Origin of the sequence: Thermoanaerobacterium aotearoense (genome assembly GCF_009905255.1) — a bacterium.
GTDB lineage: Bacteria > Bacillota > Thermoanaerobacteria > Thermoanaerobacterales > Thermoanaerobacteraceae > Thermoanaerobacterium > Thermoanaerobacterium aotearoense.
The window spans coordinates 115,344-173,014 of sequence record NZ_CP047602.1 but is presented as its reverse complement, the minus strand read 5'-3'; the positions used below and the strand labels follow the sequence as shown (position 1 = coordinate 173,014).

Genomic DNA, 57,671 nt, shown 5'->3' with positions numbered 1-57,671 from the left:
CTATGACTTCTCTCGATGACAAGCTTCCTTTGTAGGAGTCAGGCGCGACTAATATCCTCACTGTCTCACCACCTGTTTTAAATAATGAAATATCTTTTAGAATACATATTCAACCTATAAAAGATGTGAAACTTTTTTAATACCAATCAAAAATGGAAACAATTTTGAATGAGTGAAGCGACTTGTTGGAAAGCGATAACAAAACTTGGCGAGATCGATGAACGAAAGCAGGGTCGAAGCCAAGGATGGCTGAGACGGGCACTTGAGGCATGGACGCCGAATGTGCCCGGAACCCTGCTGAAGTTCAAGATCGAGCCTTAGTTTAGTCGCTTTTCAACTCTGAGAGCGAACGAATCAAAATTGTTTTCTCTCATCTATTGCTGACTTAAAAGCTCAATAGCCTTATCAAGCTGTGCATCATTTTGAAGTGTCAAGCCGTAGAAGTATGAAAGTGCATCGACAGTGCCTCTATCCATGACACCTGTTACTGGAATCCCTGCGTACTTTTGGAAACTTATAAGTGCATCGTATGTGTCATTGCCAAAGTACCCATTTGGTTCACCTTTGTAGTAGCCTAAAAGGCTTAAGTACGACTGCAAAAGCTCTACGTTGTAGCCTGTATCGCCTTTTTTCACATCATTTGTGTATATAAGTTCAGGCAAAGACACTCTGCTGTCCTTTACTTCCACGTCAGGTTTAAGCCCTACGCCATTTATGGAGCGGCCAGATGGAAGCAAATACTTGGCGATTGTAAGCTTCATGCCACTGCCATCAGAAAATGGAAATACCTCCTGCACTGTCCCTTTGCCGTAGGAATTTTCCCCTACAAGGATTCCTGCCTTTGTGTCTTGTATTGCGCCAGCCAGTATTTCCGCAGCAGACGCAGTGTTTCCATTTATGAGAACTGCTATCTTGTACTTAGGATTTTTCAAGTATGAATAGTACGTTTCATTTCCGCCGTTCATAGCCACTGTCACAACAGGTCCTGCCGGCACGAAATAGCCAGCCACATTTACAGCCTCTTGAAGATATCCGCCAGGATTATCCCTTAAATCTATGACAAGCTTATTTATGCCGTTTTGATCCATGTAGTCAAGAGCCTTCGAAACATTGTCATAAGTGTTTCCATTAAACTCACTTATGCTTATGTATCCAACACCGTTTATTATCTTGTATGTGACAGGATTTATGCTTATTACATCCCTTACAAGCTTGTACTCTACTGTCTTGCCGTTTGCAAGAAAGTCTATAGTTACAGTTGTTCCTTTATCACCTTTTATGAGGTTAGTTACGTCTGTGATGTCCATGCCTTTTACGTCTTTACCGTCGACAGACTCTACTATGTACCCGCTTTGTATGCCTGCTTTATATGCTGGAGAACCTTTTACAGTAGATACGACTACTATGTCCTGCCCTCTTTCTTCTACTTCCAAGCCCACTCCTGTAAATGTGCCTGAAGTAGACTCCATGAAAGAATCCATCTCATCTTTTGTAAAATACGTGCTGTACTTATCAAGCGAAGATAGTATGCCTTGAATAGCACCTTGTTCCAACTGATCGTACGTGACATCGCCTGCATAATTTTCTTTTATAAACTGCATGAATGAGCCTAAATCATTTAGATAGCTGCTTATGTCGTCTTGTGTGGTTGTTGCAGCAAAAGCCCCTATAGGTGCAGATAAAACAAGTGTCAATACGATTACAAATGCCATAAAAATCGATAAATGCCTTTTCATAAGATAGCCTCCTTAAGAATAATTTACCTTAATTATATCACAAAATTTTTGCTAAAATTGCATAGATACAAAATAAAGGCCTAATATTAGACCTTTATATGATTTTAGCGCCATCATTGTCGCACTTTAACTGATAAATGCTGCACTCCATGCCTCTATCTTTATACACTTTCTTTATGGCTTCTTCCACGCGGCTTAAAGCGTTTTTATCGACCATAACCATCATGGTAGGCCCTGCACCGCTTAAAAATGCAGCATAAGCCCCTTTATCCAATGCCTCCTCTATTACGTAGTACATCTCATTAATGAATTCTTTTCTGTACACCTGATGCAGCATGTCCTGCGAGGCGTATTTAAGCAAATCGTATCTGCCTGAAAACATTGATGCCGTAAAAAGCGATGACCTTCCCACGTTAAACACCGCACTTCTAAACTCGATGATAGACGGCAGCACGCCTCTTGCCTTTGAGGTCAAAAGCTCTCTTTTAGGGTAAAAAGCCAAAAACTCAATGTTGCCGTCCAACTCTTTTTTTACAAAATAAGTCCTTTTCCCGTCGAAAGTAGCCACATTGAAGCCGCCGTTTAAAGCAGGCGATACATTGTCAGCATGGCCTTCCATCGATGAGGCTATATCTAATATCTCATCGCGGTTAAAAGGGTTGCCGATTAAGGCGTTTGCGGCCACAAGACCACCTACTATAGCCGCTGCGCTGCTTCCTAAGCCACTTCCCGTTGGTATGCCATTTTTAGACTTTATGTAAAGTCCATCTATCGAAATATTTGCCTTGTCAAAAATTTTTTTCGCCGCTTTGTAGACGAGATTTTCTTCATTTCGATCTATATTTAAAATGCCTTCCCCTTCAACATCAATTTCAAGTTTATGGCCTTTTATCTCCATGTAGATCTCATTGTAAAGATTCAGCGCAATGCCGAGGCAGTCAAAACCGGGCCCTAAATTGGCTGTCGATGCAGGCACCCTCACGCGGACAGACTTAACCATATATTGCACCTTCCAATGATTTCAAATCGGCATCCACCGTCTTTACGCTTTTCCCGCCTAAGTTTATAGCTGTGTCAGGATCTTTAAGCCCGTTTCCCGTCAAGACGCAAACGACAGTATCTCCATCTTTGAAAAGGCCTTCTTTGTACTTCTTTATGACACCAGCAATGGAAGCGCAGGAGGCAGGCTCTGCAAAAATCCCTTCTCTCTTGGCAAGATATGAGTACGCCTCTAATATCTCATCGTCCGTAACCTTGTCTATAAGGCCACCTGATTCGTCCCTTGCGGCGACGGCTTTCTGCCAACTGGCTGGATTGCCGATTCTTATGGCTGTGGCTATCGTCTCGGGGTGCTCAAATACCCTATTTTCCACGATAGGCGCTGCGCCTGCCGCCTGAAACCCTATCATCTTAGGCAGACTATCAATCATGCCATTGCGGTAATACTCTTTAAAGCCCATCCAGTAGGCCGTAATATTTCCTGCATTCCCAACAGGAAGTGCCAGATAATCAGGCACTTTTTTAAGCGTATCGCATATTTCAAACGATGATGACTTCTGCCCTTCCAACCTGTACGGATTTATGGAATTTACCACAGTTATAGGGTGCTTTTTCGATATCTCCCTCACCAGGTTTAATGCATCATCAAAATTGCCGTTTATGGCGACAACTTCTGCACCATAGGCTATCGCCTGAGCCAGTTTCCCCAATGCTATCTTTCCGCCGGGAATCAGGACTACGCATTTGAGTCCAGCCTTTGCCGCATAGGCAGCCGCCGACGCAGACGTATTGCCGGTTGATGCACAGACGACAGCTTGTGAGCCTTCCTGCTTCGCCATAGATACAGCCACTGTCATGCCTCTATCTTTAAAAGAGCCTGTAGGGTTTAAACCTTCATATTTTAAGTAAATCTTTAACCCCGGAAAATCTTTCTCGATGTTTTCAGCTTCTATAAGGGGTGTGTTTCCTTCTTTCAGCGTGATTATGTTCTCATCGTCTATTTTAGGCATATAGCTTCTGTACGATTTTATTATTCCATCCCATTCCATCATTCTTCCCCCTCTACTCTTATTACGCTGGCGACTTTGTCAACTTCTTTCAGCTTCTCTATTTCATCCAATGCATCAAACAGATTTTTTGTCAAGGCATTGTGGGTTATAAGGACTATCTCAGCATACTCTCCTAAAGTCTCCTTTTGAACGACTGACACCAAGCTTATGCCTTCCTGCCCTAAAACCCCTGTGACTTTGCTCATGACACCGGGTTTGTCAAGGGCTATTATCCTTATATAGTATTTGGATACTGTATCCACGATGTCTTTCATCACTGCATCATCGTAGCCGTTTTGAGTAGGTATGTGATTTGCCACATCTATGACATCGGCTACAACTGCACTGGCTGTAGGCATCATGCCTGCACCTTGGCCGTAGAACATAAGCCTTCCCACTGCATTGCCTTCCACCAAGATGGCGTTGTATACGCCGTTTACACCATTTAGGGGATTTTTCTTTGATATCATGACAGGATGTACCCATGCTTCCAACTTTTCATCTTCGTCAAGCTTGCCAAAAGCTATAAGTTTAATGGTAAAGCCCAATTCATCGGCATACTTTATATCCTCTTTTGATATTGTCCTGATGCCTTTTGTGTATATATTATCTGGCATCACGTACTTGTTAAATGAAAGTGCACACAGTATAGCCAACTTCCTTGCAGCATCAAATCCGTCCACATCGTCTGTAGGGTCCAGCTCCGCATATCCTTTCTGCTGCGCCTCTTTCAATACGCCTTCAAAGCTTAGCCCCCTCGACTTCATCTCTGTCAGTATATAGTTGGTGGTTCCATTCAAGATTCCTTTTATCTCATGTATCTTGTTTGCGGCAAGACAGCTTTTCAAAGGCCTTATGATAGGTATGCCTCCGCCTACTGACGCCTCGTAAAGGAGATTTACGTTGTTTTCACTTGCCAGCTTTATAAGCTCTTTGCCATGCTTTGCAATGACTTCTTTATTGGCTGTAACGACGTTCTTGCCCCTTAATATGGCCTCTTTCATGTACTCCAGTGCTGGGTGCTCCTTCCCCATCACCTCCACTACCACATCTATCTCTGGATCGTCTAAGATGTCGTAGGGATTTATGGTTATTTTGCCTTGTGCCTCTTTGATCCTTTTCTTCTCTGGATCTTTCACAAGTATCTTTTTAATCTCGATTTTCTGGCCAATCTTTTTCTCAATGGCATCCCCATTTTCTTCTATCAGGTGAACAACACCTGATCCAACAGTTCCAAGCCCCATTAAACCTATCTTCACAGCAAATTCCTTCCTCTCTAAAATAATATTTTATTCACCAAGAATCTCTACTTTTCTGACACCGTGCTCTTCTTCTATTTTCTCTATGAGCTCCTCGATGCCTTTTACCATGTACTGAGTATCTATGGATATAGAGACACTTGCAACGCCAAGGGACGGCATACTTTGGTTTATAGTTATGACATTGCCCTTCATCATGGCGATTACATCCAATATTGACGACAGTATCCCAGGCATGTGCTCCAACAAAAGGGACAGCGTCACTATCTTCCCTTTAGAAAATTTGGAATAAGGGAAAATATAGTTTTTGTACTTATAAAATGCACTTCTGGATAAGCCAGCTTTTTTCACTGCCTCGTTTATGGTCTTAGCCTGACCTGTCTCCAAAAGCTCTTTCGCCAAGATGGTCTTTTTCAGTGCTTCAGACAGCACTTCTTCCCTTATGATGTAAAATTTGCTTTCTTCCTGCAAGGTTCCGCCCCCTTTCAATTATGTATCTATATGGTGCACATATATCCGTATATTGTGAACATTTTATCACAGCTTTTTAAAAAAATCAAGTGCAAATTAACTTTTGGACATAAATGTGCCTTAAAAAATTTATAATTTTGTAACGAATTAGCATTTATTTTGTTATATAATATAAGTAAATGTTTTAAAGGGGAGATGAAGTTGAAAAAATTTTTGATTTTTGTGTGTATTGCCTTGACGATATTTTTGACTGCTTGTTCTGGCGGCCAATTTAATGTTTATAATGATGATATGAAGTTTTTGCTTAAATACGGCTTTAGCCCTGAGAAAGAGTCTCCTTACTTTGATGTGACGATACCATCGGATTGGAAGATCCAAAGCACATCTATGCCTATTGGACTTTATTGGACTGAAGTGAATTTCTTGTCGAGAGACATCGGGTATAATATAGAAAAGTACAAAGGCAAGACAGTAAAAGCTGTGATTTACAGGTTGAATGAAAAGCTTCCTGGGCAGGGTGAAAGCAGCAAGTACACATACCCTGTCAATGCTGTCATTTTAAGGGACGGTGAAAATATAATAGGTGCATGGCTTGAATTCAACGCGTCAACGCCTCTTTCGCTTAAGAAAAATTACATTGAGACGCTTACAGAAAGACCATGGATAGACTGGGTCGCATCCCATGGTTTCTTGAAAGAGTTATCATCACCAGCGGTAGACAAGCTTACACCTGAAGAGCTAATATACGCTTATTTCAATGGGATAAACAAAGGCGACAAAGGCTTAATATATTCAACTTTATCTATAGATGTGCTGCACGATATGCTTTACGTCAATAGGCCTGCAGGCATCCTTTACAATACAGATTTTGAGTCAAACAGCATGGAGCTAAATACAAAATCTGCAACTGTATTAAGTATAGATGAAAACACAAGCTACGTGCCTGTAAAGAATAGAAACATCTATGAAAGCAAAGAGTATAAAGTGACAGTAAACATTGCGTTAAAAAGTGAAGACAATGTTTCTATAAGAAGCGGAAGAAATACATTCTTCTTCATAGTATCAAAGTCCACAAAAGACTCACCTTGGAAGATAGAGTCAATAGGAACAGGGCCATAAGGCCCTGTTATATTTCCACAATGTCGCTTTCTTCATACCGCAAAGCCATATTTATCTCGTAGTCTATTCCTTCTTCTCTAAGCGCGTCTACAACCGTCTTGTACGCTATCTCTGGTTTGTTGTTGTTTTGGCTTAGGTGTCCTAAGTAGATTTTGCCTACCGCTTTAAGCTTTATAAACTTCTTTATGGCCTCTGCCGCATCTTTATTGGAAAGATGTCCATGGGGCGAAAGTATCCTTTTCTTTAAAGGCCATGGGTACGTGCCGTTTATCAGCATGTCCACGTCGTGGTTGGATTCTAACAGCACTACGTCGGAATCCATTATGTTCGCAGCAACACCTCTACTTATATAGCCTAAATCTGTAGCGATGGTGGCTTTATTCTGACCGCAAAAAAACGAGAAACCTACAGGCTCTGACGCATCGTGAGATTTCTTAAATGGCCGTATTTTTACATCGCCCAATGTGAAGTCTTCACCTGTCTTGAAAAATCGCTTGTTGTGTGGCTCAATTTCCCCTATGAGGCCTTCCATAGAAACCCATGTTGCCTCATTGGCATATATGGGAATGTCGTACCTTCTGGACAATATGCCTGCGCCTTTTATGTGGTCGTTGTGCTCATGCGTTATCAAAATCGCTGAGATATCATGCGGATCTACATCTATGTTTAGAAGGCTTTTTTCTATTGTGCTGCCGCTTAAACCTGCATCCACAAGTATATGTACATCTTTATATCCTATATATGCAGCATTTCCGCTGCTTCCAGATCTAAGTGAACAAAACCTCATAAAATACCCAAAAGCGGGGCTACCCCCTTCCAAATTTCATAAGTCCTCTAATATTATATAACAATCAAAATCCTTTTTCTATGGCAATTTGCAGAAAGTCTGTTTTCAAGACTTATCAACATATAAAATGTGAGCAACTTTTTTTAAATGACCTTTATAGTCGTTTTTTGTCTAAAAATAGTACATTTTAAATGATACTTTTTAACACAGGACTTATCCACATATGCACATTTACATGTGGATAACTCATAGAATAGTCACAGGCGAATTGTCTTAGCCATTTTCATCTGTAAAATGTATTTATTTAAAGATAATATTCCATTTTTATTGATAATGATTATCGGTAGTGGTATAATTGAATTACAAGATATTGTAAATAAGGGGGACTAATGTATGGACTACAACGTATTAATCGGAGGTGCCGCAGGTCAGGGTATAGACACCTTGTCGTACATAATCGAAAAAACCTTGAAAAGATGCGGCTTATACGTATTTTCCACGAAAGATTATATGTCGCGTGTAAGAGGCGGTCACAATTTCATTCAAGTCAGATTCGGCGACAAACCGATTTATTCACATGATGAGAAATTCAATGCCATAATCGCTCTCGATGAAGACACTGTAAATTTGCACGCTAAAAGTTTGAAAACTTCCGGAAAACTCATTTTAGACAAATCTATTTCAGATGACAGCGCATACCTTTCATTTGATTTTAAAGCAGTTGCAAAAGAGTGCGGAAATCCCCGCGTTGCAGGAACTGCTGCCGTAGGCGTGCTGCTTAAACTGTTTGGCATTCCATTGGATGTATCTCACACAGTATTAGATGATGAATTCAAAGGCGATGTGCTTAATGCGAATATAAAGGCTATCGACACTGGCTACAACATGGCAAAGCAGATTTTCAACGTGCCACTTGGAAAAAAGGATGACAACATCTACATAAGCGGCAATGAAGCTATCGCATTGGGAGCTATAGCTGCAGGAGTAAAATTTTACTCAGGCTATCCTATGACGCCATCCACGAGCGTCATGACCTACATCGCCAAAAAATCTCATGATGCGGGAATAGTGGTCGAGCAAGTAGAAGATGAGATATCCGCCATAAACATGGCGTTGGGAGCATCCTACGCAGGAGTAAGAGCCATGACAGGAAGCTCAGGTGGAGGATTTGCACTGATGGTGGAAGGCATAAGCTTAGCAGGAATAACAGAAATTCCTATCGTCATAACAGAGGTTCAAAGGCCGGGCCCTGCCACAGGTTTCCCGACAAGGACGGAGCAAGGGGATTTAAGGTTCATAATTCATTCAGGCCATGGGGAGTTTCCAAAGATGGTGATATCTTTAAGAAGCCCTGAAGATGCCTTTTATCAGACTGCAAGGGCATTTAACATAGCAGACAAGTACCAGATACCTGTCATACTTGTAAGCGACCAATATCTGGCAGACTCTGGTGTGACTGTAAAACCTTTTGATTTCACTAAGGTGACAATAGAAAGACATATATCAGGCCATGAAGCATTGGAAAATGGCGTGTATAAGCGGTATAAACTGACGGAAAGCGGCATATCGCCAAGGATAATACCAGGCAAAGTAGAGGGCGCTACAGTCCTTATAGATAGCGATGAGCACGATGAATTCGGCCATATCACAGAGTCGCAGGATGTAAGGGTAAAGATGGTAAATAAGAGGATGAAAAAATTTAAGCTGTTAAAGGAAGAAATTCAAGAGCCTCTATTCATTGGCGCTGAAAATCCGGATATCCTTATAACCTGCTGGGGCTCAACGTACGGCCCTGTAAAAGAAGCTGTAGACATGCTTTTAAAGGACGGAATGTCAATAGGAGCATTGTCATTCGGCGATATATGGCCATTTCCTACAAAGCTTATAAAAAAATACGGAAAATTTGCAAAGATGATAATAGATGTTGAGCAAAATGCCACAGCCCAGCTTGACAGCCTTATGAGAGAAAACGCCCTTATAAAGGCAGATGAGCACATACTTAAATACGACGGCCGCATGATGAGCTCAAGGTACATCTACGAAAGAGTAAGAGAAATGACAAAAGCGTCAAGCTTGTATTAAATTGAGAAAGGGATGATTTTATGAACACCGCATTTGAAACTTATGAAACGGCGTGGTGCCCTGGATGTGGAAACTTCGGCATACTTAACGCTTTAAAGGATGCCCTTACTGAGCTTGGCCTGAAGCCACATCAAGTTGTGATAGCATCGGGAATAGGGCAAGCTGCAAAGATGCCTCACTATATAAACGTAAATGGATTTAACGGACTTCACGGAAGGGCTTTGCCTCCTGCAACAGCCATAAATATAGCCAATAAAGACCTTAAAGTGATTATAGACTCTGGAGATGGCGATACGTACGGTGAAGGCGGAAACCACTTTATACACGCAATAAGGAGAAATGCTAACATTGCCCACTTTGTCCATGACAACCAGATATACGGCTTGACAAAAGGCCAGGCATCTCCTACGACGGCAAAAGGTCAAAAGACAAGTTTGCAGTTTGATGGCGTAATCTTAGATCCTGTAAAGCCAATAAAGCTTGCCCTCACAATGGGAGCTGGATTTGTAGCAAGAAGCTTTTCTGGAAATCATGAGCATCTTAAGAAGATGATGAAAGAAGCCATAATGTACGACGGCTACGCCCTTTTAGACATATTCCAGCCATGTGTCACATTTAACAAGGTAAATACATTTAAATGGTACAATGACAGGGTGTATGAGCTCCCAGACGACTATGACTACACCGACTTAGACAATGCCTTCAAAGTGGCTGATGAATGGGGCGACAGGATACCGATAGGTATAATATACAAGGTGGAAAAGCCTACGTATATAGATAATGTAAGCTTTTTGAAGGATGGCCCGCCATTGGTAGACGCTAAATTGGACCCGATGATGGCAGAAAAATACTTAGACGATTTTAGATAACTAAAAAAGGAACTTCCATTTAGGAAGTTCCTTTTTTTAGCTTGCAACTTCTTGGTCTTCAAACTGGCTGTTGTAAAGCTTAGCGTAAAATCCGCCTTTGGCAAGAAGCTCTTTGTGGGTGCCTTGCTCTACAATGTCACCGTGATCCATGACAAGTATGAGATCCGCATCTCTAATTGTAGAAAGCCTGTGGGCGATGATGAAACTTGTGCGGTTTTTCATAAGGTTATCCATAGCCTTCTGTATTAGTATTTCTGTACGAGTATCGACGGAGCTGGTGGCTTCGTCCAGTATCAGTATCTTAGGATCTTTAAGTATGGCTCTTGCTATAGTTATAAGCTGTTTCTGTCCTTGCGATACATTGGATGCTTCTTCGTTTAAAACCATGTTGTATCCGTCTGGCAGCGTGTGGACGAAGTGATCTACGTGTGCCGCCTTTGCGGCTTTTATGACTTCCTCATCTGTAGCATCAAGTTTTCCATACCTTATATTGTCCATTATGGTGCCATTGTAAAGCCAAGTATCCTGCAGCACCATGCCAAACAATGACCTTAAATCGCTTCTGGTAAATTCCCTTATGTCATATCCATCTATCAATATCCTTCCTGCATTTACATCGTAAAACCTCATCAAGAGTTTTACCATCGTAGTCTTGCCAGCACCTGTTGGTCCCACTATGGCTACTTTTTGACCCGGCTTAATATCGGCTGAGAAGTCATTTATTATTATCTTGTCAGGTCTATATCCAAAGTGCACATGGTCAAACTGCACATGGCCTTCCACATTTTCAAGTTTCACAGGATGCTCTGTTTCAGGCACTTCTTCTTCCTCGTCTAAGAATTCAAACACCCTTTCGGCACATGCAGCCGTCTGTTGAAGTATATTGGATATATTCGCTATCTGCGCCAAAGGCTGAGTAAATGACCTTACGTACTGAATGAAAGCCTGTATATCGCCTACTTGTATAGTGCCATTTATTACAAGGTAACTTCCCAATACCACGACACCTACATACCCTAAGTTGCTTACAGAGTTCATAATAGGCATCATAAGACCTGTCAAAAACTGAGATTTCCATGCCACATTGTAAAGCTCATTGTTGTACTCATCAAATTTCTTTACGCTTCTTTCTTCATAGTTAAATGCCTTCATGACAACATGGCCGCCGTACATTTCCTCCACGTGACCATTCACGTGGCCAAGGTAGTCCTGCTGTTCTCTAAAGTACTTTTGCGAGAAGCGGACGATAAGGGCGATGATGCCCATAGATACAGGTATCATCAAAAATGTGACACCTGTCATCTCTACGCTTATGGTAAGCATCATTATTAAAGCACCGATTACCGATGTGACAGACGTGATGATCTGCGTTATGCTCTGGTTTAATGTCTGGCTTATTGTATCAACATCATTTGTAATACGAGATAATATCTCACCGTGATTTGTGCCGTCAAAGTATTTAAGCGGCATACGGTTTATCTTCTCCATTATGTCACGCCTAAATTTGTACGTAACCTTCATGGCTACATTTGTCATTATCCAGCCTTGTATATAGCCCAAACCTGAGCTTAAAAGGTACAGCCCTATAAGCAAGAGGATTATCCTGCCGATGTAGTCAAAGTCAATATTGCCTGTACCTGCTATCTTTGCCATGACACCTTCGTAAAGCTTCGTTATAGCCTTGCTGAGTATCTTAGGTCCAGCTATAGACAGTGCTGCACTTCCTGCCGCAAAGAGAACGACCAGAAATATGGAAAGCTTGTATTCGCCAAGATACTTCATCAATTTCTTCATTGTACCTTTAAAATCGTTGGCTTTCTCACCGCCCACCATAGGACCGTGGCCGCCCATAGGGCCATGTCTTCTCATGACAGGCCGCCTTGGAGTATTTGCGTTTCTTCCATCCATTATGCCAATTCCTCCTTTGAAAGCTGCGAATAAGCGATCTCTCTGTACGTCTCGCAAGTTTTCATAAGCTCCTCGTGGGTGCCTATTCCAGCTATTTTGCCATCATCTAAAACTATGATCTGATCTGCATTCATTATAGTGGATATGCGCTGTGCAACTATTATGACAGTGCTATTTCCTGTGTACTCCTTTAAAGCCTTTCTCAAAGCTCTATCTGTCTTGAAATCAAGCGCTGAAAAGCTGTCGTCAAATATATATATCTCAGGTTTTTTGACAAGTGCTCTTGCGATAGATAGCCTCTGCTTCTGCCCACCCGAAATATTTGTAGCGTCCTGCGATATTTCGCTGTCATAGCCATTTGGAAGCTTTTCTATAAACTCTGCCGCCTGAGCCACTTCTGCAGCCCTTTTAACTTCTTCATCTGTAGCATTTTCATTGCCAAATTTTATGTTTGACATGACAGTACCTTTAAAAAGGGAAATCTTCTGAGGCACGTAGCCGATTTTTTCCCTTAAATCGTGCTGCTTCACATCCCTTACATCTACACCGTCTACTAAAACTTGCCCTTCTGTAGCGTCGTAAAATCTCGGTATCAAATTTATGAGAGTAGACTTTCCAGCACCGGTAGAACCGATTATAGCTGTAGTCTTCCCAGGCTCTGCTTTAAAAGATATATTTGATATGGCGTATTCTTCTGCTCCATGGTACTTGTACGAAACATTTCTAAACTCAACGACGCCTTTTTGAGTATCATCAAACTTCTTGCTTTCCTTAGGATCTACAACAGTAGGCTCTGTCTCCAACACTTCAGCTATACGGGATGCTGATACAGATGCCCTCGGTATCATTATAAACATCATAGACATCATGAGGAAAGCAAATATTATCTGTATAGCATACTGCATAAACGCCATCATGTCGCCAACCTGCATTGACGAATTGGCAATATCATGAGCACCTACCCATACGATGAGAAGGGTTATGCCGTTCATTATAAGCATCATGACTGGGAACATGGTAATCATTACGCGGTTTATGAAAAGCATCGTGTTTGTGATGTCGCGATTCGCCTTGTCAAACCTGTTTTCTTCAAATTCTTGAGTGTTGAAAGCCCTTATGACCATCATGCCAGCCAGATTTTCGCGAGCCACAAGGTTTAGCCTATCTACCAATTTCTGCACAGACTTGAATTTAGGCAGTGCAATAGAAAATACGGTAGAAACCAAACCCAAAAGCACTATGACTGCCAACGCTATTATCCACGACATGGACGAGCTTTTGCCAACGGCTCTTATGACACCGCCTATGCCTATCATAGGAGCGTAGAATATCATCCTTATCATAAAGACGATAAGCATCTGGATCTGTGTTATGTCGTTTGTGGTCCTTGTTATCAAAGACGCTGTGGAAAACTTGTCGAATTCTTCATTTGAAAAGCTCTCAACTCTTGTAAAAAGCTTCTTCCTTATATCCCTTGAAAAACCAGCGGCAACTCTGGAACCTAAAAATCCCACCATTATAGAACATGCAGCGCTTAAAAGAGTAATCAGCAGCATTATAAGCCCTGTCGAAAGAATGTAGTTTGTCTGAATCTTGTCAGTATTCACTCCTAATGCCTTGTACTCCGATTTTAAGGATTGAGTAGCAGCCTGTATAACCATGTTATCCCCAAGGGAAGTAAACTTCTCATTCATGCTATCAGTTATCTTTTGTCTCTCTGATTCAGGAAGCTTTGCAAATAGCGCAAACAGATCGGCATTTGCCGGTATCTTCATGTTGTTAAATGTGATAAATCCGCCTTTTGCGCTTGACTTCATCTTCTCAACACCTGATACAGCCAAAAACGCCTTGCCCATTGGAAGGTTTATCTTGTCTATCTCCGTCTTATCTATGTTCTTTAGTACGTATATGGGCTCTTTCTTTAAATCAGGATATGTCTTTACGTACTTGTCGTAATCTGAGCTATTTTTGTCAACTAAAGCATAATCATTTAGCACATTGTTTTTATCGCTGTCATTCATAAACAATGTCAGTTTGTCCATAGTGCTTTTTCTTACGGCATCCGGCACAGCATTGACAATGCCTCCCTGCTGTATGCCTTGATTCACTATATTTGACATGTAGTCAGGAAGCGACAAGTCGCTCATTGCCTGAACAAATATAAATAGTATGGCAACAATAGTTATAAAGATGTATGGCTTAAAATATTTCCGTAATTTTAGCATCCATCAAAACCACCTTTCTTGAAATTATCACTACTTTGACCACTGCTTGATTCAATCAATTTCTTAAGGGTGTTAAGCCCCTTTACAATGTCAGCAATCTCCTCATCCGTCGCTTTGCTCATTATCGTTTCAAATCTTTCGTAAATATTCTTGAAGCTTTCTTTAGACCTCTTTTTGAAATCCTCGTCTACCTTCACATAGACAACCCTCCTGTCATCGCTGCTTCTTATTCTCTTTACCATGCCTTGTTTCTCCAGCCTGTCTACTATGCCTGAGACAGTGCTGCTTGATAGCCCCATCTTATCGCTTAAATCGCTTATCTTCATCTCTCCATGGTGCATAAGGATTCCAATGATCATGCCTTGAGGTCCTGTTATCTTAAGATCCTTAAACTCGCTTTCCATGTTACGGTGAATCATATTCATTATTGACTTTAAAGTCTTTAAAACATCTATTCTTTCGTTGTACTCCTTCAAAAATTCTTCACCTTCTTTCAACATTTCAAAACCGTATATTTTGTACACAAATATTTCGTATGCTAAATAATTATATCGCCGCAAAACAAAAAAGTCAATAGACTTTTTGAAAATCCAATTGACTTTTTTCATATCTATATTTCAGTCATCTTCCTTATATTGTTTTTTATGTCTACAACATCTTTTTCATTGCCAAGCAACACTATATAATCACCAGCCAGTATCTTTGTATTTCCTTTGGGTATTATCTCCTTCCCGCCTCTTTTTATTCCAACCACAAGACAACTATGAGGCCATTCTATGTCTTTTAATTTCTTGCCATCTACAAAAGATCCAACAGCCACAGGCATCTCAAATAAGATTTTTGCTACATCATCACTTTCATCGACATTAGCCACGTTTCCTTTGCTTTTTATTATCCTGTCAAGCAGCGATTCATATATTGGTTCATTCCCGTAAAGTCCTGATACAATGTAAGCCGTTATCGATTTTAAGACATTTCATAAATATGGCTGCCACTTTCCATCAGTCCGCCTCCCATACGTTTCATAAAAAAATTATACAACAAATTCAATAGAAAATCCAAAATATCTCTTTATATGGCCGGAAAAATCTTATCATCTCATACAAACAAACTTTCCCCACCTTTTTCAAGGCCTATTATTTCCCTATCAGAATACTTAGTAGTTCGCAAAATATATATAATGACTGAATCCTCATCTTTATTGATTATCCTTGAGATCTCACTCTTTAACTTTTTAAAATTTGCATCAGATATTTCGCCTTCCAACACTGAATTTTGCACCCAATTAAGGTACTTCCTGCATGTCTTTAAAACCTTATTTACCCTTTTCTCATTTACATCATAGACTAATATTATAAACATTGTATCACCTTACCATTGTGCAACAAATGGATTATATTCTTCTTCTCCCATAAGATGCTTTTCCAGCTTATAAAGCTCAAGCCGTATGAGCCTGCGGTATGAAACGCTATTGCCTAATGACCTATGATTTATCGTGGTCTTAAGTTTATTCTCGTATTCTTCTATGAATGCCATCTTCCCCTTATCTTTAAGTAAAAGCCCCTCTGCATCTTCATCAAAATCATCTTTTTTGATGATATTCTTGCCTACAACTGTGAATATGACTCTATCGACAATAATAGGTTTGAATATCTCTGAAACGTCTAAGTTTAGCGTAAATCTCCGAAAATTTGTAGAGTGCAAATACCCTATCCTTGGATCCAAATGTGTCTTATAAATTTCGCTTAATACTGTTGTGTACATAAGAGAATTTCCAAAACTTATAAGGACATTTAGAGAATTTTTGGGCGGTCTTCTACTTCTTGCATCAAACTCAAAGTCACAATTTCCTAATATCTCATCAAATGATTTATAGTAATACTCCCTTATATTCCCTTCAATAGCCATAAGTTCATTTACATTAGATGTTCCAGCTATCAGATCCCCCAATCTTTCTATGGCGTAAATAATATCGTCCAGATTTTTGCCGCGGTTTTGATAGTACTTCAAAACTTGACGAATATTCCTATATGCGCCTTCTACAAATTTTTGCGCTATATATAGACGTTTCTTCTCGTCTATGTAATTTTCTGCTTGCTTTAATATCATGTAGCCAGAGTTTAAATGCTCTCTCGGATAAAATGACCCTACGTAATAGCCGTAATGATTGAAGAAGTGAAGTATTATCTCCGATTGTGAGATAAACTCAAGGAATCTTTTGTTGAGGCTGACCTCACCAAAAATCATTATTTCAGAAGTGTTTTCAACAGGGATAAACTTCCTGCCGCTTTCTCCTTCAAAATACAATGTGTTGTCTTTTCTATGCAATTCACCGTCTGAAAAAATGTAAACAGGCTTTTTCATGATAAGCAAAACTCCTTATATCCACAATTTTTGCAGTAAGGTATCTTTTCAAAAGCCGGCGCCTTATCCATGTTTATAATATCGTTTATTTCATTTATAGCGCTGACAACTTCTGCCTCCGACTCACTGGTAAGACGCACATCAATCTTTTTTCTTTCCTCAGGGAAAAATAGCTGTCCCTTTGCCTCAATACCGTTTTGCTTCAATTTGTACAAATAAAAAAGAAGCTGAAGTCTGGCACTGCCTATGGCTTTTGAGCTTTTCTTCACCTCTCCAACTAACAAATTGCCATTGTCATTTCTCACAAGATCTATGACGACATTCTCAAAATTTATCTTCTTTCTGTCCCTGTCATAAGACATATCATCTATCAAGCGTCCCATCTCAATGTATGGATGCTCTTGATCAGGAATTATCTGGTGGGCCATAAGCCACACCTGCCTTTTGCAAATATTATAACTTTGCATCAATGAACCTGTGACTTCTTCATACATAAAATCACCTTCATAAGTATTCTCTAATTCGCCATATTACTTTCTCCACCTGATTGAATGAAATTTACATAATTTTGCCTTTATTTTCTGGAAATTCGACCAGGAAGCCACGAAAATCTTTCCCCATAGAAATAGGCTAAAAACGAGTATTATTTTAACTTTTTTAAATCGCCTTTTTCTAAGTGAGAAATAAACTTTTCTGGTAAATGTGGCATCACACCTCTTTTAACAATTGTAGTCTCAATATAGGCTAAAAGCTACGAGCTTGGGACTTATTGCAACAAATTATAAACGTTAAAAAGGCACATGGGGTTAACATTCCAGACTGGAATACTTTATCTAAACGTAAGCAGATAACCTCCTAATTAATTAAGGAGGTTATCTGTTGTTTAACCCAATTCTGTAGGTCAGAGCTAACACCGAGGTGTTTTGCTACAGCATATTCAAAAGCATACGCTTGAATTTCGTCTTCATTAACATCACTATAAATAGATATACTACTTCCAGAACAGAATGTGCTTTCATGATATGCTTCATGAGCCAGTGTTATTGCGACATACTCAATGCCCCATGTTCCTCCTGAGGTTATTCGGTTTATATTAGTAGAATTAAAATATACGTTGTGTGTTGTATAATCTACCCAAGAACCAACAATGTTATCTTTGTATTGTTGTACAGCTATTCTTGGAATGTATACACAAACAAACTTATACGTAGTATTATCTTTTTCTTTAAGAAGTGCCAAAGCTTTTTGTAAAACAGCTTTAAATTCTGGTGTTACAGAATCGTCTATTATAGGTTCTGTGACGGTATCTGATTCACACGCTTCCCAAAAGGTATCTACTGTGTGAGCTTCTAAAGTTTCTCTCGGCATTGTTACACTGACAGTTTGGGTGTTTCCATCCCAGTCAACTTTAGCACCTAAACTTTCGGATATTACACGTATTGGTACTAATGTTGTACCATTTACTATTTGTGGCGGTACATCTGTATTGACTTGCTGTCCGTTTATTACTAACTTTATATACGGTACAGCATATACATTTACGAATAAAAACAATACAATTATACTGATAGATACCATTAATTTGTATTTATTTCTAAACATAAGAATCCCTCCGTTTCAATTCCTTATAGGTAGGCTAAAAACAGCAGATTTACCTTCTTTATTAAGATTTCTAATCCAGTTTCAATTCCTTATAGGTAGGCTAAAAACTTAGAAAAACTCAAGAATATGGAGGTGAAATAAAAAGTTTCAATTCCTTATAGGTAGGCTAAAAACGCAGAAAATTCACTACCAATATTAACATTATTATGAAGTTTCAATTCCTTATAGGTAGGCTAAAAACTTGCCATACACTTTATAACCGAATTTGTTTATAAGGTTTCAATTCCTTATAGGTAGGCTAAAAACTGGAGGTGCTTAAGATGGAATATTGGCTAAGTTTCAAGTTTCAATTCCTTATAGGTAGGCTAAAAACCCGTATTGTTTTGTGCTACGAATAATGTCATATTTGGTTTCAATTCCTTATAGGTAGGCTAAAAACATGATGTCAATAAACCTTTCATAGCAATTTATCCAAAGTTTCAATTCCTTATAGGTAGGCTAAAAACTTTAAGAGAATGGATAAACATATTAGGCAAACCATGTTTCAATTCCTTATAGGTAGGCTAAAAACAAAATTAGTAAAGGCAAAAGGCAGCATAGATAAAACAAGTTTCAATTCCTTATAGGTAGGCTAAAAACCCAAGGTGCAGAGGATATATGGAATAGCTTGATTAACGTTTCAATTCCTTATAGGTAGGCTAAAAACTGGTCCAAGTATTGCAAATTCAATAAATTTTGTAATGTTTCAATTCCTTATAGGTAGGCTAAAAACAATATGATATGTACTTTGTGAAATTACAAAATACAAGGTTTCAATTCCTTATAGGTAGGCTAAAAACGAGTAATATTTGAACCATTTATTGCTGTAACTTTACCAGTTTCAATTCCTTATAGGTAGGCTAAAAACTGTTCAAGAATTATATTTGCTTTCTCATCCATAGTCAGTTTCAATTCCTTATAGGTAGGCTAAAAACACCCAATGAATAGTTGGGATAAAGCAGATAGTACATTGTTTCAATTCCTTATAGGTAGGCTAAAAACACATCCCAAGGCAAACTAAAAGGAAACTTCTCAGTCAAGTTTCAATTCCTTATAGGTAGGCTAAAAACTATGTTATTATATATATAGAGTTAAGGAAAGGAGTTATGTTTCAATTCCTTATAGGTAGGCTAAAAACCAGGTTAAGCCTGCTTTATTTTTTTGTTTATTTTGTTTCAATTCCTTATAGGTAGGCTAAAAACTAACCTTATAAATTTTTGACTTTCCCAAATATCTAAGTTTCAATTCCTTATAGGTAGGCTAAAAACTTTTTCTTTTTTTATACTTTTGCTTATTTATTTCTTTGTTTCAATTCCTTATAGGTAGGCTAAAAACTAATTTTAATTTAACTTAATTGTTTTAATTGCATTAGTTTCAATTCCTTATAGGTAGGCTAAAAACCAAGGAAACTGCTTAAGCGAGGCAAAGCAAAAATAGGTTTCAATTCCTTATAGGTAGGCTAAAAACTCTCAATTTCCGATATTGGTTAGCGATAGCATCCCAAGTTTCAATTCCTTATAGGTAGGCTAAAAACCGTCGTCACTTGTGTTATATCAGGATAATTAAGCGGTTTCAATTCCTTATAGGTAGGCTAAAAACTTCTCTGGAACTAAATTTCCGCACTGTCTACAAATGTTTCAATTCCTTATAGGTAGGCTAAAAACAGTTGTTGTTGTGTCACTCCTTGTTTTGTTTTAAGCGTTTCAATTCCTTATAGGTAGGCTAAAAACAAACTTCAAAAACGTGATAAATTAGCAAAGAAATTAAAGTTTCAATTCCTTATAGGTAGGCTAAAAACATATCTGTTGCAAGGCCTTGAACTGCTTTTTGCACTGTTTCAATTCCTTATAGGTAGGCTAAAAACAGACAAGAAGTTTAATGTAGACAATACGCAAAGTCCTTGTTTCAATTCCTTATAGGTAGGCTAAAAACTCAGGCAGCAGACGCAGTTGTTACAGTTCCTCATAAAGTTTCAATTCCTTATAGGTAGGCTAAAAACCCTTTATTATAAAAAATAGCACAGGTCAAATAATGTGTTTCAATTCCTTATAGGTAGGCTAAAAACTACAAATGATGAATTTAATACAAGAATAGAACTTGTGTTTCAATTCCTTATAGGTAGGCTAAAAACTCTAAATTGTCATACAATTCATTAAATTTATATTTTGTTTCAATTCCTTATAGGTAGGCTAAAAACAAGACTAGTTGAAACTACAAACGAAGTAGGAGAAAGTTTCAATTCCTTATAGGTAGGCTAAAAACATGCTTTTAAAGAAATTGCCATTGACCTTGATAATGTGTTTCAATTCCTTATAGGTAGGCTAAAAACTGGTAAATTATACCTTCTACATCTGGGACATTTTCATGTTTCAATTCCTTATAGGTAGGCTAAAAACCGTCTGTATCCCTGCAAACTGAGAATTCCAGTCTAGTTTCAATTCCTTATAGGTAGGCTAAAAACATTCCAACAATTCATATTCTCCTCCACTTTAATATATGTTTCAATTCCTTATAGGTAGGCTAAAAACGAATACTTCGCTTACTCCGGGTACTTGATATTTCGGTTTCAATTCCTTATAGGTAGGCTAAAAACACAATGAGGAATTTGGAGAATATATAGCATTTGTAGTGTTTCAATTCCTTATAGGTAGGCTAAAAACCCAAATTATGCTCAAAAAATTGTAAGTGTCTATGATTCCAGTTTCAATTCCTTATAGGTAGGCTAAAAACTAGATATGTTATTGCTAATTTTCCTATAAAGTATTCGTTTCAATTCCTTATAGGTAGGCTAAAAACGCTAACTGAACAACAGCAGGAAATTCACTACCAATATGTTTCAATTCCTTATAGGTAGGCTAAAAACGAAGAAATATTAAAAGAATCACTTTCAAAAACATTTATGTTTCAATTCCTTATAGGTAGGCTAAAAACGCAAAATTAGGATTTATTAGCGAAAGATTGTAAGCTTGTTTCAATTCCTTATAGGTAGGCTAAAAACATAGTAGGCTCGGCGCAAAGCCGAGCTTTATTAGGTGTTTCAATTCCTTATAGGTAGGCTAAAAACAAAAACATGGAAGCTTGCTCAAGAATACCTTTCTAAGTTTCAATTCCTTATAGGTAGGCTAAAAACGTTCCATCCAATTTATTATATTTTACAAGATATGTAGTTTCAATTCCTTATAGGTAGGCTAAAAACATATTGGCAGATAATGTACAAACATCGATAAAAAGCGTTTCAATTCCTTATAGGTAGGCTAAAAACGGTATTTTAGCTCCTTTGGCATTATACAGAGGTCCACGTTTCAATTCCTTATAGGTAGGCTAAAAACATTGCAGATGCAGATAAAGAAATTGTAAAAGAGGATGTTTCAATTCCTTATAGGTAGGCTAAAAACGATGCAAATAATAAAAAAGTTTCAAAATATATAAAAGTTTCAATTCCTTATAGGTAGGCTAAAAACTCTGTATTATGCATGGCTTTGTATCTTGAAAATAAGTTTCAATTCCTTATAGGTAGGCTAAAAACTCGAATATTTTAAATTCGTAAAAGTCATTTAATTGTTGTTTCAATTCCTTATAGGTAGGCTAAAAACTTGAGGTGAAATAAATGCCAAAGCCAAAGGGTTGGAGGTTTCAATTCCTTATAGGTAGGCTAAAAACGCGTTAGAGCACAGAAAATTCAACACTTTTATCTTGCATAAAAGGTGTCTTTTGTAAAGCTTATGCCTTTATTATACCACAAATTGCCGAAAATTCAACTTTTCGTTATGGCAAAGTGTCGTCGATGTCCAGCATTTTTTGCACTATTGGATATCGACGACATCTACCAGATGCTTAATACGCCACTTGGCTTAAACCCTGTTTCAGCATCATAATAATCTTTTAAAGAATCGGCATTGACATATTTGAATCCTTCTACTTCTGCAGGCATGTTCTCTGTCTTTTCTGGTATTGATATTACGTATTTATAGAAATCAGCTTTAAATTCATCAAATGTGCTCCGCCTTTTATACAAATTTTTTATTTTTTTAAGATCGATATACCTTTGCCATAGGTTAATTGCTTCTTCATTATACTCTATAAACACGTCTACTTTGTAGTATTCATCATCAATAAGTTTAAAATTGCTTACGCTCGGCGTATCATCATCACTGTCGTACTTTAATTTGAATACAGCATCTAAAATGTCAATTGCTTCTTTTGATGAAAGGTTTTGAGATACCTCTTTGTAATACTGATCTATGATGTCTAAAAAATCTTTTTCTGATATTGATTCGTGCTGTGACAAGATTCTTTCGGTAATATTGAGCATGACTTTATTGTAAATCCTCGAAGCGTATTTCCTATTATTTTCATCAATCAACGATACTACATATACTTCTCCCTTTCTCTCCCAATTTCTGTTGCATCTACCTGCTGATTGGTTTATAGAATCCAAAGGTGCTAAATCTCTCACAACGACGTCAAAGTCTATGTCTACACCAGCTTCTACAAGTTGTGTCGTGACAGCGTACTTTATGTTATTTTTCTTTAAAAGGTTTATCCTTTCAAGTCTTTCATACGGTATTACGTGAGTGGACATGTATACTATTTCTTCATCCGACAACTTTTCTTTTAATAATCGGTAAAAATCTCTTGCTGATGATATGGTATTTAGTATAAAAAGATAGCTTCTTCCATCCTTTAAATCAAACATGTCTATTAGCTCATCAAGATGCATTTCTTTCTGTAAAACTGGCTTTATCACTACTCTCTCCATTTGACTGAAGTACTTTCTTTTGTCTGTAAGCTGCCTGATCTCGTCACCTTCAAATATCATAGGCTGTGTTGCCGTAACAAATATTATATATGAATTTAATTTATAGGCGACTGCTTTTAAGATTTCTTTTACAAGCTTCCAATAGTAAAATGGTATTGACTGAATCTCATCAAGTATTATTATGGAATTTGCTATTCTGTGAAATTTTCTTAGTGCGCTGTTTCTGTTAGACAAAAGTGTGTGAAAAAGCTGTATAAATGTCGTAACTATGATTTCTGAATTCCAGCCTTCAATCATTATCTTTGACTTTTCTGTGTCAAGCTCCGTCTCGTTGTCGTTGTATTTCACTTCTGAAAGGTGATGATGTTTAAGCAATACGCTTGTATTAACATTTATGTCGTTTGTTTTTAATATCTTTTCAAATTCCTGATAATTCTGCTCTATTATGCTTAAAAATGGCAGTGAATAGATAATCCTGAAATTTTTGTTGTATACATCGTAAAGCTTTCTTTTCAGCTTTAAAGCAAATGAAATGGACGTCAAAGTCTTGCCAAGCCCTGTAGGAAGGTTTATGGATAAAATTCTTTCATCTACGTTTATTTCATTTTCATTTACTTCTCTATACGCATTTTCCCTTAATAGATTTATTCTGTTATCTTTGTAGCTAATCTGTGATTTGTATTTATCAACTGCGTCTGGCATCAATTCCACATAAGCTGGTGAAATTTCTCCGACTACGACTTCACTTTTGTCTGCATCTATAAGAAGTGAAAATACATAATTTATGAGAATATAGTAAGTCAAATCCTCTCTTTGCTTTATCTTCCTTAAATATAGCCTTATGCTTCTCATCTCGTTTTTTATATTTTCTATGTTATTAGCTACAGTTGTCTTATTGAGATCAATATTTAGACCAGCTTTTTTTAAATTATCGCTTAATATCTTAAACTTCGACTCGTCTATGCTTTGAAGTTGAGATTTCATTATCTCTATGTCTCTGTCTTCTAAAGAAGCTTCTGTAGCTGCATCATTTAGATTTCCGTGATGCTTTTTTACAGCTATATACGATATAAAAGGAAGCAATATTTTAATATCATCATCGATATCTAATCCGCTTACCTCCTGTTTTACAGCGAAATAAGCCACAACCGCCGAAATCAGCGAATGATGTGTCTCTTTCTTTGATTTCAGCTCTTTCTTCTTATTGTCGTCCTGTGAAGACAAGTATTCTTGAAAAAAGCCTGTAGACTTGCCAAGATCATGGCATAAAGCCACAATCCTGACAAGCTTTGATAACAACTCCTCATCCATCAAATTAGACTTGGCCTCATCTAAAAACTTTTCTGCTAAATCTGCACACCTTGCCAAATGTTCTTCCAAATATTTATCAGGGTGTGAATAAAGCTCAGAAAAGCACGATGTTTTCATCATCTATCACCCAGCTTTTTGATACGTACGATCTTATGCTTTTACCATTTGCTTCATATACAACATCTGCATAATCCAATACAATTCTTTCTTCGTCCATATCAGCAGGAATCTTTTCTTTAAAGTATTTTTTGCCATCTTCAAAGACTATCTTATCTTCCAGAATATACTTATATGGCAAAACGGAAGAAACAAAAACCTCTTTATTTTCCACTTCAAAAGCATCTTTTACACCCACAAATCTATAATCTGCAATCATTTCGCTTAACCCTAAAGAAACTGTGTACACATTTTTGTGTCCCTTTACTTTTTCGACTATGTCATCAAATAGGTCTTCATCTGTGTGATGAAAATATATCCTGTACATAGGATCTTTTAAAAGCTCCATCTTTACCTGCGTTCGAGCTTCATGATTTTTCTTTTTAAACGGAATCCAAAAATTATCCTTTGTATTTATAAGGTTGAGGCCCATCCTGATTTTTTTCACCGGCTTTAAAATTCTCACCGCCAGTTTGCATTTGTCAGAGCTTAAAACTTTTAAATAATCTTCCTTTCCTATTCCCTCTATTGCACCTATTAATCCCTTTACAGTCGGTGGGGGAGGAAACGAAAAGGTAAGCGGTGATGATGTGGTATAGTATTTTTTAAAATGGCCAAAATCACCGTATACGTCAAAAATCAATAGTTTCATTATATACATTCCTTTCTCAAGAACCTCATTATCATCTTTTCCTGAGATGTTTACTGATTTATCCTAAAAGCTTAACTTTTCTACAGTAAAATCTTTTACAACATCGCCAAAATTACATACGACACCATCTACTGCAAAAACTGCCCTTTCATCTGCTGCGTATCTCAACTTTTCTATTTTGCCTTTGTTTGCATTAAGGCTTTCGATCAATTCTTTTATCTCTATCTTTCCATCTTGTATGTCCCGCAATTCTTCGTCTTCCACATCATGTGTGAATTTTATCCTTTTGTTTAACTCACCTATCTGATAATTTTCTTCTTTCATGACGACCTGAAGCAAAAATCTCGGCATGTGTCCCATCTTTGAATTGGACATAAGGTTTTTGGTGCCATTCCACATTGCTTCCAGCATCAAATCTACATCGCCATCTGTAAGCGGTATGTTTTGATTTTTAGCTGCATTTTCATTTACAATGCCGTAAAATGAGATAAGTGAATATGGAAGTATATATTTCTCTGTAAATGTTCCTTGGGCATTGCCGCTTTGTGACGGCATCACAGTTGTGCCTTTTATGTAAGTCATGTTGACCTTGTGAAGGGACCGCCCAAACCCAAACTGAACAGGTCCTGTCAAAGTCATAGTTTTATCCTTGACTGCTGTTGTAGCTCCAAAAAGCCTCACATCTATACATTTATTGACGATATCATCATTTGACCCGAAATCGCTTATTCTATCATCTTTTGTCCGCAGCTTCCCGCTTTCATCTCTCGTCTCTAAGATAAATACATCCATCCCTTTGTATCCTGATAAGTAATCTCTTATGGTCCTTTTAAGCCTTACGTCTGTTACTATGTTTATGCCTGTCTCCTCGTCGATCCTTGGCTTATTTTCATCTACAGGATCTCCATTTGGATTTGCAAAGCTTACATCATAAAGAAAAAGTATTTCTGAGCGGTTTTTTATCACATTGCTCATCATTGTTCCTCCCCTTTGCTATAGATTATAGATGCTATTTCGTCTGCAAGGTTTAATCCACAGGCGAAGTAGAAATTTATTTCATCTACTGGCATGTGCCAATTATTTCCCGCTAAAAGAAGATAATTTGATACCTCTTTTGCCAGCAGCCTCTTGCCTTTGTCAAATGAATCGTACTCCTCAAGCTTATTCTGCACTTTTGGCAAAAGCCCTCTTATGTCGTTTTCATCCATTTTTAAACTTTTTAGGTTTTTCATGAAAGGTTTTGCACCTCTATCTTTGTACTGCTTTCTAAGAAGAAGTTCTGTAAGAGCACCTAATAGCACAAGTCCTCTTTTGATAGGCGTTTCAAAGTTTTCATCGTACTTTTTAAAGAAATCTGACAATGGCCTTTCCTCCATGGCTTTAACCTCCATTTCCACCAATCCTAAATTTTGTAAAAACTTAATTGCCATCATTCCATCTTTTATAGCGCTTTGATAGTATTTGTCCTGAATGAATTCATCTCTTACCCGCTTCATTATAAATTTTAGTATCAAGTTTATGTCAATTTTTCTGCCTCTGAAAATCCTGTCTGTCAAATCTAAAAAGTAACCGTCAAGATCGCTGTCTCGCTTCTTCATGTCAGACTTAGACAAAAAATTGCGTATATTTCTGAAAGTGAAGTTTTCATTAAAAATGTCATCTACTGTGTCTTTTGCCTTGAAAATCTCCCTAATATGCGACGGAAACACGTCTTCTATAAGAAGCAGTATCCTTTCAGCAGAGTTTTGCTTTTCTATGAATAGATAGTTTAATGAAATTGAGTCATCGGCATCTTTTAAAAAATACATTATGTCGTCTTCATCGGTTATGACTCTTTTTTTCGTTGATTCTTTTAAGGATACAAGCTTTGAAGTTTCTTTGAATATGTCTAATATCTCCTCTTTTACAAATCTTTCACCTATTAGAAATTTAGGTATCAGTTGATATTTGAGCCCGTAAAACTTAAACGTCAAATTGTTTTCTATGTACTTCTTGCCTTCTTCAAGCTTTAATCTGCAGTCTGGGCACACAGGAAAGTTTCTCCACGATTTTTTCTCATCAAACCCTCCGACTATGTACCCTGTTTTATCAATCGTGTAGAAAGCGTATGTGTCAACTTTGCCGAACACCAGATCCTTCTTCTCACCGCATATTGAGCATACTTTGTCATTTGCTGAAAGTTTATTGTATTTTTCGTTGTCCGTATCTATGAGTAGTTTCCTAAATAATGGTATGTCGCCGATGTACTTGTATGTACTGCCTTCTACAAATTTGAGCATAAGCAAAAGTCCATCTTTTTTAGGAAATTCCCCTCTAAACTTTACGATTTCTCCCAATATTTCATCTTTATTTTCGTGAATAGCGCTGTTTAAATTTTCAAGAAATCGCCTTTCATCTTCATCGATGTTTAATCCTTTTTTAGTAAGGATTTTAAACCAACTTAAAATCTTGCCGTTAAATGTCTTGTCAGGCTCTGTAATCTTTGCGGCAGGCATATAGCCAGGGCCATTGCCACCAGCGCTTGAGTACAAGTACCTTGATATTTTTTGGCTGTCTGTCTCCTCTATCGTCACATCCTTGTACTTTACATCACCGCTATCGACCGTAAAATTAATGGCTATGATGTTTTTATACGATCCATTTTGATTTGGATCTTCTATTAAAACGTCTAAAAGGCTTTTCCTTCCGGCATTTATAGACATTTCGCCTATATCCTTTACTGCATCCAGCACAATACGCACCCCCTTTACAATATCTCAAAGCAGCCGAAACCTTGAGAGTTTTTTGCCCCAAGTCCTGAGTAGTAGGCAACCTTCAAAAGATCCGGGCTTCACTCCACATCATATATTCCCATCCAGCCTTTTACGATGGTATTTTTGTACTTTATGATCTTTTGATATTTCACATTTTCTCTGCCAATTGGATAAAGTTTAAAATGTGGATCTTTTACCTCCTCGCCGTAAATTACCTCATACTTTTTTAATAGGTTTTTCAATAAAAGTTCTGAAAAGTTATCATGCCAAGGCGAGTAATAATAAGTGTATCTGACACCCTTATCTTCGATTGTAGAGTATGTGACAACAGGCGACAAAAACTTTATCCTTGCCTTATCTCTAAATATAGGTGGGTTTTCGATATTTATGGAGTTAAGCTTAAATGGCGGCTTCAAAAGGATCTTGTCCTCTCTTTTTAAAAGCCTAAATTCCCCTTCAAGCCTTGAATACGTAAATAGCTTAAACTGCCTTTTCCCATGTTTGAATCCCTCGTCGTGCATGAACGCGCTGAAATCCCCATCTGTCATGCTGTTATATATAAAACCTTGCACTATGTGATTGTACTGTATAGGCAAGTGCAATTCCTTATCGCCAATGAATTCCAGTACCACCCTCATCACTTGATACCTCCTCATTTTCAGAAAAAACTTCCATACTACATCTCCATTAAAAATTTTTCTAATGTAATATATTCTCCAAAATCATCCATTTTCCTGCTAAGTTCATGAAAATTTTAAAAAAATAATAAATAAAACTATTTACCATTAAAAATTAAGCCAATAAAAAAAACGCCTTAACGTAGGTTAAAGCGCTTATGGTTATATTATCTTTTCAAGTGTCTTCCATGCCAGCAAGGCACATTTTACTCTAGCTGGGAAATCTGACACACCCTGCAAGACTTGTGCATCGCCAAGTTCGTCTATATCCACATCTTTTTTGTGTATCATGTCTATAAATTTCTCCACCAATTTTAAAGCTTCTTTTTTATCTTTCCCTTTTATAAGGTCACACATCATGGATGTGGAAGCTTGGCTTATGGCACAGCCATGGCCTACAAATGATGCGTCCTCTATAACATCGCCATTCATCTTAAGCTCCAGCGTTATGTCATCGCCGCAGAGAGGATTGTGGCCTCTTTCTTTTATCGTAGGATTGTCCATCTCCCTCTTATTAGGGGAATTTTCATAGTGTTCCATTATTATCTCTGAGTAAAGCTGATTTAAGTCGCTCATCTAAACCACTTCCTGACATCTTTTAATCCATCTACAAAAGCATCTACTTCGCTTTTATCGTTGTAAACGTAGAAACTTGCCCTCACAGTGGCAGGGACGCCTAAGTACCTCATGAGAGGCTGGCAGCAGTGGTGACCGCTTCTTACCGCTATTCCATCCTGATCAAGTATCGTAGCCACATCATGTGGATGAACATTTTCCACATTAAATGATATTATGCCTGTTCTGTCTTTTGCACCTTTAGGTCCGTACAATTTTACGTAGTCGATCTTGGTCAATTTCTCTAAAGCGTATTCTGTTAGCTCTTGCTCATGCTCTAAAATATTTTCAAGCCCTATTTTTTCAATATACTCAATCGCCTTCATAAGGCCGTAAGCTCCTTCAACATTTGGCGTACCTGCTTCAAACTTAAGGGGTGACGGTGCAAATGTAGAATGATCCTCAAAAACCTCGTCTATCATCTCTCCACCGCTTAAAAACGGAGGAATGTCTGACAGCAAATCTTCCTTTATATATAGGACACCTATGCCCATAGGCGCCATCATCTTATGCCCGGAAAATGCGTAGAAATCACACCCAAGCTTCTCTACATCTATCTTCATATTTGGTATGCTTTGTGCACCGTCTATTAATACTTTAGCGCCATTTTCGTGAGATAAATTGACAATATCGTAAACAGGGTTTATGATGCCTAAGACATTTGAAGAGTGCTGCAAAGCCACAAGCTTCACATTGCCTTCTTTCAGTATATCTTTAAATTCATCTAAGTCAAGCCTTAAATCTTCGTCAAGGTGAACGTATCTAAGCTTTGCGCCTTTTTTCTCCGCCACCATCTGCCATGGAAGGATGTTGCTGTGATGCTCTGCTATCGTCAGTACTATAACATCGCCTTCACCAATGTGTTTAAGGCCCCATGTATACGCCACAAGGTTTATAGACTCTGTGGCATTTCGCGTAAACACGATAGATTCGGATGATCTGGCATTTATAAACTTTCTTACAGCATCTCTTGCTTCTTCGTAGGCTTCCGTCGACAATGCGCTGAGATAATGAGGACTTCTGTACACATTCGCATTGTACTCTTTGTAATACTTAGACACCGCATCAATCACATACGTTGGCTTTTGAGTCGTAGCCGCATTGTCAAAATATATGAGCTTTTTACCGTGTGGAGTTGTCTTTAATACAGGAAAATCTTCTTTTATCTTTAAAACATCCAACATCAGCCAGAAATCCTCCTTCCGATGTAACTTTTAACCGCTTCTTTGAGAACATCATTTGGCAATGTGTCAATTACCGGATTAAAGCTTGCTTCCACCATCAAAAGCTTTGCTTCTTCCATGCTTAGGCCTCTTGACATCATGTAGAAAAGCTTGTTTTCATCGATTTGTCCAGCGCTGGCAGAATGGTTTGCCTGCACATCATCTTCAGAACACCATAGCGCCGGTATCGCGTCAGATCTTACCGTCTTATCAAGCAGCAAAACGACCTCGCTTTCATTGCCTTTGGCCTTTTTGGCTCCTCGCTTCATGTCTAAGTTGCCTCTGAAAACCGCTTTTGATTTATCTTTCAATGCGCCTTTCACATCAACACTGCTTCCTGTCCTCATTCCGATGTGGTTAACCCTGTAAGACATATCATGGCTTTGTTCGTAAGCTCCTAAGAATATAGAGTTAAAGTAAGCACTGCTGCCTACACCCTCCAACTCTGCAGTCACATCATAAGCATCTACTTTTCCGCCTAAATCAATTTGTGTCCATTTTACGGTAGCATCATTTCCTGTTATTATTATATTATTGTCAAAATTTGAAGAATCATCACTGAACCTTTGGATTTTCACTATGTTTACGCTTGCGCCATCTTTGGCGATGACGGCTGTAAGCCCATTGTGAAATCCCTTTTTGTCCGAAACATAATCAAAAACAACTGTCAAGTTTGACAATCTCTCAGCTACAATGAGGTTTAAATCAATTATAGTGTCATCATCATCAACTACACTGTAATTCACTGTGACAGGCAGTTTGACATTTGAATTAGGCAATGCTCTTATGCTAAAGCCTGTATTGTAAAATGCCAAAACCATATTCTTAAACTTTTCATCAACTCCAAAATTGTGAGCCAATGCAGACTTTATTGTATTTAAATCGTCATCCATCAAAGCTTTCGTCAAAGGATTCATCACAAGCCCTTCTTGCACATCATTGCCAATGGTTGCACTTTTGTACTCTTTGTAGTATGGAATATGGACATCGTCCAATTTCACTCTTTTCCACATGGGCATTGGCACTTTTGAGAATACCTCATAACCCTTTACTCTAAGCTCTTTTTCTCCACTTCCGCCTTCCTTTATGATATCTTGTATTGTATTGTAATCTAATGACTTAATCATAGAAACATCTCCTTTACCCTATAGTTCCTTCAAGTTCCAGCTTGATAAGGCGATTAAGTTCTACGGCGTACTCAAGCGGAAGTGACTTTGCTACAGGCTCTACAAATCCTCTTACGATCATGGATCTTGCTTCATCTTCGCTTAATCCTCTTGTCATTAAGTAGAATATCTGCTCGTCGCTGATTCTTCCTACCTTTGCTTCATGCCCTATATCGACATTGTCATTTAAAACCTCTATTATAGGCATAGTATCTGATCTTGATATTTCATCTATCATAAGGCCTTCACACTGCACAGACGCCTTTGCACCTTCCGCATTAGGTCCTATACGCAAAAGGCCTCTGTAGTTTGTGATTCCACCATCTTTAGATATGCTTTTTGCCAATACCTTTGATGATGTGTACGGTGCTAAATGTATCATCTTAGATCCTGTATCTAAATGCTGTCCTTTTGCTGCAAATGTTACACCTGTGTACTCAGACTTAGCCCCTTTGCCTCTTAAAACAGATGCCGGATAAAGCATTGTCTTGTGGCTGCCAAAAGAGCCTGATATCCACTCTATCACGCCGTCTTTGTCGACTAAAGCTCTCTTTGTGTTTAAGTTGTAAGTATTTTTGCTCCAGTTTTCAATAGTAGAGTAGATAAGCCTTGCTCCTTCTTTTACAAAAAGCTCAACACAGCCTGCGTGTAAATTGGATACTGCATACTGTGGTGCTGAACACCCTTCTATGAATCTCACTTCGCTGCCTCTGTCTGCTATAATAAGCGTGTGCTCAAATTGACCTGTTCCCGGTGCATTCATTCTAAAGTACGCCTGAAGCGGCACTTCTACTTTCACATTTTCAGGTACGTACACAAATGTACCACCGCTCCATATAGCCCCGTGTAGTGCTGCAAACTTGTGGTCATTTGGCGTAACATTCCTCGTCATAAAATACTCTTTAATAACGTCAGGGTACTTTTTCAAAGCTGTGTCCATGTCTTCAAATATTACGCCTTGTTTTGCCAGATTGTCTTTTATGCTGTGGTAAACTACTTCTGAGTCGTACTGCGCGCCTACACCAGATAAAGCCTTTTTCTCTGCCTCAGGAATGCCAAGCTTCTCAAACGTATTTCGTATGTCTTCAGGCACTTCGTCCCATGAGTTTTTCATCTTCGTGTCAGGGCTTAGATATGCTACAATGGAGTTTATGTCAAGCTGACTTAAATCAACGCCCCACGTAGGCATTGGCTTGCTTTCATATATTTCAAGAGATTTTAAGCGAAAATCCCTCATCCATTTAGGTTCGTTTTTTCTTTCAGATATCTCCTCAACGATCTTTTTAGAAAGCCCTTTTTCCGTCTTGTACGAATACCTGACTTCGTTTTTTATGTTGTACCTGGAAAAATCTATATCATTAACAATGGTTTTCTTCATCTGATTCACCCCTTTATGACAGAACTTCGTCCAGTATAGACTCGTATCCTGTCTTCTCCAGCTCCTTCGCCAGATTTTTGTCTCCTTCTTTGACGATTCTTCCATGAGCCAGTACAGATATTACATCAGGCTCCAAATAATCCAATATCCTGTTGTAATGAGTTATTATAAGTATTGACATGTCTTCCACTTTCAATTTTCTCACTGTTTCAGCTACAACCCTTAAAGCGTCTATGTCAAGACCTGAATCTATTTCGTCCAACATGACAAGCTTTGGATTTAACATGGCCATCTGCAAGATCTCGCTTTTCTTCTTTTCTCCGCCAGAAAAACCTACGTTTAAGTACCTTGTCCTGTATTCTGGCTTCATATCCAGCATATCCATCTTTTCCTTCATGCTTTTCGCAAACTGCAGCATAGGCATGTTTTTATTTGTAACTGCATTTAAAGAAGTCCTTATGAAATTATCTACTGTAATCCCTGGGATTTCCTCAGGCGATTGGAACGATAAAAATATGCCTTTCTTCGCCCTTTCGTTTACCTTTAAGTTTACGATATTTTCTCCTTCAAAAAGTATCTCACCGTCTGTCACTTTGTAATGTGGATTTCCCATTATCACATTGCAGAGAGTACTTTTCCCACTGCCATTGGGTCCCATAATAGCATGTATTTCTCCTCTTTTTATAGTCAAATTGAGTCCTTTCAATATCTCTTTGCCGTCAACTTCTGCTTTGACATCTTTTATTTCCAACAAATTATCCTTCATATTTACACTCCCTTTTTAATTCCTACTATTTTAATGGGATTACTTCCATGTTTTAATTATACCCTAATATGAAAAAAAATCAATAAATATATGAAAAATATACTCATTGTTTATTTTTGCCTTGTGTGACACAATCTATAGCAGAGAAAAATAATATGAATTTGAAAAAAAATAACATACCGCAAGAATTGTTGCAGTATGTTATGTCAATCCGTTTTCTGATTTTAGATTAAAGCGTTTTTCATTTTTTATCGTTACTTAGTTTTTTAGTGGCTAATTTAATGTTATTCATTTTATTATAACGATGAATCCAATATATAAAAAATAAAACAATTAAAATTATATATGAAATAAAAATATGTATTTCCAGAGAATTAAGCTTATCTTTACTTAAGTTAAATAAATGTAAAATTCCCATTGACACAAAGGCTAACATTGTAATAAAATCTCCACCTATCATATCAATTTCTTTTTTTATTACTTTCCTTATTAATTGAATTAGCATAACTAATGCCATGAAAAACCATACATATGCCATGTCCTTACAGCACCCTTTCTACTTTTGACTTCTGATGCCCGTAACTATTCCTATACTTTTATAAGGCTGTCCCTTTAAATTCCCTCTTAACATTACTTGTTTTTTATCAAATTTATTGACTTAAATTTTATTGTTTTATTGCTTTATTGTCAAGAATGATTTTTAACATCACATCCAGTTTCTCGAAAAATGTCGAAATTTGCGAAAAAATTTTTATAATCAGAACTAAACTTGATAAAAAAATAACCGAAACAAATAACATATAGTTACTAAAAAGCCAATTTATATATTTTTAAAACTAAGCACATTTTTGTTAGAAAGGATGATGACAAAAAAATTATTTACTTTTTATTGATTTAAAAATACAATAGAGGGAGGAAGTTAATAAGTGAATGCTATAGCTTCAGGGGGAGGAACTTTAAGGTCAACATGGGTTCTGGATAACCCAAACACATACATATCAAAAGGAAGTACAGGAGAGGTAGTAAAACAAACACAGCAAATTCTTAATAAATTAGGCTATAATACTGGTGGTGTTGATGGAGTATTTGGCAAAAATACAGATGCTGCAATACGTAATTTTCAAAAGTCACATGGATTAACAGCAGATGGTATAGTCGGACCAAAAACATTAGCAGCATTAAGACAGGCTGCAGACAACACTTCATTATCATCTTCAAACGGAAGTGTAAATAAAACATACATCACGTACAACAGCAGCGGAACAAAAAATGTCATAAACAATTCAAAAATTGATGTATTAGCAGGAGATTTAAGCAGAAATACAAGTACGACAGTATATAAGACATATGATAAAAACGGCAAAACACAAACAACAAGCTTTTTCAGTGTAGTAAAAAATTTTGGAGAAGGATTAGGAAAAGCCGTAGAAGATACAGCAAAAGGTGTAGCAAATGTTGTAACACATCCCAAAGAAGTAGTCAAAGGTATAGAATATGCAGTATCGCATCCTGCTGAGACAGTAAATGCAATAAAAAACGAAACAGTAAAAACATACAATGAATTTAAAAACGGAGATGCAAATACAAAAGCAAAAATACTTGGTGACATAACAGGAGAAGTTGCTTTATCAGTAATAGGCACAAAAGGAATAGACAAAGTAGCAAAAGCAGTGAAAGAAGTAGGAGTAATAGCAAGAACAGCAGAAGCAGCAGAAACAGTAGACGATGCAGCAAAAGCAGAAAAAATTGTTTGTACTGTTGAAAAAACTATAGAAGCAAGTGTAGTGAAAACCACAGATAATAAAATTCCAATAACCAACAAGCCAAATTCGGTTGTCGAAAGAATTGATACTGATGGGAATATAATTCAAAGAAGATACTACGATTCAAATGGTCGAGCAGTTAAGGATATTGATTATACTAATCATGGTAATCCAAACCAACACCCAGAGGTTCCTCATGAACATACGTGGGATTGGAGCAATCCTGACAAGCCTGTAAGAAAGTAAAGAGGTGATAAAATGAAGTACAGCTACTTAGAACTCAAAGAGGATTTAAGTATTGGTCATGAAGTAGAGTTTTTATACAATGGTGAAAAATATTCGATTAGTCATAATGAAAAAGGATGGTATTTGACGAAATTTAGTGATAATATCTATCAATCTTTTTGCAATAGCGAGGAACTTTTAAAAAAAGCACTTATAAACAATAAGCGTATCGAAGAAATTTGGGACAATGTAGTCGTTGAGTCAGTTTTTTAAAGTATCAATTCTCAAATTAAATAAATACCATGTATATGAAGTAGTAAAACCTTTTGAAGGATTAGAAGGTAAGACAGCTCCATGGTTTGACCAGCCTGGTGGAGGGATACAATACAAAATGCCAAAAACAATAAAAGAATTGATAAATGAAGGATATATAAGAAAGGTGGAAAAATAATATGAATTTAAAAGAATTAAAAGAAAAACTGATAAAAAATAATATACCACAAGAATGGTGGGGAATACCTGGACAATTTGATCCGTTTGCTGATTTCTGGTTAGAACAAAATAATGAAGAGGGAAATTGGATAGTGTATTACCAAGATGAGAGAGGGAATAGACGCACTATAAAGACTTTTTTATCATAAGAAGATGCTTGTGACTTTTTTTACAAATATGTAACTGAGAGTTATGAAGAAGCAAAACCTTATATAGGTAAAGGCAAAGATTTATAAATTTCAGCACCATAGATTAAAGCTATGGTGCTTTTTAAAAATAAAAGCCTATAATTAAGCAGAAACAGTAGGTGATGCAGCAAAAGCAGCAGGTGTTACGGAAAGAGCTATAAAAAATGTTTCTGCAACTGCTGAAAAAGTAGAGACAACAACTGTAGAAGAAGCTACTTCAAGTTCATCAAAAATCGCTTCAAAATGGCTTGATAAAAATGGTAATCCTATATGGCCACCAAATGATGGGTTTGAAGGTAGTTCTACAGTAAGAACTTTTAAACCTGGAGAAAGATTTGATAGGTATGGTGATGAAACAGGAGAATTTACAGCACCTATAGGTACATCTTTTGAAATGAGATCTTTGCCACCAAAATATAAGATTACAAAACCATATAACGTATATGAAGTAGTAAAACCTTTTGAAGGATTAGAAGGTAAGATAGCAACATGGTTTGACCAGCCTGGTGGAGGAATACAATACAAATTGCCTAAAACAATAGAAGGATTGATAAATGAAGGATATATAAGAAAGGTGGAAAAATAATATGAATTTAAAAGAATTAAAGGAAAGACTAATAAGAGAAAACATACCACAGATATGGTGGGGTATACCAGAACAATTTGATCCTTTTTCTCTCTCATGGTTAGAACAAAATGAAGAAGGTATCTGGATAATATATGATCAAGATGAGAGAGGAAATAAGTATACAATAAAAACTTTTGTATCAGAAGAAGAAGCATGTGACTTTTTTTACAAATATGTAACTGAGAGTTATGAAGAAGCAAAACCTTATATAGGTAAAGGCAAAGATTTATAAAATTCAGCACCATAGTTTTAATCTATGGAACAGTAGCATCACATGAAGAATGGGGAAGACCAGGAGGAGCAAGACAAATATTTGTACCAAACGCAGACGTATTAAAGGAGGTGAAGTAGCACATGACACTTAAAAGGAATAAACTATACGAAGTAAGAAATTAATAGAAGCAATAGACGATGTAATGCCTGAGTTAGAAAAAGAAATAGAAGATAGAAAAAAGGCATACCAGGATATGGAAAGGTCAATCAGCTTGAATTTATAAAGAAGGAATTAGAAGAGGTAAAAAGAATGGCAGTAGAGAACAGATTGCCACCGAAGAACAAAAGAGCATTTCAATATCCATGGTATTTCACAGATGGGTGGAAAGTCGAACCGAAAATAAAAGATAAACTTTGGGATATTGCTCGTATGTATGAAAGACAACTAAAAGACTGAGAAAATATGAGATTGTGGTGGGTGTATTTTCAGTATCTTAAACAGATTGAAAAATTCATTTTTTCTTACTTTTATTAGCATAAAATCTTTGATAAAATAAAAGTAAGTTTTTATTTTTCAAAATTATACAAAAACGAGGTATGATGATGGGAAAGCTATTAATTAGAATTTTAATTGATCGACTATTATATTTGTTAATTGCATTATATGGAATTATCAGGGTATTTATCGTTAAAGGTGTTATAGACAAAATATTTTTATTTGCAATATTCATTACATTCTCTCATGAATTTTACAAAACTTTTAATCAACAAGCTAAACTCAAGTGATAAAAGAATTGATTCTATTTTATCCGCTGTAATAATTTTCATAGGTTTTGCTATGGCTGGTTGGACGAGATACAAGCAAGCTTTGCACGATATAATTGCTGGTACCCTTATAATAAAAAGTTAAATTTTTTAAATGGAAGGGTGAGCAAAATGTTCAAACTTTTTATAAGAGCATTGATTTCTGGTTTAATTTTTACACTGTTAATGTTTCTGTTATTTAAAAAAGAAAAAAACGACTTTAAAAAGAAAAGTTTAAAGCAATTCATCTTAATGTTCTTAGTTTATTTCATTGCATATATGATTATTAGCTTACTCATCAAGTAAAATTTTTCTGAAGGGGTATCATGTATATGAATAGAAAAAACATGATAACAATAATCATTGGTGTATTAATAATGGCTTTTGGATTAATTATAGGATCATTAAGCAGATATAACATCTTAGAAAAAATCTTTTCCTTTCTCTTAGTGGCAGTAATACTTGCCGTAATATGTGATATATACCTTCTTTTCAAGGACAAAAGATTTTTTGGAAAAGCAAAATGGATAGTAAAAACAAGCAATAATACATTACTACTTACAATCAGCTTGTACTGCACCTTAATACCGAATTTAAGCATTAATTCTAAAGACTCTCTGCACACTATGCTTATCTCAATCATCTTTGTATCTGGGCTAATTCCTTTTTTTCATTCCATATTAAAAGACGGAATAAATGAAAAAGGCATATTTCATTGGGGCAATTTATACACATGGGATAAAATCCAAAGTTACAGTTTTACAGATAATTTTTTAGTCATTGCTTTAAATGCCTCCGCCAATAAATTCAAATTAATTGTCAAAAAAGAAGATAAAGAAAATATCAAGCTTTTATTAAAAGAGCATATGAAGCGCTAACGTCAATCAACAAATAAAAATAACAAGCCAAGAAAAAAACCGAGAATAAGTCTCGGCTATATTTCATCTACATCGACGTATTTAGCTATTATATCATCAACAGGAATTATCAAATATTCGGTATCACCGTGCTTTATTTTAGTGCCAGAAAATTCTTTATATATGACTCTATCGCCTATCGATATCTCATCTGTGGCACCGGCTGCAAGACCTTCCACAATGCCTTCATGCAACTTTTCTTGCGCATTTCGAGGGATTATTATTCCTCCTATTTTTTTATCTCCTTCCGCTTCTTCAAGTCTTATAAGAGCATTCCCATTTACTGGTTGTATCTTTTCCATGTACATCATCCTTTCTAAAATTATTATTGTAAATAATTTTTATCCTTGGATACCTAATAGAGTATTCAATCTGGCCTTATCAAACCCTACTACTATTGTGCCATCTATGTCAGTCTGTGGCACACCCCTTTGTCCGCTTCTCCTTACAAGCTCCTCAGCAGCGCCAGGATTTTTGGTCACATCTACTTCTCTAAATGGTATATTGTTTTGTCTTAAATATGATTTTGTGGCGCTGCACCACGGACATGAAGGCGAGGTGTAGACAATGACCCTATGATATTTTTTTGACCCGTCACTTGATTTTACAGGTGATGTAGTAAGCAGCTTTTCGTAATAATCTTCTGTCTGTACACCGTAGACTATCTGCTGCACTTTTCCATCGCCGTATGCAATTAAAGCAGGTACAGCAGTGATGCCAAATTCTGTGTGCAACCCTACCTCCGATGCATTTACTGCATAGACTTTTACATCTTTGTTTTTATCGCTGAATTTCTTTAAATTATCTAATGCCTCTAAGCTTTTTTGAGATTTATTAGAGTAAAATAACAGCATGAAAAAATCTGTTGACTTTTTTATGTCTTCAAATTCACTCCTATCTTTTATAAAGCTTAACATACGCAACACCTCTTACAATCATATATAAATCGCGGGAATATACCCCCCAATGGTAGCTGGTTAATCTACAATATATTATATTCATACTGCATTAAAATGTCAACATATCGGACATCACGAGAAAAGTATATGTTTATATAAGCTAATGTATACTATCTATAAGGAAAGGAGTTGTTTTTATGAAATATGAAAGAGCCGAAGAAATATACAATTCTCCATCAAATTATGAAGTTATCTATGATGGTCAAGTAGTATGGATAAACTCTCTAAACCCCCATAAAAAATACGCTAATATCAAATTTTTGCACGACAACGCCATCATGGATGTGCCTGTAGGCCTTTTAATCGAAGGCAAGAAGTTAAGCTAAGAATAAGGGCAGCCTTTCTCCATTGCAGAAAATAGCTGCCCTCATCTTACGACATTAGTCGTTTTTCTCCTTCCAAGGCTTTAATAGGCCCTATATCTTGTGTTACCTCCAGTGTTCCCAGATACTCTCCTTCTTTGTCTCTTACAGCAAAATACCTGATGTACACGTATTTGTCGCCCATTTTTATCCAGAAATCTTCATGACTCTTTTTTCCTGATTTAAAATCCCTCAAAAGTTCTTCTACCACATGGACGCTGGCAGGCGGATGGCAATACTGAACCTTTCTGCCGATCACAGCCTTCGTCCTGGCAAAAATCCTGTCTTTCCCATTTGAAAAATACCTTACCACATCGCCTTTGTCCACAAACGTTACATCAAAAGGCAAGTTATCAAATATAGCGCTTATTTCTTCTGTCTTTAATATACCTGTGTCGAATTTAATATATCCACGCCCCACATCATTTGCAACTTTTCCTTCTTCTTCAGCCTTTAAGCTTTCCCTTTTTGGTTTCCACTTTGACTCAGGCGATATTAAGCAATATCCGATTTCGTCACTTTCATCCATGATATTTACCCATTCATCTTCAGTAAGCGTATCTAAAGCCATCGGAAGAAGTATGTTTTCTTCTTTGAATATCATCTCTATTATCTTATTGATAAGCTTATTTATCTCATCTTTAATTGCACCTTTTTTAGACTCATTGTATTCTTTTAAATCTCCGATTGTGGATTTTAAAAGCTCTCTAATTTCATCATCTACGCCCCACATGACACTTGGAGGGCCTGTTATTCCGTACTTTTCCAAATACGGAAACAAGAGATTTTCTTTTCTTGAATAATGTTTGTCAATATCCATGAGAAGATTTATGTTTTCCAAAAGTTTCGATGCACTTTGATTGGTACCATCTCGTTTAAAATCCTCCAACGCAGGCCTTAAATTTTCATTTATGTGCCTTTCAATTGCTCTATTTTCTTCTTTAAACGTATGGACTGGATGACCGGGTATAGTCTCCGGCTTCTTTAGCTGCTCCAATGACTCTTTGAAAACAGCCGCGTGAACATCGCAAAGCCTCTGAATTTCCTTTACAGAAAGCCCCTCATTCATCAACTCCTGTTCTATCTGAGACAATTCTGTATGAGTAATGCCGTCAATTACGTCTTTGAACTTTTGCTTCACCTCATCCACCGATTTGCCTTTGTGAAGCTCTCTTATCACTTCTTTTAAAAGCTCTTGCCTGTGTTCTCTGTTATTTATAAGTTCACTCATAGTAAAGCCTCCTTTCTTAAATTATCATTTAATTGTTTCATTCATATTTATTATGCCGTCTATCTTCTTATTTAAAACAGATGTCTCAACTTAATTTTACCTCAAAATACAGTTATTGCTGTGATATAGGTCACTACTTTACAAATAATTTATCTTTGCTTACGTATTTTGATAATCTATCGTACACAAATTCTTTCATGTACTTTTCATTTTTATAGGTAAATACTCCATCCTTTACTTCCGTATCATAGCAAAATACAAACGATGTTTCTTTAAGCTTTTCCACTTTTTTAGCCTGCTCCTTTACCATCCTAAATGCACCTATATTAAAGTCGTATATATCTTGAAACGGCAATTCTTCGTACAATTTATCTATAAAATCCGAATATATCTTTTCAAAACCATCAACATACATGACAGGTTCTAACGATATTCTCACTTTTACTCCTTTTTCAATAGCCTTTTTTATGGCCATTATTCTTTTGTCAAGGGATGGGGTAGAAGCCTCATAAATCGAAATTACTTCCTGAGGCAAAAGAGACCATGAAAATATTACATTATCCGGAATCACTGTAGATTCAAAAAACGCCGCATTGGCACATTTTGTCCTTATCTCCATCAGCAAGTTTTCATTAGTCATCGCGTATGAAATCCACATAGACGTAAAGCCTGTCAACGGCTCAAATGCCAACAAATCCGTCTCATACGATATACTTAAGTATATTTTTTTATCGCAAGAAATTTTATGAACCTTATCAAAAAAATCTTCTAAATTGACAAAAAACACGATATTTGCAGATGGATACATGCCTTGAAGATAGCAATAATCACATGAGTAAATGCAATTTAAAACATTCGATGTGTGGTAAAACTCATCAATGCCAAAGTTTTCGCACATCTGAGATCCTCTGTATATAAAATCGTACCTTTTCTTTGCCAGTATTATATTTGGATATTTCTTCTGCATGACATAATTCTGCCTTTGCCTTAAAAATACATCGCTATACCTTTGTATTTCAATAACAGTGCTTTTTTTCAATGCATCTAATATTTTTTCTGCAATTGGGTGGTTTAAAACATCTTTTTCAACGTAAACATGAGAAAATTTCATATGCCACTCATCCTCTCAAAGTGTATAAAGATAAAGATAAAGAAAAAAGCGCTCATAGCGCCATTTAAACATCGTTAAGCTTGTGTATATCTAAAAGCAGTTTTACATCCGCTTCTCTTTCAAGTATGTGATCATTCAAAACATCAAACTTCTTGTCTATTCTCTTAAAATTCAATTCAAACTTGCCAAGCTGGCTTGTATGCTTTGTTACTTCTTCAAATGTCTGTTTTAAAATGTAATCAACATCGCTTTGTTGCCTTTCAAGGTTGTAAAGTCTATTCTCTACACTATCAAGCCTCTTGTCCATGCCGTCAAGTCTATTTTCAACACCGTCAAGCCTTCTCTCAACGTTATCCAGTCTTCTCTCAACGTTGTCCAGCCTTTTATCCATATTATCCAGTCTTTTGTCTACATCGTCCAATCTTTTGTCTACGTTGTCCAATCTCTTTTCAACACTGACAAGTCTTTCATCCATACTTCCCAGTTTCCCGTCAATCGAGTCAAATCTTTGAAGCACCAAAGTCATGAACTCTTCATTTGTCAAGGTTTATCCCTCCCCTTGTACCTTTGTGTCCATTATACCATACCCAAAAATCACAAGCAATAAAATAATTTCAGTAAAATTTTTTAGTTAATCGTTTATAAAAAATTTTCTATATTGACAAAATAATAGTGATAATATATCATATAAGTGTAAGGTGATTGTTAAATGAATAACAAAAATTATTTACATCACACAGTCCAAAATTCAATTCATTCAAGCGAATTTCCTGTTGAAATGCTTGAAAAACTGATACAATCACCTGAAATGTAGAGATTTATTGTTAATAAATTAACACGGAGGTGTTTATTATGGCAACGACAAAAACGGAATTAGACGTTCAGAAGCAGATAGATCTACTTGTGTCAAGAGCACAAGAGGCTCAGAAAAAATTCATGTCTTACACGCAAGAGCAAATCGACGCAATAGTTAAGGCAATGGCTTTAGCAGGCGTTGACAAACACGTAGAGCTGGCAAAGATGGCGTACGAAGAGACAAAAATGGGTGTATACGAAGATAAGATAACAAAAAATCTCTTCGCAACAGAGTACGTGTACCACGACATAAAAAATGAAAAGACTGTAGGAATCATAAACGAGAACATAGAAGAAAACTACATGGAAGTGGCAGAACCGATAGGCGTAATTGCCGGTGTCACACCTGTCACAAACCCAACATCTACCACGATGTTTAAATGCTTAATATCCATAAAGACGCGAAATCCTATAATATTCAGCTTCCATCCAAAGGCAATAAAGTGCAGCATCGCAGCAGCCAAAGTGATGTATGAAGCTGCACTAAAGGCAGGCGCACCTGAAGGATGCATAGGATGGATAGAAACGCCATCAATTGAGGCCACACAGCTTCTCATGACACATCCAGGCGTATCGCTGATCCTTGCAACGGGCGGTGCAGGAATGGTAAAAGCGGCATACAGCTCAGGAAAACCGGCATTAGGCGTAGGTCCTGGCAATGTGCCATGCTACATCGAAAAATCAGCAAACATAAAGAGGGCTGTATCGGATCTCATACTAAGCAAGACATTTGACAATGGAGTAATATGCGCATCAGAGCAGGCCGTAATAATAGACGAGGAAATAGCAGATGAAGTCAAAAAGCTTATGAAAGAATACGGCTGCTACTTCTTAAACAAAGATGAAATAAAGAAGCTTGAGAAATTTGCAATTGATGAGCAAAGCTGCGCCATGAGCCCTGCAGTGGTAGGTCAGCCAGCGGCGAAGATTGCTGAAATGGCAGGCTTCAAAGTCCCCGAAGGCACAAAGATATTAGTGGCAGAGTACGAAGGAGTAGGTCCAAAATATCCTCTATCAAGGGAGAAACTAAGCCCGATTCTTGCTTGCTACACCGTCAAAGACTACAATGAAGGAATCAAAAAGTGCGAGGAAATGACTGAATTCGGAGGTTTAGGCCACTCTGCTGTAATACACTCTGAAAATCAAAACGTCATAAATGAATTTGCAAGGCGAGTCCGCACAGGAAGACTTATCGTAAATTCACCATCATCACAGGGAGCAATAGGAGATATATACAATACAAACACGCCATCACTTACATTAGGCTGTGGTTCTATGGGAAGAAACTCAACGACAGACAATGTAAGCGTCAAGAACCTTTTGAATATTAAGCGTGTCGTGATAAGGAATGATAGAATGAAATGGTTCAAGATTCCACCGAAGATTTACTTTGAAAGCGGGTCACTCCAGTACCTGTGCAAAGTCAAAAGAAAAAAAGCGTTTATCGTCACAGATCCATTCATGGTTAAGCTTGGCTTCGTAGACAAAGTGACATATCAATTAGACAAAGCAAACATCGAATACGAAATATTCTCAGAAGTAGAGCCAGATCCATCTGTTGACACAGTCATGAACGGCGTAAAAATAATGAATTCGTACAATCCTGACTTAATAATCGCTGTAGGCGGTGGCTCTGCAATAGACGCAGCAAAGGGAATGTGGCTTTTCTACGAATATCCTGATACAGAGTTTGAAACATTGAGGCTTAAATTTGCAGACATCAGAAAAAGGGCATTTAAGTTCCCAGAACTTGGCAAAAAAGCGCTATTCATCGCAATACCGACAACAAGCGGCACAGGCTCAGAAGTGACAGCATTTGCCGTAATAACCGACAAAAAGAGAAACATCAAGTATCCACTGGCAGACTACGAACTTACACCTGACATAGCCATAATAGATCCTGACCTTACAAAGACTGTACCGCCATCTGTAACAGCAGACACAGGCATGGATGTGCTGACACACGCCATAGAAGCATACGTATCAGTAATGGCATCAGACTACACAGATGCACTGGCGGAAAAGGCTATAAAGATCGTATTTGAATACCTGCCAAGGGCTTATAAAAACGGCAATGATGAAGAAGCCCGCGAAAAGATGCACAATGCTTCCTGCATGGCTGGTATGGCATTCACAAATGCATTCTTAGGAATAAACCACAGCATGGCACACATACTGGGCGGAAAGTTCCACATACCACACGGAAGAGCAAATGCAATACTTCTGCCGTATGTAATAAGGTACAATGCAGAAAAACCTACAAAGTTTGTGGCATTCCCACAATACGAATATCCAAAAGCAGCAGAAAGATATGCGGAAATCGCCAAATTCTTAGGACTGCCTGCTTCAACTGTTGAAGAAGGCGTAGAAAGCTTAATAGAAGCTATAAAGAACCTCATGAAAGAGCTTAACATTCCGCTTACACTTAAAGACGCCGGCATCAACAAAGAACAGTTTGAAAAAGAAATAGAGGAAATGTCAGACATCGCCTTCAACGATCAGTGCACAGGGACAAACCCGAGAATGCCTCTCACAAAAGAAATTGCAGAGATCTACAGAAAAGCATACGGTGCATAGCTTAAGAAAAAGAACGGCTTACAAGTTAATTAAAACTTATAAGCCGTCTTTTTATCACTTTTTTGATACATACATCAAAATCTTATACAGCAAATATATTATAAAAACTAAAGCGCCGACATTTATTATTAAAAATATAGTTGAAATTAAATACATAAATAGGACTCCCCCTTATTTACAAATTATTGCATATTTATATAATATCACAAGTCGAAAGAAATAAATAAACGGCTCATTTAAGAGCCGCCTTTTTGTATCTATATTTAATTCCCCATAAACATCTTTATGTCGTCTTCCACATTTGTTATGCCGCCGATGCCAAAGTTTTCAACTAAAACTTTTGCGACGTTTGGCGACAAGAATGCCGGAAGTGTAGGTCCTAAGTGAATATTCTTTACCCCCAGGTACAGAAGTGCAAGTAATACTATTACAGCTTTTTGCTCATACCATGCAATGTTAAATGATATTGGAAGCTCATTTATATCTTCAAGTCCAAACACTTCTTTAAGTTTAAGCGCAATCACTGCCAATGAATACGAGTCATTGCACTGTCCTGCGTCAAGCACTCTTGGTATGCCGTTTATATCGCCAAGATTTAATTTATTGTACCTGTACTTTGCACAGCCTGCTGTCAATATGACCGTATCTTTTGGAAGTTCTTTTGCAAATTCTGTGTAGTATTCTCTTGATTTCATCCTGCCATCGCAGCCTGCCATTACAAAGAACCTCTTTATAGCGCCAGTCTTTACTGCATCAACTACTTGATTAGCCAAAGCCAATACTTGGTTGTGGGCAAATCCTCCTACTATTTCTCCGCTCTCAATCTCTACTGGCGGTTTGCATCTCTTTGCGTGCTCTATTATTTCTGTAAAGTCTTTTTTCCCATCTGGGCCAGCATCAATATGCTTTACACCTTCAAATCCAACGACACCAGTCGTGTAAAGTCTGTCTTTGTATGAATCCTTTGGAGGCGTCAAGCAGTTAGTTGTCATGAGTATTGGGCCGTTAAAGCTTTCAAATTCTTTATCCTGCTGCCACCATGCATTGCCGTAGTTTCCTGCAAAGTGTGAATACTTCTTAAATGCTGGATAGTAGTGGGCTGGAAGCATTTCACCGTGTGTATATACGTCAACACCCGTTCCTTCTGTCTGCTCCAACAGCTCTTCCAAGTCTTTTAAGTCGTGTCCGCTTATTAAGATGCCAGGATTATTTCTGACGCCGATATTTACCTTTGTAATCTCAGGATTTCCGTATGTGGACGTATTTGCCTTGTCTAAAAGCGCCATAACATCGACGCCGTATTTACCAGCTTCTAATGCAAGTGACACATAATCATTTGCGCTCAAGCTGTCATCCAATGTAGCGATTAATGCTTTTTCAATAAACTCCGATATATTAGGATCTTTAAAGCCGAGGTTTGCAGCATGGAATGCATAAGCAGCCATACCCTTGATGCCATAAGTTATAAGCTCTCTTAATGATCTTATGTCTTCATTTTCAGTAGCAAGAACGCCTACTGATAAAGCCTTATCATCAAATTCGCTTTCATCTTTTGTCCATGTAGCCGCATCATGCAATCCGCTTAACTGTACTCCATTTGCGCTTAATTGGTTCTTTATGGACTCTCTTAAATTCAAGCCTTCTTTGATCTTTCCTACAAAGTAATTCTTGTCAAAATTGACATTCGTTATTGTTGAAAACAATCCGTCGATGATGAATGAATCCGTGCTTTCACTGTTTAAACCATGTTTTCTGGCTTCTTTGTTAACAATCGCGATGCCCTTTAGCGTGTATATTAGCAAATCTTGCAGCCTTGCTGTGTCGTCAGTCTTGCCGCACACGCCTCTTAATGTACAGCCAATGCCTTTCGAAGCTTCTTGACACTGGTAACAAAACATTCCCATATCATTTTCCTCCTTCATTTATTTCAATTCGCCAATGTGCGAATTGTATACAGTATTTCGTACGTTTATTATTATACAATCGCCAATTGATTTTTTCTGTGATAAATATCACAATAGAAAAAAAATATGAGGGAAAACACCCTCATATTTTATTTGGACAATATTTCATCTATTTGTTTCAATTCTTCATGGCTGAATTCCAGATTGTCAAGCGCCTTTACATTTTCTTCTATCTGGCTTACACGACTTGCGCCAATTATTACAGATGTGACTTTTCTCAAGTCCCATGCCAAAGCCATCTGTGCAATGCTTTGTCCTCTTTTATCTGCGATTTTTTTCAATTCTCTTACCTTATTTATATTCTCCTCTGTAAGATTGCCTCTCAATGAAGTATTCTTCCTTACGGCTCTTGAATCATCCGGCACTCCATTTAAGTATTTATCAGTAAGTAGCCCCTGTGCCAAAGGACTAAATGCTATGCTGCCAACGCCTTCTTCCTCAAGGACATCTGTAAGTCCATCTTCTATCCATCTGTTGAACATGGAATAGCTTGGCTGGTTTATTAAAAGCGGTGTCCCAAGCTGTCTTAAGATCTCAGCGGCTTTCTTGGTATCTTCAGCATTGTAGTTTGAAATGCCCACGTACAAAGCCTTTCCTTGTCTTACGGCTTGTGCCAGCGCTGACATAGTTTCTTCTAATGGCGTATTTGGATCTCTCCTGTGGGAGTAAAATATGTCAACATAATCTATGCCCATCCTTTTTAAGCTTTGATCTAAGCTGGAAAGCAAGTATTTCCTTGAGCCCCAGTCACCATAAGGGCCAGGCCACATGGTATAACCAGCTTTCGTAGAAATCAATAATTCATCTCTATAGCCTCTTAAGTCTGTCCTTAAAATCTTGCCGAAGTTTTCCTCAGCAGATCCTGGTGGTGGCCCGTAATTGTTTGCCAAATCAAAATGGGTTATGCCAAGGTCAAACGCCTTCTTGACCATCTCTCTCATGTTTTCAAATACATCGTAACCGCCAAAATTGTGCCATAGTCCAAGTGAAATTGCAGGAAGCATTATGCCACTTCTTCCGCATCTTCTGTATATCATCTTTTCATATCTGTTTTCGTTTGGTATGTAGCTCATTTTTCTCCCTCCTAAATCGGTTTCTATCTTAATTATATAATAATTATTATTAAAAACAAAATATTAAAAAGTTAATTTAATTTTTGTCAATTTAAAAATGTGGTATATTAAATAGGTAAGCTATTTGAAGGGGGAACATCAAATGAACTCTATAATGCTTTATATAGGAACAATTATTGTTGGACTTGCTTTAGGACTGCAATCGCCGATGAACTCGGCTCTTGGCAAGATAGCTTTACCAAAAAACTCTGCGGTCCTTAATAATTTAGTTGGACTCATTATTTTATTTGCAATAAGCTTCGCAGATGGCAGCATAAAACAATTTGCAAGTTTATTTAAAGCACCGACATACCTTTTATTTGGTGGCGTATTAGGATCTATCATCGTTTTAGGGTCAATCATACTGATTCCAAAGCTTGGCGCAGCTACTTTTGCATCTATAATCGTATCAGCACAGATGATCGCCACACTACTTATCGACAATTTTGGACTCTTTGGGGTTGAAAAAACTCCTGTCAATTGGTTCAAAACAATAGGTGTTGTACTTCTCATAATAGGCGTAAGGCTGATAAAAGCATAAAAAAACCTTATAGACTTTCTCTATAAGGTTTTTTCTCAGGTTATCTTCTATAGCCTCTGTTGTTATTGTACTGCTGCTTTCTTGCTTTTCTGCATTCAGGGCATCTCTGAGGCTCATTTTCAAAGCCTTTTTCTTTATAGAAAGCTTGCTCGCCTTCTGTAAAGAGGAATTCCTTGCCGCAGTCTTTGCATACTAATGTTTTATCAGCCACAACACTTTCCTCCTTTTTAAGATTTACAAGATTTAAACAAACCAAATTCCATCCTAAAAAGGGGAAATGTTGTTAAATCTCTTGTTTAAACTACGAATTAAGTATACCACGTTTCATCACAATATGCAACACTTTTATTTATGAAAACCAAATTTTTCTTATTCCTCACTGGTAAAATAGTCCATAAATGCTTTGTCAGCAGCACTTACTTCCATTCCGTTAAACACAATTGTCTTTTTATCCCCATCTTCAGATATTAATGTCAATTTTGAATCAAACGTTGCCGGTATATTTTTGCTGGGCTTAAAATAGTACGGTTTATATCCATCTTCAATAAGCTTGACTGCATAAGAAATCTTATCCATCGTAAAACCCTCCCGTACTACTTATGATGCCCACATTTTAAAAAACTATATTTTTTCAGTGGCAGCAATCTGCTCAAATGCCTCACTGTTTTTCTCCAATTTCTTGAAAGCCACAGACAGCATAAGCTTGATTCTATTTAGCTGGTTTACTTCACTGGCACCTGGGTCATAATCAACTGCCACAATATTTGCTTCTTTGTAAAGCTCTCTTAATGCTTTAATGACGCCTTTCCCCGTTATGTGATTTGGAAGACATGCAAAAGGCTGTATGCAAACTATATTTGATATGCCTTCTTTTAATAATTCCACCATTTCTGCAGTAAGGTACCATCCTTCACCTGTTATGTTTCCAAGGGATACTATAGGTGACGCCAACTCCTTTAGCTCATTGAGAGTCTTTGGAGAGATAAATCTTTTGCTTTTCTCTAAAGCCTTTCTCATCTCTTTTCGATAAAATTCAAGTCCTGCTATGCCGATATTTTGCAAAATCTGCCTTATCTTGCTGCCTGATAAATACTTATACTTTTCATTTGCATGATCCAGTATAAACAGCAAAAAATCAATGAGATTAGGCAGTATCACTTCTGCTCCTTCTTTTTCAAGCACATCAACGATGCTGTTGTTTGCAGTAGGATGATACTTAACGAGAATCTCCCCAACAATGCCAACTTTAGGCTTAACCACATTATTGATCTCAAGATTCTCAAAGTCATGGACAATCTGATGGACATTTTTCTTAAACAACTTCAGATCTCCACTTTTTACAGACTCTATGCACTTTGTCACCCATTTTTCATAAAGCTTATTGGCTGAACCGGGTATCTTCTCATAAGGCCTCACCCTAAGCAGCACATTTTGCAGAAGATCGCCGTACACAAGGCCAATAAAAGCTTTATTCAGAAGCCCCGGCGTTATCTTAAATCCAGGATTCTTCTCCATTCCGACAAAATTCAATGATATGACGGGTATATTTTCAAATCCTGCATCTTTCAAAGCCTTTCTTAAAAACCCTATGTAGTTCGTAGCTCTGCAGCCGCCGCCTGTCTGCGTGATTATGACAGATGTATTGTTTAAATCATACTTACCAGATTTTAATGCTTCAATAAGCTGCCCAACAACTATTATAGAAGGAAAACATGCATCATTGTTTACATATTTAAGTCCTTCTTCAACAGCCGGTTTATCTACAGACGGAAGGACTTCTAAATTATACCCTGAAACATTGAAAGCTTCCTGCAAAAACTGGAAATGTATTGGCGACATCTGCGGTGCCAATATCGTATGCCTTTTCCTCATTTCGTCCGTAAACAGTATTCTATTCATGGTATATGATGTTTTGACTCTTTTCTCATCTTTTCTTTCATTGATAGCGGCTATCAATGACCTTATGCGTATTCTTATAGAACCTACATTGGTACCTTCATCTATCTTTATAAGCGTAAATATTTTTTCATGGGAGCTTAAGATCTCCTGCACTTGATCGGATGTGACAGCGTCAATGCCGCAGCCAAATGAAGTAAGCTGCACAAGCTCTAAGTTTTCGCTGTCAGCCACAAAGCTTGCCGCCGCATAAAGCCTTGTATGGTACATCCACTGGTCAACAACTCTAAGCTTTCTATCAAGTTTGCCTAAATGCGCTACAGAGTCCTCTGTCAATACTGCCACGCCCAGTGATGTTATTATCTCCGGTATGCCATGGTTTATTTCTGGATCTAAATGATAGGGCCTGCCTGCAAGGACTATTCCTCTTTTTCCTGTATCGCGCAGATATTTTAAGACTTCTTCTCCTTTTCTTGCGATGTCGTCTTTTATCCTTTTATCTTCATCAAAAGCTTCTTTTAATGCATTTTCCACTTCACCTTTTGATACGCCAAAAGCTTTCAATTCTTCATAAAGCCTTTTGGCAAGCTTCTCTTTGTCATCCAGCGCCAAAAAAGGACTTAACAACAGAATGTCTTTTTCTTTCAGCACGTCCATGTTGTTTCTGATGACTTCTGCATAAGACGACACAATGGGGCAATTGTAATGATTGTCCGCATCTTCATAGATGTTTTGCTCGACAGGTATGCATGGATAAAATATCGTCTTGATGCCCTTATTTATCAAGTTCACTATGTGCCCATGGACGATTTTTGCCGGATAACATGCAGAATCCGACGGTATTGTGTCCATGCCAGACTCATAAAGCTTCTTTGATGACCTGTCAGACAATATGACCCTAAAGCCAAGCTTTGTAAAAAATGTAAACCACAGCGGATAGTTTTCGTACATGTTTAAAACTCTCGGAATGCCAATGGTACCTCTATACGCCTCACCTTCGCTTAATGGCTTGTAGCCAAATATCTTTTTGTACTTGTAGTCGTAAAGGTTTGGTATATCGTTTTTTGCAATCTCTTTTCCGGCACCTCTTTCGCACCGGTTTCCTGAGATAAACTCCCTTCCGTCATTGAATTTATTTATGGTAAGAAGGCATCTATTTGTGCATTTATTGCACCTGCCGTTTGACACTTCCACGCTAAAGCTTTCAAGCTTGTCTTTCGTAAATATTGTGCTGACTCCTCCACTGTACCTTTCCTTTGCGATAAGAGCTGCACCGTATGCGCCCATTAGCCCCGCTATCTGAGGCCTTACGGCATTTCTGCCTGTAATAAGTTCGAAGCTTCTTAGTATAGCATCATTGAGGAATGTACCGCCTTGAACGATTATCTTTTCTCCTAACTCTTTTGGATCTCTTATCTTTATGACTTTGTACAAAGCATTTTTTATGACAGAGTATGAAAGACCTGCAGATATATCTCCTAACGATGCCCCTTCTTTTTGCGCCTGCTTCACCCTTGAATTCATGAAAACAGTGCAGCGAGAACCTAAATCGACTGGGTTTTGAGCTTTTAATGCAGCTTCAGTAAACTCATCAATTGACATGTTGAGAGAAGACGCGAATGTCTCCAAAAACGAACCGCACCCTGAAGAACATGCTTCATTTAACATTATGCTGTCGATTACGCCATCCCTTATCCTTATGCACTTCATGTCCTGTCCGCCTATATCAAGTATGAAGTCAACACCAGGCAAGAAGTGCTCCGATGCCTTGTAATGAGCAATCGTTTCGATCTCGCCTATATCCACCATCAAAGCTGCTTTAATGAGGCTTTCGCCATATCCTGTTACAGTAGAATTGGCTATATATGCACCATCCGGCATCTTCTCGTATATATCCAAAAGGACCCTTATGACAGAGTTTAGCGGATTTCCTTCGTTACTGCCGTAATAAGAATGGACTATCGCACCGCCTTCATCTATAAGTACAAGCTTTGTTGTAGTAGAACCTGCATCTATTCCTAAGAAAAGACCGCCTCTGGCATCTTTTATATCTTTCTTCAAGACATCAATGCCTTTGTGCCTTTCCTTAAACTCCTTGTACTCATCTTCGTCTGCAAAAAGCGGCCTCAATCTCTCCACATCATTTTTCACTTTGTACGGAAGCGTATGTACTTTATCTCTTAGGTCTTTTAATGTAGTTATTTCATCATTTTTTGCGGAAAGTGCCGCACCTATGGCAACAGCTAACTGGGAATTTTCAGGAACGATGACTTCTTCATCTTTCAAGTTCAATGTTTCAATAAATCTCTTTCTTAATTCCGGAAGAAAATATAAAGGCCCACCTAAAAATGCCACATTCCCTTTTATAGGCCGTCCACATGCCAGACCACTTATAGTCTGATTTACAACTGCTTGAAATATGGAAGCCGCTATGTCTTCCTTCGCAGTGCCTTCATTTAAAAGAGGCTGAATGTCTGTTTTTGCAAAAACGCCACATCTTGCCGCTATTGGATATATGACTTTATGGTTTTTGGAAAGCTCATTAAGACCTAAAGCATCTGTCTTTAAAAGTGATGCCATCTGATCTATAAATGCACCTGTGCCGCCTGCACAACTGCTATTCATCCTCTGCTCAATAGTGCCGTCAAAGTATGTAATCTTGGCATCTTCTCCGCCTAACTCTATGACCACATCTGCCTCAGGAAAAAACCTTTCCACCGTCTTGGTGCCTGCGATCACTTCCTGAACAAACGGCATATTAAGCCACTCAGCTACCGCCATACCGCCAGAACCGGTAACCGCAACAGATACACTGAGATTGCCAATTTTAGAATACGCATCATCTATGAGGTTTACAATAGTATCTTTTATGTTAGATAAGTGCCGCTCATATCTACTATAGATTATCTCATCATTCTCATTTAAGATGACTATTTTGGCCGTAGTAGAGCCTACGTCTACCCCTAAATAGTGCAAATTTCTATTCACTTCAATTTCTCCTTCAAATATATGTATTGTAATTATTATATAATAGATAGATTTACTTTTGAATACTTCCTAAAAATTATGTTAGCACTATTTAGTTTAAAAACAAAATTCTTATATACTAATCCAAGGTGTATCTAAAGCCTAATTCTACTGTCTTTCTTAAATAATATCCATTTTCATCTGATTGAAAAACATTAAACCCAGACTTATTTAAGATACCTACCGTAAATATATTAGCTTTCATTTCTATCGTTGCAGTACCGCTTGCCTCAATTTCCTTCGAAGGAAAGAGGCCTGTTGTAGAAATCGCAGCCGCATGTGGATTTTTCAACTGCCAATCGCCATCATCGGCTTTCTCCCAGTACGTCTTATCAATGCTTTTTATCTGTCTTAAGCTGTCAGAATAAACCGTCAAAACCGCGTAAAGCCTCACTACGGCGGGATAATCTTTTCGTTCTTTGTAAATTGTAACTTTTGATGCTTTATTGGCAAAACCAGATACATTTAAAGGCTCTTCTTTTACGCCATAAGCTTCAATGAATTTTCCGCTATCTTTGTCATAAACTTCAATCCTTGAAAATCCATCGGAATCCAACTTTGACTCAGATATATTGACATTATCTCGTGACAAATCTATATGTCCATATTTCAATTTGATTGTCTTCGATGATATATTATCAACGTTTGTATTTTCGATATCTTTCTGTGTGTTGACTTTCGATAAATCAAAGGCTATGATGATAAACAAAGCCACAGCAATAAATACCAAAACGTATATCATTTTTCTCAATCATACCACCACCAAATATATATTGCCAATATAAAGACCCTCTGCATAAAGTGAAAGGCCTTTATATGTTTATCTTCGAATTGTTTTTATTTTAGTCTTACAGTAAAATCGCCTGATATGGGAAAGCTAATCTGTGGTCCATCATTTACAAAAGATATGTAGTAATTGTATGCGGGGTCCAAATTGTAAAATCTTGTTGTCCACCAGCCAGTATTAGAATTTGTTGAAAATTGATCCGAGCTCATTACAAATTTATTTGTACCGGCTTGATAAACATTAATGTGCCATAAAACATTAGCAGGATAATCAGCTCTTACATTCCAGTCTACATATAGCTGTGTGGAACCATTTGTGAAAAAATAGTAGTTTGAAAAAATCTCCGTGTTGACTCCACTAAAAGCACCATCATAAGGAAGATTTGTTCCTTTAGTCGGCCGACTAAGGGACATAAGATTAGCTGCATTTAAAGAAGTTACCTTTTGTGATGTCATCTTGGTGGTTTCAGAAGCCGGTTTAGAAATTTCTTCATTTGAAACAGTTATTTGATTACTGATTATATCTACATTTGAAGGGACTTGCCTTGGAGATGTCATTTTTGTAGTCTCAGACGATGGCTCAAGATTTTCTACATTTGGAGCGGCAATTTGTTTACTACCTGTATAAACACTTCCTCCTCGTAAAGCAAATGAAGTTCCACTTAGGCTTAAACTTAAGATTAGTATCAAGATTAAACATATTGATATTCGTATTGACTTTCTGTTCACTTTAATTTCACCCCTTTTCGGTATTAAAATATTTCGCAAACATCATCAGTCAATTTTTGTTTTATTATATGCTAATAACTTATGTCTTCCCGGCCTGGGAAGTACATCAAATCTGCACCAAATTCTTTGTACAGATTTTTACCTTTCACATCCATTGAAGATGCAACTTTTTTATCAGGGCCAATTACATCCCATCTATCATCGCTTTTTAGATGTATTGCACCTAATAGCTTATTATCTTTAAAGGCGCATATTAAAGGCTCTACATTTGTATCTGTACTTATAGGAAGGTTTAAAATCAACACATCTTTATACTTTCCAACAGGCGTTATATCCTTAGAATAGTCTGGCTTAAAACTTCCCTCTTTCACGATGCTTCTGCATTCTTTCGCAACATCATCAAGCAAAGTTGCTTTTCTTGTCTTAAGATCGACTTCACCTAAAGTTTTGAAACATTGGATGTAGTATTTAGAACCTACAAGCATTGTATTATTGGGACAAGGTGTATAAACAACGCCACCACCGGGAAGCCTTATTTCATCCCAGCTTATCTTGTCAATGTTGCCTACATTGCACTTAGCAACGTATATATTGGAATGTGTCTCAAATTGATAATCAAAGATAAATGTTATATCACCTGTTTTGCTGTCATAATCTATAAAGCATGGTTGATTATATTCACCTACTGTAATATCATTGCCTTTGTCATCCTTCGTTTTATACAGAAATGGTACATTCTTTTCCATTACATCGCTGCCATTGTGCAAGTACAATGTATAGTTTTTTACTTTTTTAATTGGTTCAGGATTGTCATCCAAATTCCCTTTAGCTTCAATGTCCTTGCCGTATACCATACCCACATCATTGCCTTTGACAAAATCTACTTTGTCTTTATATTCATCTGTTGGATAATACGTCTTCCTCAATACTATCCTGCCATCTCCATCCCAAAATAAAGGTGTGACAAAATTGGGATCTTCTGAGACATAGACCATCTTTTCAGTTAAATTTACTTTAGAATTATTCAAATCCCAATAAGCTAACATCGCCGAATGTTTATTACCTGGTTCATTTGTATATACCAAAAAAGGTATTTTTATCTCTCCAATGTCGCTTTTAGGGCTTTCTTTTTCTGTGACTTTAGTATTGTCTACAGTATAACAACCTGTAGCAATAAATATAAGTGTAAAGACCATCAAAAAAAATTTTTTCATAAAGAACAAAAACTCCTTCCTTAAAAATTCATATAAAGAAGAAGCAAAATAAGCTTCTTCTTTATATGAATTAAACACTCATTAATCCTAATTCCACAGAACATAATATTCA

52 protein-coding genes, 1 pseudogene and 1 CRISPR repeat array (1 of these 54 only partly in view) are annotated in these 57,671 nt (G+C 37.3%); of the genes and pseudogenes, 14 read left to right on the top strand and 39 right to left on the bottom strand.

The window, feature by feature from the left end:
- The 6 genes from GSH73_RS00895 to GSH73_RS00870 form a co-directional block, all read right to left on the bottom strand.
- Positions 1-61, bottom strand: partial view of a glycerate kinase gene (locus GSH73_RS00895; RefSeq protein WP_014757323.1) — the beginning only. 1,058 nt of this gene lie to the left of the window's left edge; the window shows 61 of its 1,119 coding nt (coding positions 1-61); the start codon lies at positions 59-61; its stop codon lies off the left edge, out of view.
- A gap of 313 nt (positions 62-374) precedes the next feature.
- Positions 375-1,736, bottom strand: coding sequence for a S41 family peptidase (locus tag GSH73_RS00890; protein WP_014757324.1), 1,362 nt, complete (start codon positions 1,734-1,736; stop codon positions 375-377).
- Positions 1,737-1,830: 94 nt separating this feature from the next.
- Positions 1,831-2,736 (bottom strand): homoserine kinase, encoded by a 906-nt coding sequence (thrB, locus tag GSH73_RS00885; protein WP_014757325.1) that lies wholly within the window; start codon positions 2,734-2,736, stop codon positions 1,831-1,833.
- Positions 2,729-3,784: a threonine synthase gene (thrC, locus tag GSH73_RS00880; RefSeq protein ID WP_014757326.1), complete on the bottom strand. Its 1,056-nt coding sequence runs from the start codon at positions 3,782-3,784 to the stop codon at positions 2,729-2,731. Before thrC ends, thrB begins: the two co-directional genes overlap by 8 nt.
- Positions 3,784-5,043, bottom strand: a complete 1,260-nt coding sequence (locus tag GSH73_RS00875; protein ID WP_014757327.1) for a homoserine dehydrogenase — start codon at positions 5,041-5,043, stop codon at positions 3,784-3,786. The genes thrC and GSH73_RS00875 overlap by 1 nt, the downstream gene beginning before the upstream one ends.
- 30 nt (positions 5,044-5,073) lie before the next feature.
- Positions 5,074-5,514 (bottom strand): ACT domain-containing protein, encoded by a 441-nt coding sequence (locus GSH73_RS00870; protein WP_014757328.1) that lies wholly within the window; start codon positions 5,512-5,514, stop codon positions 5,074-5,076.
- Positions 5,515-5,715: 201 nt separating this feature from the next.
- On the opposite strand from GSH73_RS00870, the gene GSH73_RS00865 reads away from it, so the two are divergent.
- A complete protein-coding gene (locus tag GSH73_RS00865) occupies positions 5,716-6,633 on the top strand; it encodes a DUF4830 domain-containing protein (RefSeq protein WP_014757329.1) in 918 nt (305 codons plus the stop codon).
- Between the two features lie 7 nt (positions 6,634-6,640).
- On the opposite strand, the gene GSH73_RS00860 is transcribed toward GSH73_RS00865, so the two are convergent.
- Positions 6,641-7,420: an MBL fold metallo-hydrolase gene (locus tag GSH73_RS00860; RefSeq protein WP_038068620.1), complete on the bottom strand. Its 780-nt coding sequence runs from the start codon at positions 7,418-7,420 to the stop codon at positions 6,641-6,643.
- Between the two features lie 393 nt (positions 7,421-7,813).
- Between GSH73_RS00860 and GSH73_RS00855 the strand changes: the two genes are divergently transcribed.
- Both GSH73_RS00855 and GSH73_RS00850 read left to right on the top strand, forming a co-directional pair.
- Positions 7,814-9,502, top strand: coding sequence for a 2-oxoacid:acceptor oxidoreductase subunit alpha (locus GSH73_RS00855; protein ID WP_014757331.1), 1,689 nt, complete (start codon positions 7,814-7,816; stop codon positions 9,500-9,502).
- A 20-nt stretch (positions 9,503-9,522) separates the two neighbouring features.
- Entirely contained in the window at positions 9,523-10,371 is an 849-nt protein-coding gene (locus GSH73_RS00850) for a 2-oxoacid:ferredoxin oxidoreductase subunit beta (protein ID WP_014757332.1), read from the top strand.
- A gap of 36 nt (positions 10,372-10,407) precedes the next feature.
- Here GSH73_RS00850 and GSH73_RS00845 read toward each other — a convergent pair whose 3' ends face one another.
- The 19 genes and pseudogenes from GSH73_RS00845 to GSH73_RS00755 all read right to left on the bottom strand — a co-directional run bounded on the left by GSH73_RS00845 (position 10,408) and on the right by GSH73_RS00755 (position 34,503).
- Positions 10,408-12,279, bottom strand: a complete 1,872-nt coding sequence (locus GSH73_RS00845; protein WP_014757333.1) for an ABC transporter ATP-binding protein — start codon at positions 12,277-12,279, stop codon at positions 10,408-10,410.
- Complete coding sequence (locus GSH73_RS00840; RefSeq protein ID WP_014757334.1) at positions 12,279-14,504, bottom strand: ABC transporter ATP-binding protein; 2,226 nt, start codon at positions 14,502-14,504, stop codon at positions 12,279-12,281. The genes GSH73_RS00845 and GSH73_RS00840 overlap by 1 nt, the downstream gene beginning before the upstream one ends.
- A complete protein-coding gene (locus GSH73_RS00835) occupies positions 14,498-15,112 on the bottom strand; it encodes a MarR family winged helix-turn-helix transcriptional regulator (RefSeq protein ID WP_014757335.1) in 615 nt (204 codons plus the stop codon). Before GSH73_RS00835 ends, GSH73_RS00840 begins: the two co-directional genes overlap by 7 nt.
- 2 nt (positions 15,113-15,114) lie before the next feature.
- Positions 15,115-15,378, bottom strand: a complete 264-nt coding sequence (locus GSH73_RS00830) for a TrkA C-terminal domain-containing protein (RefSeq protein ID WP_014757336.1) — start codon at positions 15,376-15,378, stop codon at positions 15,115-15,117.
- 224 nt (positions 15,379-15,602) lie between these two features.
- Positions 15,603-15,866 carry a CRISPR-associated endonuclease Cas2 gene (gene cas2 / locus GSH73_RS00825; protein ID WP_014757337.1) on the bottom strand — a complete coding sequence of 88 codons (264 nt, stop codon included), beginning with the start codon at positions 15,864-15,866 and terminating at the stop codon, positions 15,603-15,605.
- A gap of 9 nt (positions 15,867-15,875) precedes the next feature.
- Entirely contained in the window at positions 15,876-16,868 is a 993-nt protein-coding gene (cas1b, locus tag GSH73_RS00820) for a type I-B CRISPR-associated endonuclease Cas1b (protein WP_014757338.1), read from the bottom strand.
- Positions 16,865-17,362, bottom strand: a complete 498-nt coding sequence (gene cas4 / locus GSH73_RS00815) for a CRISPR-associated protein Cas4 (protein WP_014757339.1) — start codon at positions 17,360-17,362, stop codon at positions 16,865-16,867. The genes cas1b and cas4 overlap by 4 nt, the downstream gene beginning before the upstream one ends.
- A 361-nt stretch (positions 17,363-17,723) precedes the next feature.
- Positions 17,724-18,446, bottom strand: coding sequence for a copper amine oxidase N-terminal domain-containing protein (locus tag GSH73_RS00810; protein ID WP_233432505.1), 723 nt, complete (start codon positions 18,444-18,446; stop codon positions 17,724-17,726).
- Positions 18,447-18,482: 36 nt separating this feature from the next.
- Positions 18,483-22,169: direct repeats of the CRISPR family, unit length 30 nt; unit sequence GTTTCAATTCCTTATAGGTAGGCTAAAAAC.
- 163 nt (positions 22,170-22,332) lie between these two features.
- The gene (locus tag GSH73_RS00805) at positions 22,333-24,696 is read right to left on the bottom strand and encodes a CRISPR-associated helicase/endonuclease Cas3 (protein ID WP_014757341.1); all 2,364 of its coding nucleotides are present in this window, start codon (positions 24,694-24,696) and stop codon (positions 22,333-22,335) included.
- Positions 24,674-25,387 (bottom strand): type I-B CRISPR-associated protein Cas5b, encoded by a 714-nt coding sequence (gene cas5b, locus GSH73_RS00800; RefSeq protein WP_014757342.1) that lies wholly within the window; start codon positions 25,385-25,387, stop codon positions 24,674-24,676. Before cas5b ends, GSH73_RS00805 begins: the two co-directional genes overlap by 23 nt.
- Positions 25,388-25,450: 63 nt before the next feature.
- Entirely contained in the window at positions 25,451-26,362 is a 912-nt protein-coding gene (gene cas7b / locus GSH73_RS00795; protein WP_014757343.1) for a type I-B CRISPR-associated protein Cas7/Csh2, read from the bottom strand.
- On the bottom strand, positions 26,362-28,119 hold the full coding sequence (locus GSH73_RS00790) for a TIGR02556 family CRISPR-associated protein (RefSeq protein ID WP_014757344.1): 1,758 nt from the start codon (positions 28,117-28,119) through the stop codon (positions 26,362-26,364). Before GSH73_RS00790 ends, cas7b begins: the two co-directional genes overlap by 1 nt.
- 14 nt (positions 28,120-28,133) lie before the next feature.
- Positions 28,134-28,778, bottom strand: a pseudogene (cas6, locus tag GSH73_RS00785) (CRISPR-associated endoribonuclease Cas6).
- A 201-nt stretch (positions 28,779-28,979) separates the two neighbouring features.
- Positions 28,980-29,393, bottom strand: coding sequence for a Fe-S cluster assembly sulfur transfer protein SufU (gene sufU / locus GSH73_RS00780; RefSeq protein ID WP_014757346.1), 414 nt, complete (start codon positions 29,391-29,393; stop codon positions 28,980-28,982).
- Complete coding sequence (locus GSH73_RS00775) at positions 29,390-30,616, bottom strand: cysteine desulfurase (protein ID WP_014757347.1); 1,227 nt, start codon at positions 30,614-30,616, stop codon at positions 29,390-29,392. Before GSH73_RS00775 ends, sufU begins: the two co-directional genes overlap by 4 nt.
- Positions 30,616-31,782 (bottom strand): Fe-S cluster assembly protein SufD, encoded by a 1,167-nt coding sequence (gene sufD, locus GSH73_RS00770; protein ID WP_014757348.1) that lies wholly within the window; start codon positions 31,780-31,782, stop codon positions 30,616-30,618. The genes GSH73_RS00775 and sufD overlap by 1 nt, the downstream gene beginning before the upstream one ends.
- 13 nt (positions 31,783-31,795) lie before the next feature.
- Positions 31,796-33,199 carry a Fe-S cluster assembly protein SufB gene (gene sufB / locus GSH73_RS00765; protein ID WP_014757349.1) on the bottom strand — a complete coding sequence of 468 codons (1,404 nt, stop codon included), beginning with the start codon at positions 33,197-33,199 and terminating at the stop codon, positions 31,796-31,798.
- Between the two features lie 13 nt (positions 33,200-33,212).
- The gene (gene sufC / locus GSH73_RS00760; protein WP_014757350.1) at positions 33,213-33,965 is read right to left on the bottom strand and encodes a Fe-S cluster assembly ATPase SufC; all 753 of its coding nucleotides are present in this window, start codon (positions 33,963-33,965) and stop codon (positions 33,213-33,215) included.
- A 241-nt stretch (positions 33,966-34,206) separates the two neighbouring features.
- Positions 34,207-34,503: a hypothetical protein gene (locus GSH73_RS00755; protein WP_014757351.1), complete on the bottom strand. Its 297-nt coding sequence runs from the start codon at positions 34,501-34,503 to the stop codon at positions 34,207-34,209.
- Between the two features lie 388 nt (positions 34,504-34,891).
- On the opposite strand from GSH73_RS00755, the gene GSH73_RS13740 reads away from it, so the two are divergent.
- The 8 genes from GSH73_RS13740 to GSH73_RS00705 all read left to right on the top strand — a co-directional run bounded on the left by GSH73_RS13740 (position 34,892) and on the right by GSH73_RS00705 (position 39,156).
- Positions 34,892-35,974, top strand: coding sequence for a peptidoglycan-binding protein (locus GSH73_RS13740; RefSeq protein WP_014757352.1), 1,083 nt, complete (start codon positions 34,892-34,894; stop codon positions 35,972-35,974).
- A 12-nt stretch (positions 35,975-35,986) separates the two neighbouring features.
- Positions 35,987-36,226 (top strand): phosphoheptose isomerase family protein, encoded by a 240-nt coding sequence (locus GSH73_RS00740; RefSeq protein WP_014757353.1) that lies wholly within the window; start codon positions 35,987-35,989, stop codon positions 36,224-36,226.
- Positions 36,210-36,404: a TNT domain-containing protein gene (locus GSH73_RS00735; protein WP_014757354.1), complete on the top strand. Its 195-nt coding sequence runs from the start codon at positions 36,210-36,212 to the stop codon at positions 36,402-36,404. Before GSH73_RS00740 ends, GSH73_RS00735 begins: the two co-directional genes overlap by 17 nt.
- 1 nt (position 36,405) lies before the next feature.
- A complete protein-coding gene (locus GSH73_RS00730) occupies positions 36,406-36,594 on the top strand; it encodes a hypothetical protein (protein ID WP_014757355.1) in 189 nt (62 codons plus the stop codon).
- Positions 36,595-36,790: 196 nt separating this feature from the next.
- On the top strand, positions 36,791-37,219 hold the full coding sequence (locus GSH73_RS13820) for a TNT domain-containing protein (protein ID WP_084214891.1): 429 nt from the start codon (positions 36,791-36,793) through the stop codon (positions 37,217-37,219).
- A 1-nt stretch (position 37,220) separates the two neighbouring features.
- On the top strand, positions 37,221-37,493 hold the full coding sequence (locus GSH73_RS00720; RefSeq protein WP_014757357.1) for a hypothetical protein: 273 nt from the start codon (positions 37,221-37,223) through the stop codon (positions 37,491-37,493).
- A gap of 291 nt (positions 37,494-37,784) precedes the next feature.
- On the top strand, positions 37,785-37,931 hold the full coding sequence (locus GSH73_RS00715; protein ID WP_014757358.1) for a hypothetical protein: 147 nt from the start codon (positions 37,785-37,787) through the stop codon (positions 37,929-37,931).
- A 679-nt stretch (positions 37,932-38,610) separates the two neighbouring features.
- Positions 38,611-39,156 carry a DUF5673 domain-containing protein gene (locus GSH73_RS00705; RefSeq protein ID WP_038068628.1) on the top strand — a complete coding sequence of 182 codons (546 nt, stop codon included), beginning with the start codon at positions 38,611-38,613 and terminating at the stop codon, positions 39,154-39,156.
- A gap of 56 nt (positions 39,157-39,212) precedes the next feature.
- On the opposite strand, the gene GSH73_RS00700 is transcribed toward GSH73_RS00705, so the two are convergent.
- Together GSH73_RS00700 and GSH73_RS00695 are read right to left on the bottom strand one after the other, a co-directional pair.
- A complete protein-coding gene (locus GSH73_RS00700) occupies positions 39,213-39,497 on the bottom strand; it encodes a co-chaperone GroES (protein ID WP_014757361.1) in 285 nt (94 codons plus the stop codon).
- 39 nt (positions 39,498-39,536) lie between these two features.
- Entirely contained in the window at positions 39,537-40,112 is a 576-nt protein-coding gene (locus tag GSH73_RS00695; RefSeq protein ID WP_014757362.1) for a glutaredoxin domain-containing protein, read from the bottom strand.
- Between the two features lie 179 nt (positions 40,113-40,291).
- Here GSH73_RS00695 and GSH73_RS00690 point away from each other — a divergent pair, with 179 nt between their 5' ends.
- Positions 40,292-40,480: a small, acid-soluble spore protein, H family gene (locus GSH73_RS00690; protein WP_014757363.1), complete on the top strand. Its 189-nt coding sequence runs from the start codon at positions 40,292-40,294 to the stop codon at positions 40,478-40,480.
- A gap of 46 nt (positions 40,481-40,526) precedes the next feature.
- On the opposite strand, the gene GSH73_RS00685 is transcribed toward GSH73_RS00690, so the two are convergent.
- The 3 genes from GSH73_RS00685 to GSH73_RS00675 all read right to left on the bottom strand — a co-directional run bounded on the left by GSH73_RS00685 (position 40,527) and on the right by GSH73_RS00675 (position 43,402).
- Positions 40,527-41,747 carry a DUF438 domain-containing protein gene (locus tag GSH73_RS00685; protein ID WP_014757364.1) on the bottom strand — a complete coding sequence of 407 codons (1,221 nt, stop codon included), beginning with the start codon at positions 41,745-41,747 and terminating at the stop codon, positions 40,527-40,529.
- Between the two features lie 133 nt (positions 41,748-41,880).
- Positions 41,881-42,858, bottom strand: a complete 978-nt coding sequence (locus GSH73_RS00680) for an SPL family radical SAM protein (RefSeq protein ID WP_014757365.1) — start codon at positions 42,856-42,858, stop codon at positions 41,881-41,883.
- A 64-nt stretch (positions 42,859-42,922) separates the two neighbouring features.
- The gene (locus GSH73_RS00675; RefSeq protein ID WP_014757366.1) at positions 42,923-43,402 is read right to left on the bottom strand and encodes a hypothetical protein; all 480 of its coding nucleotides are present in this window, start codon (positions 43,400-43,402) and stop codon (positions 42,923-42,925) included.
- A gap of 308 nt (positions 43,403-43,710) precedes the next feature.
- Here GSH73_RS00675 and adhE point away from each other — a divergent pair, with 308 nt between their 5' ends.
- Positions 43,711-46,290, top strand: a complete 2,580-nt coding sequence (gene adhE, locus GSH73_RS00670) for a bifunctional acetaldehyde-CoA/alcohol dehydrogenase (RefSeq protein ID WP_038068632.1) — start codon at positions 43,711-43,713, stop codon at positions 46,288-46,290.
- 263 nt (positions 46,291-46,553) lie between these two features.
- On the opposite strand, the gene hcp is transcribed toward adhE, so the two are convergent.
- Both hcp and mgrA read right to left on the bottom strand, forming a co-directional pair.
- Complete coding sequence (gene hcp / locus GSH73_RS00665; RefSeq protein ID WP_014757369.1) at positions 46,554-48,194, bottom strand: hydroxylamine reductase; 1,641 nt, start codon at positions 48,192-48,194, stop codon at positions 46,554-46,556.
- 149 nt (positions 48,195-48,343) lie between these two features.
- Positions 48,344-49,327 (bottom strand): L-glyceraldehyde 3-phosphate reductase, encoded by a 984-nt coding sequence (gene mgrA / locus GSH73_RS00660; protein WP_014757370.1) that lies wholly within the window; start codon positions 49,325-49,327, stop codon positions 48,344-48,346.
- A gap of 142 nt (positions 49,328-49,469) precedes the next feature.
- Between mgrA and GSH73_RS00655 the strand changes: the two genes are divergently transcribed.
- A complete protein-coding gene (locus tag GSH73_RS00655; RefSeq protein ID WP_014757371.1) occupies positions 49,470-49,907 on the top strand; it encodes a DMT family transporter in 438 nt (145 codons plus the stop codon).
- Between the two features lie 40 nt (positions 49,908-49,947).
- Here GSH73_RS00655 and GSH73_RS00650 read toward each other — a convergent pair whose 3' ends face one another.
- The 6 genes from GSH73_RS00650 to GSH73_RS00625 form a co-directional block, all read right to left on the bottom strand.
- Positions 49,948-50,118, bottom strand: a complete 171-nt coding sequence (locus GSH73_RS00650; RefSeq protein WP_014757372.1) for a zinc-ribbon domain-containing protein — start codon at positions 50,116-50,118, stop codon at positions 49,948-49,950.
- A 158-nt stretch (positions 50,119-50,276) separates the two neighbouring features.
- Positions 50,277-50,483, bottom strand: coding sequence for a hypothetical protein (locus GSH73_RS00645; RefSeq protein ID WP_014757373.1), 207 nt, complete (start codon positions 50,481-50,483; stop codon positions 50,277-50,279).
- Positions 50,484-50,528: 45 nt separating this feature from the next.
- Positions 50,529-54,791, bottom strand: coding sequence for a 2-hydroxyacyl-CoA dehydratase (locus GSH73_RS00640; RefSeq protein WP_014757374.1), 4,263 nt, complete (start codon positions 54,789-54,791; stop codon positions 50,529-50,531).
- Between the two features lie 118 nt (positions 54,792-54,909).
- Entirely contained in the window at positions 54,910-55,572 is a 663-nt protein-coding gene (locus GSH73_RS00635; RefSeq protein WP_233432542.1) for a hypothetical protein, read from the bottom strand.
- Positions 55,573-55,667: 95 nt separating this feature from the next.
- Positions 55,668-56,345: a hypothetical protein gene (locus GSH73_RS00630; RefSeq protein WP_038068639.1), complete on the bottom strand. Its 678-nt coding sequence runs from the start codon at positions 56,343-56,345 to the stop codon at positions 55,668-55,670.
- Between the two features lie 71 nt (positions 56,346-56,416).
- Positions 56,417-57,559 carry a hypothetical protein gene (locus tag GSH73_RS00625; protein WP_014757377.1) on the bottom strand — a complete coding sequence of 381 codons (1,143 nt, stop codon included), beginning with the start codon at positions 57,557-57,559 and terminating at the stop codon, positions 56,417-56,419.
- Positions 57,560-57,671: the final 112 nt, after the last annotated feature.

Coding starts and splice junctions, on each gene's coding strand:
- GSH73_RS00625 (WP_014757377.1), bottom strand. CDS start 57,559: ATGAAAAAATTTTTTTTGATGGTCTTTACACTTATATTTATTGCTACA.
- sufD (WP_014757348.1), bottom strand. CDS start 31,782: ATGATTAAGTCATTAGATTACAATACAATACAAGATATCATAAAGGAA.
- GSH73_RS00715 (WP_014757358.1), top strand. CDS start 37,785: ATGGCAGTAGAGAACAGATTGCCACCGAAGAACAAAAGAGCATTTCAA.
- hcp (WP_014757369.1), bottom strand. CDS start 48,194: ATGGGAATGTTTTGTTACCAGTGTCAAGAAGCTTCGAAAGGCATTGGC.
- cas5b (WP_014757342.1), bottom strand. CDS start 25,387: ATGAAACTATTGATTTTTGACGTATACGGTGATTTTGGCCATTTTAAA.
- GSH73_RS00805 (WP_014757341.1), bottom strand. CDS start 24,696: ATGAAAACATCGTGCTTTTCTGAGCTTTATTCACACCCTGATAAATAT.
- mgrA (WP_014757370.1), bottom strand. CDS start 49,327: ATGAGCTACATACCAAACGAAAACAGATATGAAAAGATGATATACAGA.
- GSH73_RS00755 (WP_014757351.1), bottom strand. CDS start 34,503: ATGGCATATGTATGGTTTTTCATGGCATTAGTTATGCTAATTCAATTA.
- adhE (WP_038068632.1), top strand. CDS start 43,711: ATGGCAACGACAAAAACGGAATTAGACGTTCAGAAGCAGATAGATCTA.
- GSH73_RS00835 (WP_014757335.1), bottom strand. CDS start 15,112: ATGAAAAAAGTCAATTGGATTTTCAAAAAGTCTATTGACTTTTTTGTT.
- sufU (WP_014757346.1), bottom strand. CDS start 29,393: ATGAGCGACTTAAATCAGCTTTACTCAGAGATAATAATGGAACACTAT.
- GSH73_RS00860 (WP_038068620.1), bottom strand. CDS start 7,420: ATGAGGTTTTGTTCACTTAGATCTGGAAGCAGCGGAAATGCTGCATAT.
- thrB (WP_014757325.1), bottom strand. CDS start 2,736: ATGGTTAAGTCTGTCCGCGTGAGGGTGCCTGCATCGACAGCCAATTTA.
- GSH73_RS00690 (WP_014757363.1), top strand. CDS start 40,292: ATGAAATATGAAAGAGCCGAAGAAATATACAATTCTCCATCAAATTAT.
- GSH73_RS00855 (WP_014757331.1), top strand. CDS start 7,814: ATGGACTACAACGTATTAATCGGAGGTGCCGCAGGTCAGGGTATAGAC.
- GSH73_RS00705 (WP_038068628.1), top strand. CDS start 38,611: ATGAATAGAAAAAACATGATAACAATAATCATTGGTGTATTAATAATG.
- GSH73_RS00890 (WP_014757324.1), bottom strand. CDS start 1,736: ATGAAAAGGCATTTATCGATTTTTATGGCATTTGTAATCGTATTGACA.
- cas2 (WP_014757337.1), bottom strand. CDS start 15,866: ATGTTTATAATATTAGTCTATGATGTAAATGAGAAAAGGGTAAATAAG.
- GSH73_RS00700 (WP_014757361.1), bottom strand. CDS start 39,497: ATGGAAAAGATACAACCAGTAAATGGGAATGCTCTTATAAGACTTGAA.
- GSH73_RS00680 (WP_014757365.1), bottom strand. CDS start 42,858: ATGAAATTTTCTCATGTTTACGTTGAAAAAGATGTTTTAAACCACCCA.
- GSH73_RS00810 (WP_233432505.1), bottom strand. CDS start 18,446: ATGGTATCTATCAGTATAATTGTATTGTTTTTATTCGTAAATGTATAT.
- GSH73_RS00655 (WP_014757371.1), top strand. CDS start 49,470: ATGAACTCTATAATGCTTTATATAGGAACAATTATTGTTGGACTTGCT.
- sufB (WP_014757349.1), bottom strand. CDS start 33,199: ATGAAGAAAACCATTGTTAATGATATAGATTTTTCCAGGTACAACATA.
- GSH73_RS00635 (WP_233432542.1), bottom strand. CDS start 55,572: ATGATATACGTTTTGGTATTTATTGCTGTGGCTTTGTTTATCATCATA.
- cas1b (WP_014757338.1), bottom strand. CDS start 16,868: ATGAAAAAGCCTGTTTACATTTTTTCAGACGGTGAATTGCATAGAAAA.
- GSH73_RS00685 (WP_014757364.1), bottom strand. CDS start 41,747: ATGAGTGAACTTATAAATAACAGAGAACACAGGCAAGAGCTTTTAAAA.
- GSH73_RS00840 (WP_014757334.1), bottom strand. CDS start 14,504: ATGCTAAAATTACGGAAATATTTTAAGCCATACATCTTTATAACTATT.
- thrC (WP_014757326.1), bottom strand. CDS start 3,784: ATGGAATGGGATGGAATAATAAAATCGTACAGAAGCTATATGCCTAAA.
- GSH73_RS00845 (WP_014757333.1), bottom strand. CDS start 12,279: ATGGATGGAAGAAACGCAAATACTCCAAGGCGGCCTGTCATGAGAAGA.
- GSH73_RS00740 (WP_014757353.1), top strand. CDS start 35,987: ATGAAGTACAGCTACTTAGAACTCAAAGAGGATTTAAGTATTGGTCAT.
- GSH73_RS00695 (WP_014757362.1), bottom strand. CDS start 40,112: ATGTTAAGCTTTATAAAAGATAGGAGTGAATTTGAAGACATAAAAAAG.
- GSH73_RS00730 (WP_014757355.1), top strand. CDS start 36,406: ATGAATTTAAAAGAATTAAAAGAAAAACTGATAAAAAATAATATACCA.
- GSH73_RS00720 (WP_014757357.1), top strand. CDS start 37,221: ATGAATTTAAAAGAATTAAAGGAAAGACTAATAAGAGAAAACATACCA.
- sufC (WP_014757350.1), bottom strand. CDS start 33,965: ATGAAGGATAATTTGTTGGAAATAAAAGATGTCAAAGCAGAAGTTGAC.
- GSH73_RS00645 (WP_014757373.1), bottom strand. CDS start 50,483: ATGGATAAGATTTCTTATGCAGTCAAGCTTATTGAAGATGGATATAAA.
- cas4 (WP_014757339.1), bottom strand. CDS start 17,362: ATGTATGAAGAAGTCACAGGTTCATTGATGCAAAGTTATAATATTTGC.
- cas7b (WP_014757343.1), bottom strand. CDS start 26,362: ATGAGCAATGTGATAAAAAACCGCTCAGAAATACTTTTTCTTTATGAT.
- GSH73_RS00850 (WP_014757332.1), top strand. CDS start 9,523: ATGAACACCGCATTTGAAACTTATGAAACGGCGTGGTGCCCTGGATGT.
- GSH73_RS00775 (WP_014757347.1), bottom strand. CDS start 30,616: ATGTTGGATGTTTTAAAGATAAAAGAAGATTTTCCTGTATTAAAGACA.